This window comes from Terrabacter sp. RAF57, from assembly GCF_052113925.1.
Lineage (GTDB): Bacteria > Actinomycetota > Actinomycetes > Actinomycetales > Dermatophilaceae > Terrabacter.
Window position 1 is genome coordinate 57,201 of the sequence record NZ_JBFRDT010000012.1, and the last position, 57,671, is coordinate 114,871.

At 71.8% G+C, this 57,671-nt stretch carries 50 protein-coding genes (2 of these 50 cut by a window edge); 35 read left to right on the plus strand and 15 right to left on the minus strand.

What is annotated here, in order from left to right:
• The 3 genes in view from AB4Y83_RS14665 to AB4Y83_RS14675 are tightly spaced (at most 56 nt apart) and all read right to left on the minus strand, a layout consistent with a single transcriptional unit that may run on beyond the window.
• Positions 1-1,075, minus strand: partial view of a sucrase ferredoxin gene (locus AB4Y83_RS14665; protein ID WP_442297332.1) — the 5' portion only. The gene continues 143 nt to the left of window position 1, outside the view; 1,075 of the gene's 1,218 nt are visible here — the first part of the coding sequence; its start codon is at positions 1,073-1,075; its stop codon lies beyond the left edge, outside the window.
• On the minus strand, positions 1,072-3,612 hold the full coding sequence (locus AB4Y83_RS14670) for a DNA gyrase/topoisomerase IV subunit A (RefSeq protein ID WP_442275946.1): 2,541 nt from the start codon (positions 3,610-3,612) through the stop codon (positions 1,072-1,074). Before AB4Y83_RS14670 ends, AB4Y83_RS14665 begins: the two co-directional genes overlap by 4 nt.
• Positions 3,613-3,668: 56 nt before the next feature.
• Positions 3,669-4,289 (minus strand): nitroreductase family protein, encoded by a 621-nt coding sequence (locus tag AB4Y83_RS14675; RefSeq protein ID WP_442297333.1) that lies wholly within the window; start codon positions 4,287-4,289, stop codon positions 3,669-3,671.
• 55 nt (positions 4,290-4,344) lie between these two features.
• Here AB4Y83_RS14675 and AB4Y83_RS14680 point away from each other — a divergent pair, with 55 nt between their 5' ends.
• From AB4Y83_RS14680 to AB4Y83_RS14695, 4 genes are read left to right on the plus strand one after another with little or no spacing between them, the layout of a single operon-like run.
• Positions 4,345-7,044: a bifunctional acetate--CoA ligase family protein/GNAT family N-acetyltransferase gene (locus tag AB4Y83_RS14680; RefSeq protein WP_442297334.1), complete on the plus strand. Its 2,700-nt coding sequence runs from the start codon at positions 4,345-4,347 to the stop codon at positions 7,042-7,044.
• A gap of 59 nt (positions 7,045-7,103) precedes the next feature.
• The gene (locus AB4Y83_RS14685) at positions 7,104-7,703 is read left to right on the plus strand and encodes a DUF5998 family protein (protein ID WP_056781029.1); all 600 of its coding nucleotides are present in this window, start codon (positions 7,104-7,106) and stop codon (positions 7,701-7,703) included.
• Positions 7,704-7,713: 10 nt separating this feature from the next.
• Positions 7,714-8,874: an alkaline phosphatase family protein gene (locus tag AB4Y83_RS14690; RefSeq protein WP_442297335.1), complete on the plus strand. Its 1,161-nt coding sequence runs from the start codon at positions 7,714-7,716 to the stop codon at positions 8,872-8,874.
• 11 nt (positions 8,875-8,885) lie between these two features.
• Complete coding sequence (locus tag AB4Y83_RS14695; protein ID WP_020145510.1) at positions 8,886-9,578, plus strand: thymidine kinase; 693 nt, start codon at positions 8,886-8,888, stop codon at positions 9,576-9,578.
• A gap of 116 nt (positions 9,579-9,694) precedes the next feature.
• Here AB4Y83_RS14695 and sepH read toward each other — a convergent pair whose 3' ends face one another.
• Entirely contained in the window at positions 9,695-11,185 is a 1,491-nt protein-coding gene (gene sepH / locus AB4Y83_RS14700) for a septation protein SepH (protein ID WP_442297336.1), read from the minus strand.
• 177 nt (positions 11,186-11,362) lie between these two features.
• Here sepH and AB4Y83_RS14705 point away from each other — a divergent pair, with 177 nt between their 5' ends.
• The 3 genes from AB4Y83_RS14705 to AB4Y83_RS14715 are packed head-to-tail and all read left to right on the plus strand — an operon-like array spanning position 11,363 to position 14,080.
• Positions 11,363-11,998: a trimeric intracellular cation channel family protein gene (locus AB4Y83_RS14705; protein ID WP_442275951.1), complete on the plus strand. Its 636-nt coding sequence runs from the start codon at positions 11,363-11,365 to the stop codon at positions 11,996-11,998.
• Between the two features lie 59 nt (positions 11,999-12,057).
• A complete protein-coding gene (locus tag AB4Y83_RS14710) occupies positions 12,058-13,185 on the plus strand; it encodes a ferrochelatase (protein WP_442297337.1) in 1,128 nt (375 codons plus the stop codon).
• A gap of 10 nt (positions 13,186-13,195) precedes the next feature.
• On the plus strand, positions 13,196-14,080 hold the full coding sequence (locus AB4Y83_RS14715) for an inositol monophosphatase family protein (RefSeq protein WP_442275953.1): 885 nt from the start codon (positions 13,196-13,198) through the stop codon (positions 14,078-14,080).
• Positions 14,081-14,209: 129 nt separating this feature from the next.
• On the opposite strand, the gene AB4Y83_RS14720 is transcribed toward AB4Y83_RS14715, so the two are convergent.
• Complete coding sequence (locus AB4Y83_RS14720) at positions 14,210-14,395, minus strand: hypothetical protein (protein ID WP_020145515.1); 186 nt, start codon at positions 14,393-14,395, stop codon at positions 14,210-14,212.
• A gap of 348 nt (positions 14,396-14,743) precedes the next feature.
• On the opposite strand from AB4Y83_RS14720, the gene AB4Y83_RS14725 reads away from it, so the two are divergent.
• From AB4Y83_RS14725 to AB4Y83_RS14745, 5 genes are all read left to right on the plus strand, one after another.
• Positions 14,744-15,043: a DUF4193 domain-containing protein gene (locus tag AB4Y83_RS14725; RefSeq protein ID WP_020145516.1), complete on the plus strand. Its 300-nt coding sequence runs from the start codon at positions 14,744-14,746 to the stop codon at positions 15,041-15,043.
• Positions 15,044-15,096: 53 nt separating this feature from the next.
• Complete coding sequence (gene dut, locus AB4Y83_RS14730) at positions 15,097-15,594, plus strand: dUTP diphosphatase (RefSeq protein ID WP_442297338.1); 498 nt, start codon at positions 15,097-15,099, stop codon at positions 15,592-15,594.
• 95 nt (positions 15,595-15,689) lie between these two features.
• Positions 15,690-16,448 carry a DUF3710 domain-containing protein gene (locus AB4Y83_RS14735; RefSeq protein WP_056781011.1) on the plus strand — a complete coding sequence of 253 codons (759 nt, stop codon included), beginning with the start codon at positions 15,690-15,692 and terminating at the stop codon, positions 16,446-16,448.
• Between the two features lie 43 nt (positions 16,449-16,491).
• The gene (locus AB4Y83_RS14740; RefSeq protein WP_442297339.1) at positions 16,492-16,887 is read left to right on the plus strand and encodes an OB-fold nucleic acid binding domain-containing protein; all 396 of its coding nucleotides are present in this window, start codon (positions 16,492-16,494) and stop codon (positions 16,885-16,887) included.
• Positions 16,880-17,617: a DUF3159 domain-containing protein gene (locus AB4Y83_RS14745; protein WP_442297340.1), complete on the plus strand. Its 738-nt coding sequence runs from the start codon at positions 16,880-16,882 to the stop codon at positions 17,615-17,617. Before AB4Y83_RS14740 ends, AB4Y83_RS14745 begins: the two co-directional genes overlap by 8 nt.
• A gap of 24 nt (positions 17,618-17,641) precedes the next feature.
• Here AB4Y83_RS14745 and AB4Y83_RS14750 read toward each other — a convergent pair whose 3' ends face one another.
• A complete protein-coding gene (locus AB4Y83_RS14750) occupies positions 17,642-18,328 on the minus strand; it encodes a potassium channel family protein (RefSeq protein WP_056781009.1) in 687 nt (228 codons plus the stop codon).
• Between the two features lie 23 nt (positions 18,329-18,351).
• On the minus strand, positions 18,352-19,014 hold the full coding sequence (locus AB4Y83_RS14755; RefSeq protein ID WP_056781006.1) for a potassium channel family protein: 663 nt from the start codon (positions 19,012-19,014) through the stop codon (positions 18,352-18,354).
• 205 nt (positions 19,015-19,219) lie between these two features.
• Between AB4Y83_RS14755 and AB4Y83_RS14760 the strand changes: the two genes are divergently transcribed.
• The 9 genes from AB4Y83_RS14760 to AB4Y83_RS14800 all read left to right on the plus strand — a co-directional run bounded on the left by AB4Y83_RS14760 (position 19,220) and on the right by AB4Y83_RS14800 (position 32,275).
• Entirely contained in the window at positions 19,220-21,181 is a 1,962-nt protein-coding gene (locus AB4Y83_RS14760; protein ID WP_442276001.1) for an APC family permease, read from the plus strand.
• Positions 21,178-22,452: a class I SAM-dependent RNA methyltransferase gene (locus tag AB4Y83_RS14765; RefSeq protein WP_442297341.1), complete on the plus strand. Its 1,275-nt coding sequence runs from the start codon at positions 21,178-21,180 to the stop codon at positions 22,450-22,452. The genes AB4Y83_RS14760 and AB4Y83_RS14765 overlap by 4 nt, the downstream gene beginning before the upstream one ends.
• Positions 22,453-22,530: 78 nt before the next feature.
• On the plus strand, positions 22,531-24,264 hold the full coding sequence (locus AB4Y83_RS14770; RefSeq protein WP_442297342.1) for a DUF222 domain-containing protein: 1,734 nt from the start codon (positions 22,531-22,533) through the stop codon (positions 24,262-24,264).
• A gap of 124 nt (positions 24,265-24,388) precedes the next feature.
• Positions 24,389-24,814 (plus strand): acyl-CoA thioesterase, encoded by a 426-nt coding sequence (locus tag AB4Y83_RS14775; protein WP_442275958.1) that lies wholly within the window; start codon positions 24,389-24,391, stop codon positions 24,812-24,814.
• Between the two features lie 68 nt (positions 24,815-24,882).
• Complete coding sequence (locus tag AB4Y83_RS14780) at positions 24,883-25,350, plus strand: Hcp family type VI secretion system effector (RefSeq protein ID WP_442297343.1); 468 nt, start codon at positions 24,883-24,885, stop codon at positions 25,348-25,350.
• A 143-nt stretch (positions 25,351-25,493) separates the two neighbouring features.
• Positions 25,494-26,672 (plus strand): methyltransferase, encoded by a 1,179-nt coding sequence (locus AB4Y83_RS14785; protein ID WP_442297344.1) that lies wholly within the window; start codon positions 25,494-25,496, stop codon positions 26,670-26,672.
• Positions 26,673-26,769: 97 nt separating this feature from the next.
• Positions 26,770-29,574, plus strand: coding sequence for an aconitate hydratase AcnA (gene acnA, locus AB4Y83_RS14790; protein WP_442275961.1), 2,805 nt, complete (start codon positions 26,770-26,772; stop codon positions 29,572-29,574).
• Between the two features lie 125 nt (positions 29,575-29,699).
• Positions 29,700-30,851, plus strand: a complete 1,152-nt coding sequence (locus tag AB4Y83_RS14795) for a C39 family peptidase (RefSeq protein ID WP_442275962.1) — start codon at positions 29,700-29,702, stop codon at positions 30,849-30,851.
• A gap of 116 nt (positions 30,852-30,967) precedes the next feature.
• Positions 30,968-32,275, plus strand: coding sequence for a peptidase C39 family protein (locus AB4Y83_RS14800; RefSeq protein ID WP_442297345.1), 1,308 nt, complete (start codon positions 30,968-30,970; stop codon positions 32,273-32,275).
• Between the two features lie 31 nt (positions 32,276-32,306).
• Here AB4Y83_RS14800 and AB4Y83_RS14805 read toward each other — a convergent pair whose 3' ends face one another.
• Positions 32,307-33,074 (minus strand): VOC family protein, encoded by a 768-nt coding sequence (locus AB4Y83_RS14805; protein WP_442297346.1) that lies wholly within the window; start codon positions 33,072-33,074, stop codon positions 32,307-32,309.
• A gap of 31 nt (positions 33,075-33,105) precedes the next feature.
• Here AB4Y83_RS14805 and AB4Y83_RS14810 point away from each other — a divergent pair, with 31 nt between their 5' ends.
• The 10 genes from AB4Y83_RS14810 (at position 33,106) to AB4Y83_RS14855 (ending at position 42,674) form a co-directional block, all read left to right on the plus strand.
• On the plus strand, positions 33,106-33,498 hold the full coding sequence (locus AB4Y83_RS14810; RefSeq protein WP_156023365.1) for a hypothetical protein: 393 nt from the start codon (positions 33,106-33,108) through the stop codon (positions 33,496-33,498).
• 161 nt (positions 33,499-33,659) lie between these two features.
• The gene (dxs, locus tag AB4Y83_RS14815) at positions 33,660-35,525 is read left to right on the plus strand and encodes a 1-deoxy-D-xylulose-5-phosphate synthase (RefSeq protein ID WP_442297347.1); all 1,866 of its coding nucleotides are present in this window, start codon (positions 33,660-33,662) and stop codon (positions 35,523-35,525) included.
• Between the two features lies 1 nt (position 35,526).
• On the plus strand, positions 35,527-35,844 hold the full coding sequence (locus tag AB4Y83_RS14820) for a hypothetical protein (protein ID WP_442297348.1): 318 nt from the start codon (positions 35,527-35,529) through the stop codon (positions 35,842-35,844).
• Between the two features lie 151 nt (positions 35,845-35,995).
• Positions 35,996-37,216, plus strand: a complete 1,221-nt coding sequence (locus AB4Y83_RS14825; RefSeq protein ID WP_442297349.1) for a substrate-binding domain-containing protein — start codon at positions 35,996-35,998, stop codon at positions 37,214-37,216.
• 16 nt (positions 37,217-37,232) lie between these two features.
• Positions 37,233-37,967 (plus strand): ABC transporter ATP-binding protein, encoded by a 735-nt coding sequence (locus AB4Y83_RS14830; protein ID WP_442297350.1) that lies wholly within the window; start codon positions 37,233-37,235, stop codon positions 37,965-37,967.
• Positions 37,964-38,716: an ABC transporter ATP-binding protein gene (locus tag AB4Y83_RS14835; protein ID WP_442297351.1), complete on the plus strand. Its 753-nt coding sequence runs from the start codon at positions 37,964-37,966 to the stop codon at positions 38,714-38,716. The genes AB4Y83_RS14830 and AB4Y83_RS14835 overlap by 4 nt, the downstream gene beginning before the upstream one ends.
• On the plus strand, positions 38,713-39,597 hold the full coding sequence (locus AB4Y83_RS14840; RefSeq protein WP_442297352.1) for a branched-chain amino acid ABC transporter permease: 885 nt from the start codon (positions 38,713-38,715) through the stop codon (positions 39,595-39,597). The genes AB4Y83_RS14835 and AB4Y83_RS14840 overlap by 4 nt, the downstream gene beginning before the upstream one ends.
• Positions 39,594-40,730 (plus strand): branched-chain amino acid ABC transporter permease, encoded by a 1,137-nt coding sequence (locus AB4Y83_RS14845; protein ID WP_442297353.1) that lies wholly within the window; start codon positions 39,594-39,596, stop codon positions 40,728-40,730. The genes AB4Y83_RS14840 and AB4Y83_RS14845 overlap by 4 nt, the downstream gene beginning before the upstream one ends.
• Positions 40,727-41,659: an alpha/beta fold hydrolase gene (locus AB4Y83_RS14850; protein WP_442297354.1), complete on the plus strand. Its 933-nt coding sequence runs from the start codon at positions 40,727-40,729 to the stop codon at positions 41,657-41,659. Before AB4Y83_RS14845 ends, AB4Y83_RS14850 begins: the two co-directional genes overlap by 4 nt.
• 70 nt (positions 41,660-41,729) lie before the next feature.
• Positions 41,730-42,674: a DUF1254 domain-containing protein gene (locus tag AB4Y83_RS14855; RefSeq protein ID WP_442275972.1), complete on the plus strand. Its 945-nt coding sequence runs from the start codon at positions 41,730-41,732 to the stop codon at positions 42,672-42,674.
• Between the two features lie 18 nt (positions 42,675-42,692).
• Here the strand turns inward: AB4Y83_RS14855 and AB4Y83_RS14860 are convergent, their stop codons facing one another.
• Positions 42,693-44,582 carry a helix-turn-helix domain-containing protein gene (locus tag AB4Y83_RS14860; protein ID WP_442297355.1) on the minus strand — a complete coding sequence of 630 codons (1,890 nt, stop codon included), beginning with the start codon at positions 44,580-44,582 and terminating at the stop codon, positions 42,693-42,695.
• 70 nt (positions 44,583-44,652) lie between these two features.
• Positions 44,653-45,474, minus strand: coding sequence for a 3-hydroxybutyrate dehydrogenase (locus AB4Y83_RS14865; protein WP_442275974.1), 822 nt, complete (start codon positions 45,472-45,474; stop codon positions 44,653-44,655).
• Positions 45,475-45,697: 223 nt separating this feature from the next.
• Here AB4Y83_RS14865 and AB4Y83_RS14870 point away from each other — a divergent pair, with 223 nt between their 5' ends.
• Complete coding sequence (locus tag AB4Y83_RS14870; protein ID WP_442297356.1) at positions 45,698-47,239, plus strand: carboxylesterase/lipase family protein; 1,542 nt, start codon at positions 45,698-45,700, stop codon at positions 47,237-47,239.
• Positions 47,236-48,069 carry a 2-oxo acid dehydrogenase subunit E2 gene (locus AB4Y83_RS14875; protein ID WP_442297357.1) on the plus strand — a complete coding sequence of 278 codons (834 nt, stop codon included), beginning with the start codon at positions 47,236-47,238 and terminating at the stop codon, positions 48,067-48,069. Before AB4Y83_RS14870 ends, AB4Y83_RS14875 begins: the two co-directional genes overlap by 4 nt.
• Before the next feature lie 25 nt (positions 48,070-48,094).
• Here AB4Y83_RS14875 and AB4Y83_RS14880 read toward each other — a convergent pair whose 3' ends face one another.
• The 5 genes from AB4Y83_RS14880 to AB4Y83_RS14900 all read right to left on the minus strand — a co-directional run bounded on the left by AB4Y83_RS14880 (position 48,095) and on the right by AB4Y83_RS14900 (position 55,184).
• Entirely contained in the window at positions 48,095-49,624 is a 1,530-nt protein-coding gene (locus AB4Y83_RS14880) for a helix-turn-helix domain-containing protein (RefSeq protein ID WP_442275977.1), read from the minus strand.
• A 132-nt stretch (positions 49,625-49,756) separates the two neighbouring features.
• Complete coding sequence (locus AB4Y83_RS14885; protein ID WP_442297358.1) at positions 49,757-51,895, minus strand: 3-hydroxyacyl-CoA dehydrogenase NAD-binding domain-containing protein; 2,139 nt, start codon at positions 51,893-51,895, stop codon at positions 49,757-49,759.
• Complete coding sequence (locus tag AB4Y83_RS14890) at positions 51,892-53,133, minus strand: thiolase family protein (RefSeq protein ID WP_442297359.1); 1,242 nt, start codon at positions 53,131-53,133, stop codon at positions 51,892-51,894. Before AB4Y83_RS14890 ends, AB4Y83_RS14885 begins: the two co-directional genes overlap by 4 nt.
• Before the next feature lie 180 nt (positions 53,134-53,313).
• Positions 53,314-54,603: an HRDC domain-containing protein gene (locus AB4Y83_RS14895; protein WP_442275980.1), complete on the minus strand. Its 1,290-nt coding sequence runs from the start codon at positions 54,601-54,603 to the stop codon at positions 53,314-53,316.
• A complete protein-coding gene (locus AB4Y83_RS14900; RefSeq protein ID WP_442297360.1) occupies positions 54,600-55,184 on the minus strand; it encodes a DUF3000 domain-containing protein in 585 nt (194 codons plus the stop codon). The genes AB4Y83_RS14895 and AB4Y83_RS14900 overlap by 4 nt, the downstream gene beginning before the upstream one ends.
• Before the next feature lie 95 nt (positions 55,185-55,279).
• Between AB4Y83_RS14900 and hemE the strand changes: the two genes are divergently transcribed.
• On the plus strand, positions 55,280-56,332 hold the full coding sequence (gene hemE, locus AB4Y83_RS14905) for a uroporphyrinogen decarboxylase (protein ID WP_442297361.1): 1,053 nt from the start codon (positions 55,280-55,282) through the stop codon (positions 56,330-56,332).
• Positions 56,329-57,671 carry the 5' portion of a murein biosynthesis integral membrane protein MurJ gene (murJ, locus tag AB4Y83_RS14910; RefSeq protein WP_442275983.1) on the plus strand. It continues 343 nt past the right edge of the window, so the window shows 1,343 of its 1,686 coding nt (coding positions 1-1,343); its start codon is at positions 56,329-56,331; its stop codon lies off the right edge, out of view. Before hemE ends, murJ begins: the two co-directional genes overlap by 4 nt.

Genomic DNA, 57,671 nt, shown 5'->3' on the forward strand with positions numbered 1-57,671 from the left:
CGTCCCAGCCGTCGTCGACCGCCTCGGGGGCGTCGGCCCACAGCGCGGCGAGGCGGGTCTCGCCCGTCTCGGCGCGGACGTGGGACTCGGCGCACTGCGACGGACCGGCGAGGCCAGAGCGGCCTCGGTCGTGAAGCGGGCCGAGCAGCTCGGCAGGCAGGTGCCCGGACTCGCTCGCTCCGAGGAGCCACTCCGACGCCCGCTCGTCGAGGCGCGCGAAGGTCTGTCCCCACGGCAGGAGGACGGCAGTCGGCGCGAAGCGGTGACCACCGGTGTGCGACACCTCCCACGCCCGGCCGGGGGCGACCCGCGCGGCGTGGGCGGCGAGCGGGCGTCCTCGGACGGCGCAGCATACGTCGCGACGACCGTTGGTGCACACGAGCAGCGTGGGCTCAGCGGGGCGTGAGCCGAGGAGCGAGGCCTGCACGAGGGCGCGGCTGCCGCGGGCGAGGGCGCCCCAGTCGAGTCCCAGCAGGTCGCCGACGTGGTCGACCTCGGCGACGAGCAGCCAGGCGTCCTCGGGACGCGCACCGGCGTGCGCGACGAACACGTGGCGGGGGCCGTCGTTGGCCGGATGGCCGCCCGGGCGTCGGATGAGCATGAAGCGCCCACCTGCCCGGCTCGTGCGGCCCTCGAGCTCGGCGCCGAGCTCTCGGTCGAGATGCGACTCGCGTGCCGCGTCGCGGCCCCACGGGCCGGGCTGCTCGACGATGACGAAGAAGCGCGCCGTGGCCGCCGTGCCGTAGGCGCTCGTGCCGTCGTGGTCCCAGAGGACCGAGCACGCGTCGGAGGCCGGGGTGCCGTATCCGGTCGTCGCGGGGTGCTCGGCGTGCTCGGGTTCGGCGTGCTCGGGTTCGGCGTGCTCGGTCGACAGCGTTGTCTTCGGCGCCTCAGCCGAGCCGGCCGAGCCGGCCGAGCCGGCCGACTCGGCCGACGTCGGGGGGTCCGCGTCGGGCGCGGGCGCTCCGGAGATCGCGTCGACGACCGACGTCACCTTTGCGGACGCGGCGGCCGTGGCTGCAGCCGCGGCCGCCGCAGCGCGGCGGGCGGCCTTGCCGCCGGGAGGCGGGGTCACGCGTCGCCGCCGTCGGACGGGGCGTCGCCATCGCCGAGGGCATCCTCGGTGACCGCGAACCCCGACTCCACGTCGGTGGACTGGGAGGTGGCGGGTGGGGCCGCGACGTGCGCGATGACCGCGGCCGTCGGGACCCCCGAGCCGTCGCGGCGACCGTCGGCGGGCGGCAGCTCGATGGCGACGCCGTTGGCGGCGGCGGCCCGGGCCGGGGTGTTGCCGGCGAAGGCGAGCACGAGCGTGTCCTCACCCTTGAGGAAGCGGTGGCAGCGAACGCCACCGGTCGCGCGTCCCTTCGGGGGGTACTCGGCATACGGCGTCACCTTGAGCGACCCGCCCTCGGTGCCGGGCAGCGCACCCGACGAGCCGGACGACGTGACGACGACACCCTCGCGGGCGGGGTCGGCGACGCCGAAGAAGGCGACTCGGGCGCCGGCGGCGAGCTTGATGCCTGCCATGCCGCCGGCCGAGCGGCCTTGTGGGCGAACGGACTTCGCCGCAAAACGCAGCAGCTGTGCGTCGGTCGTGACGAAGACGAGGTCGAGGTCCTCACGGTCGGCGACCGCGGCTCCGACGACGCGGTCGCCGTCCTTGAGGCTGATGACGTCCCAGTCGTTGCTCTTGGGTGCCTCGGACGTGACCCGCTTGACGACACCGGCCGCCGTGCCGACGGCGAAGACCGGTGCGTCGGCACCGATCGGCACGATCGTCACCGGCTCCTCGCCCTTGCCGAGGTCGACATACGCCGCGAGAGGCGCGCCGCCCGACAGGGTGGGGGAGCCGTTGGTCGGCGGCAGGGTCGGCAGGTCGAGCGCCGAGAGGCGCACCATCCGGCCGGCGCTCGTCACGAGCCCGAACTCGCCGCGTGCGGTCGTGCGGACGGCGCCGATGACGACGTCGTGCTTCGAGCGTGAGCCCTCGGCGGTGACCGGCTCGGCCGTGCCGGTGCGGGCCAGCAGGCCGGTCGAGCTCAGCAGGACCCAGCACGGGTCGTCGGCGATCTCGAGCGGCGAGGCGGCCGTCGCGGTCGCGCTGGCACCCGAGCTCTCGAGGAGCACCGTGCGACGCGGGGTGCCGTGCGCCTTGGCGACGTCGGCGAGCTCGGTCGACACGAGCTTGAGCAGCAGCTTCTCGTTGTCGAGCAGGGCGCGCAGCTCCTCGATGGCGCGCTCGAGCTCGGTCTTCTCGTTCTCGAGCTCGATGCGCGAGAACTTCGTGAGCCGGCGCAGCTGGAGGTCGAGGATGTACGTCGCCTGGGCCTCGGAGAGGTCGAAGACGTCCATGAGCCGCGCGCGGGCGGTGCCGGCGTCGTCGGAGCCGCGGATGACCTGGATGACCTCGTCGATGTCGACGATGGCGATGAGCAGTCCCTCGACGAGGTGCAGCCGCTCCTCGCGCTTGGCCAGGCGGTGGGCGGTGCGTCGGCGCACGACGTCGGTGCGGAAGTCGACGTAGACCTTGAGGAGGTCCTTGAGGCCCATGGTGCGCGGTTGGCCCTCGACGAGCGCAACGTTGTTGATGCCGAAGTTCTCCTCCATCGGCGTCAGCTTGTAGAGCTGCTCGAGGACGGCGTCGGGGTTGAAGCCGTTCTTGATCTCGATGACGAGGCGCAGGCCGTGCTGTCGGTCCGAGAGGTCCTTGAGGTCGGCGATGCCCTGCAGCTTCTTGCCCTGGACGAGGTCCTTGACCTTGTCGATGACCTTCTCTGGTCCGACGAGGTAGGGCAGCTCGGTGACGACGATGCCCTTGCGCCGCGGCGTGATCGACTCGATGCGTGCCGTCGCCCGGGTGCGGAAGCTGCCACGTCCGGTGAGGTAGGCGTCGCGGATGCCCTCGAGGCCGACGATCTTGCCGCCGCAGGGCAGGTCGGGCCCCGGGACGAACTTCATGAGGTCCTCGAGCGAGCACGTCGGGTTGGCGATGAGGTGCCGCGCGGCGCCGATGACCTCGACGAGGTTGTGCGGGGGCATGTTCGTGGCCATGCCCACCGCGATGCCGGCCGCGCCGTTGACGAGGAGGTTGGGGTATGCCGCGGGCATCACCCCGGGCTGGAGCTGGGTGTCGTCGTAGTTCGGGACGAAGTCGACGGTGTCCTCGTCGAGGCCCGCGACCATGAGCAGCGCGGCGTTGGCCATGCGCGCCTCGGTGTAGCGGGCCGCGGCCGGACCGTCGTCGAGCGAGCCGAAGTTGCCGTGACCGTCGATCAGGGGCAGGCGCAGGGTGAACGGCTGCGCCATGCGCACGAGGGCGTCGTAGATCGCCTGGTCGCCGTGCGGGTGGTACTTGCCCATCACCTCGCCGACGACGCGCTGGCTCTTGACGTGGCCGCGGTCGGGACGCAGCCCGAGCTCATTGGCCCCGTAGAGGATGCGTCGCTGGACGGGCTTGAGCCCATCCCGGGCGTCGGGCAGCGCCCGGCTGTAGATGACGCTGTAGGAGTACTCGAGGAAGGCGTTCTGCATCTCCTCCTCGACGTCGATGCCGACGATCTTCTCCTCGAAGTCCTCCGGTGGAGGCGGGGGGGTCTTTCCACGGGCCATGCCGGGTGGTGCTCCTTGCCGCTAGCGGGTGAACACCCCATCTTCGCGCAGGGTGATCACGGGTTCTCACCTGCCACGCCGAAACGGCCCCAGTGGGCCACGTCGCGACCGGTGCGCCGGTGCCGTCGGAGGCTCGGGCTCCTGGGTCCCGGGACGGCATACCCGATCGACACGACGCCCACGATGCTGCGCGTCCAGGGGATGCCGAACGCCTCGTGGACGGCGGCGTGGCGTTCCGGCGGCACCCCGAAGAAGAGGCTGCCGAGGCCCTCGTCGGTGGCGGTGAGCAGGATGAGGAGCGAGGCCATGCCCGTGTCGACGTCCCAGTAGGGTACGGGCCAGCGCGCCTCGTCCCGGTCGGTCCAGCCCTTGTCGGGCGCCGCGTAGCGGTCGAGGTAGGCGTCCTTGTGCGAGAGGCACAGCACGAGCACCGGAGCGGTGCGTATGCCGTCGAGCCAGGGGTCGCTCGCCGCGCCGGGCTCCGTCGTGGCCGCCCAGAAGGCGTCCCGCTCGGGCGGTGTCGTCAGCACGACGAAGTCCCAGCCCTGGCTGAACCCGGCACTGGGGGAGCGCACCGCGTTGGCGAGGCAGCGCTCCACGACCTCGCGCGGGACCTCCCGGTCGGGGTCGTAGCGACGGACCATGCGTCGGGAGCGGACGACGTCGGTGAACTCCATGCGACCACACTCCCATCTCCCGGGGCCGCGCAGCCCGACGTGACACGATGAGGGCATGGAGGGTGGCGAGCTCAGCGACGACACCGGTGCGATCGAGCGGGTCTCGGCGCAGGCCACGGGTGCCCCCGTCGAGTGGGAGGCGGACGTCGTGCTCCGGGACGGCACCGTGGCGCACGTCCGGCCGATCGCGCCCGACGACGCCGACGGCATCCGCCACTTCCACAGCCTCCAGTCGGAGGAGTCGATCTACCTGCGCTTCTTCGCCCCGCTGCGCGAGCTGAGCGCCCGCGACCTCCACCGCTTCACGCACGTCGACCACCACGACCGGGTCGCCCTCGTCGCGACGCTCGACGGCGAGATCATCGGCATCGGCCGCTACGACCGCATCGACCCGACGTCGGCCGAGGTCGCCTTCAACATCTCGGACCACTACCAGGGCAAGGGCATCGGCTCGGTCATGCTCGAGCACCTCGCCGCCATCGCGCAGGAGATGGGCATCAACCGGTTCGTCGCCGAGGTGCTGCCGCAGAACCGCAAGATGCTCACCGTCTTCAAGGAGGCGGGCTACGAGGTCACGCACCACATCGAGGACGGCGTCGTCGAGGTGTCCTTCGACATCTCGCCGACCGAGCAGAGCAAGGCCGTCCAGCTCTCGCGCGAGCACCGAGCCGAGTCCCGCAGCATGCACACGATCCTCTTCCCGGAGCGGGTCGCGATCATCGGCGCGAGCCGGCGCGAGGAGTCGATCGGTGCCCTCGTCATGCGCAACATCCTCGCCGCGGGCTACCGGGGCGAGCTCTACCCGATCCACCGGGTGGCCGACCGGATCCAGGGACTCTCGGCCTACCCGAGCATCCACGAGGTCCCCGAGCCCGTCGACCTCGCGATCGTCGTCGTGCCGGCGGCGCAGGCCATCGAGGTCGTCAAGGACTGCGGCAAGGCTGGGGTCAAGGCGCTCCTCGTCCTGTCGGCCGGGTTCGCCGAGGCGGGCGAGGAGGGGGTCCGCCTGCAGGAGAAGCTCCGTCGTCGAGTGCGCCGCGCCGGCATGCGCATCGTCGGACCCAACAGCTTCGGGCTCATCAACAACGACCCGTCCGTGCGCCTCAACGCCACTCTCGCCTCGGTCATCCCCGACTCGGGTCGGCTCGGCCTCTTCGCCCAGAGCGGTGCGCTCGGGGTCGCGGTGCTCGCCTCGGCGGCCCGCCGCGGCCTCGGCATCTCGGTGTTCGCGTCGGCCGGCAACCGCGTCGACGTCTCGGGCAACGACCTCATGCAGTACTGGATCGACGACCAGGAGACCGACACCGTCGGCCTCTACCTCGAGTCGATGGGCAACCCACGCAAGTTCTCGCGCATCGCCCGGGCGCTCGCGGCCGTCAAGCCCGTCGTCGTCGTGAGCTCGGGGGTGTCGAGCTTCGCGGCCCCACCCGGACACCGCACCCGCGTCACCAACGTGCCCCCGCAGGCGTTCGACGCGCTGCTGCGCCAGGCCGGCGTCATCCGGGTCGAGAACGTCCACCAGCTCTTCGACGTCGCCCAGCTGACGCTCCACCAGCCGCTCCCGAAGGGCGACCGCGTCGCCATCGTCGGCAACTCCGACGCCCTCGGGGCGCTGAGTGCGAGCGCGTGCGTCAGCTGGGGACTGCGGGTGACGCACGGCCCCGTCTCGCTGCCGCCGCAGGCCTCGGCCGAGGAGTTCGCCGCCGCGCTCGACGCGGCCTTCGCCGACCCCGAGGTCGACAGCGTCGTCGCCGCCTTCATCCCGCCCCTCGTGACCCAGGACGAGGAGGTGCACATGGCGGTCCGCACCATCGTCGCCGACCACGAGAAGCCGTGTGTCGCGACGTTCCTGGGCATGCGGGGTGTCGGTGACGGTCTCTCCTACGAGCAGCACGGCATTCGGCGGTCGGTGCCGGCGTACTCGATGCCCGAGGACGGCATCCGGGCACTCAACGCCGTCACGCGGTATGCGCTCTGGCGCCAGCGCGACCGCGGCACCCAGGTCGCCCCGGTGGGTATCGACCGGCTCCGTGCGGAGTCGCTCCTCGAGGGCTATCTCGCGGGCAGTCCCGACGGACGCGCGCTGACGCGCGAGGAGGCGCGAGACCTGCTGGGCGCCTACGGCATACGAGTCTGGCCGGCCGTGGAGGTCGCGGGCGTCGACGCGGCGGTGGCCGCCGCCGACGAGCTGACCTACCCCGTCATCCTCAAGTCGACCTCGCCCGTCGTGCGTCACCAGCCCGGCCTCGTCGGGGTGCGTGGCGACCTCGTCGACGCCGAGGCCGTCCGTGACGCGCACACGTCGCTGACCCAGCGTCTCGGCCCGCTCGGGGCCGACCGGTTCGTCGTGCAACGGATGGCCGTGCCCGGCGTGTCCTGCGTCATCCGCGCCAGCGAGGACCCGCTCTTCGGTCCGGTCGTCAGCTTCTCCGTCGCCGGGCCGCCCACCGAGCTGCTCGGTGACGTCGCGCACCGCATCCCGCCGCTCACCGACGTCGACGTCACCGACCTCATCGACAGCGTCAAGGCGGCGCCGCTCCTCAGCGGCCACCGCGGCGCCGCGCCGGTGCACCGGGCGGCGCTCGCCGACCTCATCGCGCGGCTGTCGGTCCTCGCCGACGACCACCCGGAGCTGTCCTCGGTCGAGCTCAACCCCGTCAACGCCTGGACCGGCGGGGTCGACGTGCTCGGTGCCGAGGTCGTCGTGCGGCCGGCCCTCGTGCGCAAGGACCCGGGCCGGCGCCGGATGACCTGACGCAGCACGGTGTGGACCGCTCGGAGAGGTCACGGACGCGCTGGTGCAAGGATGGGGGCATGCGACGCGTCACCCCGGGCACCGGCCGAGCCCTTCCCGAAGACCTCACCGAGGCGATCACCCGTGCCGGCTACTACCCCTCGCTCGTCTGCGACGTCGTCGAGTCGGCGATCGCCGACGACGAGGTCGTCTCGCACCTCGTGCACCAGGAGACGACCTTCGACCACGAGACGGTGCGCCGTCACGTGACCGTGCTCGTCGTCACCCCGCAGCGGCTCGTCATCGCCCATGCCGACGACCACGCCGAGTCCGAGGACAAGCTCATGGCGACGGCCACGACCGAGACGGTGCCCCTCGCCGCCGTCCGGGGGGTCATGCTGACCCACGTCGTGGCGCAGCCCGACACCTTCGCGCCGGGCACGCACGGCCGTGACCTCACGCTGACACTCGGGTGGGGCGCGGTGAGCCGGCTCGACATGATCCCTGCCGCCTGCGGCGACCCCGACTGCACGGCCGACCACGGCTTCGAGGGCACCATCGCCTCCGACGACATCTCGCTGCGCATCAGCTCGGCCGCCGACGGTGAGGACGCCGTGGGTCGGGCCATGAGCTTCGCCCGGGTGCTCTCCGCGAGCATCGGCGGCGGCACGGCCCGCTGACCAGCGCACCGTGGCCGACGACGTGACCGCCCACGCGCCGACGCCGACCGACTGGTCGGCGGGCACCCTGGCCTCCGTGCTCCCGTCGGTCGCCGACCGACTCGGGGTGCCCGCGTATGCCGGCCGCGACGTCTTCGAGCTACCCACCGTCCCGCGCACCGTCGTCGTGCTCGTCGACGGGCTCGGTCACGACCTGCTGCGCCAGCGCAGCGGCCACGCACCCTTCCTGCGCAGCCACCTGGGCACCGCCCACCGGGTGCCGTGCGGCTTCCCGACGACGACCGCGACCTCGATGGGGACCTTCGGCACCGGCCTTCCCCCTGGCTCGCACGGGCTCGTCGGCATGCAGGTGCTCGATCCGGCCACCGACCGGCTGCTCAACGAGCTGTCCTGGGAGGACGGTCCCGACCCCCGCGCCTGGCAGCCGAACGAGACCGTCTTCGAGGCCGCCGAGAACGCCGGCGTCTCGGTGACGATGGTGGGTCCGCACTACTTCGACGGGTCGGGCCTGACCACCGCCGCGCTGCGCGGCGGGCGCTTCCGGGCCGGACGCACACTCGACGACCGCGTGTCGGCCGCCGCGTCAGCCGTGCGGGCCACGCCACGAGCCCTCGTCTACCTCTACTGGGGCGACGTCGACAAGATCGGCCACGTCCACGGCTGCCAGTCGTGGCAGTGGGGCGACGAGGTGGAGTCGGTCGACGCCGCGCTGCGACAGCTTGCTGCTCGCGTGCCGGACGACACCTCGATCGTCGTCACGGCCGACCACGGCATGGTCGACGTGCCCTTCCACGACCGGATCGACCTCGTGCACGAGCCCGGTCTCATGGCAGGCGTGCGCCATCTCGGCGGCGAGCCGCGCAACCTCCAGCTCTACGCGGAGCCCGGCGCCGCCGCCGACGTCGAGGAGGCGTGGGCAGCCCGTCTCGGTGACCGTGCCCGGATCCTCACCCGTGAGCGCGCCGTCGACGAGGGGTGGTTCGGCCCGGTGCGAGCGGGGGTCGAGGGCCGCATCGGCGACCTGCTCGTCGTCACCGAGGGGTCCTTCGCCGTCGTCCACTCGGGGCTCATGCGCCGCGAGGTGGTCGCGCTGCTCGGGCTGCACGGCTCGACGAGCGACGCGGAACTCGCCGTGCCGGTGGTCGTGGTGCCACCCCGCCGCGGCGCCTAGGGTGGTGCCTCGTGGCTGAGCTCGTCTTCTTCTCCGGGACCATGGACTGCGGCAAGTCGACCCTCGCCCTCCAGATGGACCACAACCACGGCGCACGGGGTCGCGTCGGTCTCATCTTCACCAAGATGGACCGCGCCGGCACCAACGTCCTCAGCTCGCGGCTCGGTCTGTCCACCGGGGCGCTCGAGGTCCGCGACGACCTCGACTTCTGGGAGGCGATCGTCGACCGGGCCACTGCGGGCACCCGCATCGACTACCTCATCTGCGACGAGGCCCAGTTCTACACCAGCGACCAGGTGGAGCAGCTGGCGCGGATCGTCGACGAGATGGACGTCGACGTCTTCGCCTTCGGCATCACCGCCGACTTCCGCACCGAGCTCTTCCCGGGCAGCAAGCGGCTCATCGAGCTCGCCGACAAGGTGCAGGTGCTCCAGGTGGAGGCGCTGTGCTGGTGCGGCCGTCGGGCGACGACGAACGCCCGAGTCATGGACGGCGTCATGGTCGTCGAGGGGGAGCAGGTCGTCGTCGGCGACACGAAGCCGGGCACGACCGGTCTCGTCGAGTACGAGGTGCTCTGCCGGCGGCACTACATGCGACGGATGACCTCGCACGCCGCACGGGCCGCCGCGATCTCGCCCGAGGTGCTGCCCTTCGACCTCGACGTGTGCCCGCTGCCGCCGCTGCCGATCACCCAGGCCGACTAGCAGCGTCCGTCACTCACCGATGGCGTATGCCGTCCCGCGGGCTCCCGAGGGCCGCTCACCCGGGTGCAGCGGCCCCGAGCCCATCGGGCGCGGCTGGCGTGTGAGGCGCCGCGCCGTCAGTCGTTCTTGCGGCCGAACATGATGTCGTCCCAGCTCGGCACGCTGGGCCGTCCCGACTTGCGCGCCGGAGGAGCGGGTCGGGGGACGGGCTTGGCCGCCGGGGCCGCGGCCCTCTGCTCGACGACGTCGTAGCCGTCGTCGTCGGGCTCGGCGGACTCGTCGCCGTCGTCGGCGTCGGGGGACCGCTCGGACTGCGCGGACTGCGCGGACTGCGCGGACGGCGCGGACTGCGCGGCGGGGACACGTGACAACCGTCGGGCGTCCTCGCGTCGGCGCATGGCCGGACGCAGCGGCTGCTCGACGGGGACGGGCTCGGACGGCGTCTCGTCCACGACGTCGTCCGCGGCGTCCGCCTCGACGTCGCCGAGGTCGATCTCGTGGGTGCCGTGCTGCTCGGCATCCGACTCGGGCTCGGAGGCGGGCGCGCGCTCGGGCTCGTGGGTGCCGACGGATCCGGGCTCGGCCGGCGCCGGGTCCGCGTCCTGGTCCGTCGTCGGCTCGGGCGCCTGCCGCACCGGCTGGGTCGGCTCGGTACGGCGTGCCTTGCGGCGGGCGGCGTCGACCCCGACGCGCTGCTCGACGGATCCGGTCTTGACGACCTCGGGGTCGTCCTCCGGGTGCGTGTGCGCCGGCGGGGGCAGCTCGTCGCGGGGGTCGCCGGCGAGCTCTTCCAGCGGCAGTGCCTCCTCGGGCGCCTCGTCGAGACCGGGGACCTCGGTGGACTTGGGACGGCGACGCCGGCCGCGCTGGGCGCTGCGCTCGCGCATGGCCGCCATGAGGTCGACGGTCTCGCCCTCGCGGCGGCGCATCGTGGAGGCGCCGACCCCACCCTCGGCCTCGACGTCGTAGACGCGGCTCGGACGGTTCGAGGCGCTGAGGTGCGGGGCCGGGATCGGGCCGGGAACCTGCTGGTCCTCGTCCTCGCTCAGCCAGCGGGCCTCGTCGTCGACGGCCGAGACGGTGCGGGCGAGTGGGTCGTACTGCCAGGCGGCCTCGCGCTCGCGACCACCGGCGGTGAAGAGCAGCAGGACGGTCCAGGCGCCCTTGTCGGTGCGACGGGAGTCCCAGCGTGCCGTGACGGAGTCGATCTCGCGGGTGCGCAGACGCTCGGTGACGCGCGCATCGAGGGTGGGTGCTGCACCGTGGGAGCCGCCGCGCGGGCGCAGCCGGACCTGGCGGGCGAGGCCGGCCACGTGCTCGCGCTCGGCGAGGATCGGGCCCTCGTAGCGGTGCACCTTCTCGACGGGCCAGCCGGCGCGCTCGGCGACCTCCTCGGCGGTGAGTCCGGCCCGGATCATCGCCTGGACGTCCTTGGGCCGCAGGCCTCCCGAGATCTCGATCTGGAGCTGGCCGAGCCGCGGTCGGTCGCGCCGCACCGCGGCACGGAGCGAGTCGTCGAGGGGGACGGAGAAGCGGTGGCCCTCGTCGTCGGCCAGCAGCAGGTGCAATCCGTCCTCGTGGACGCCGACGAGCCTGAGGTGCTGCATGGGTGGGTCTCCCGGTACCGAGTCTGCGTGGTCCTGCCGTGATGGTGCCCGGTGGCTCGCGTCGCGCGACGTGATGTCGCGTCCCGAGGGGCCGGCCGTGCGCCGTGCTGTCGAGCATGCCACCGGGCCGGGTGCCCACCAAAGCGACCACGCCGCACGGGTACCGTTTGCTCTGGCATGCCTACCTCATTCGCGTCCGCGCAGCTCGCCCTCGACCTCGTCGGCGTGTTCGTCTTCGCGCTCTCCGGCGGCCTCGTGGCCGTCAAGAAGCGTTTCGACCTCTTCGGGGTGCTCGTGCTGGCCTGTGCCGCGGCCCTCGGCGGCGGCATCCTGCGCGACCTGCTCATCGGCGACATCCCGCCGGTCGGCATCAGCGACTGGCGGCTGCTGACCGCCGCGGCGCTCGGCGGTCTCGTCACGTTCCTCTTCCACCCGGGCGTCGAGCGCATCACCCGGTTCGTCCGGGTCCTCGACGCCGCCGGCCTCGGGGCCTTCGCGGTCGCGGGCAGTCTCAAGGCCGTGACGACGCTCGGGGTGTCGCCGATCGCGGCCGTCCTCGTCGGCGTCATCACGGCGGTCGGGGGCGGGGTCGTGCGCGACCTGCTGGCGGGCCAGGTGCCCGAGGTGCTGCGCCGCGAGCTGTATGCCGTCCCGGCCACGCTCGGGTCCATCGTCGTCGTCGTCGCCGCCCAGCTCGGCTCGCTCCAGGACTGGGTGCTCTGGACCGCCGCGGGTCTGGTCTTCGCCCTCCGGATCCTCGCCGTCCGCCTCGACCTCAACGCCCCGACCCCGTTGCGCTCCAACCCGACCTGACGACGGCGCACCACCGCCGACCCGTCCCACGAACCCTTTCACCCACCGATGGCGGAGACATGACACCTGACGCAGCACCGAAGTCCGACGAGCCCCAGCCCTCGCCGCTCGAACCGTACGACGCCGTGATCCTCCTCGGCTTCGGTGGTCCCGAGGCGCCCGACGAGGTCATGCCCTTCCTGCGGCGGGTCACGGCCGGACGCGGCATCCCCGACGAGCGTCTCGAGGCCGTCGGTGAGCACTACCACCACTTCGGTGGCCGCAGCCCGATCAACGACCAGAACCGGGCGCTCATCGCGGCCCTGCGCGCCGAGCTCGACGCGCGCGACATCAGCACGCCGATCGTCTGGGGCAACCGGAACAGCGAGCCCTTCATCGACGACGCCCTGCGCGAGAGCCACGCGGCCGGCCACCGCCGTGTCGTCGCCCTGACGACGAGTGCCTACTCGTGCTACTCCTCCTGTCGGCAGTACCGCGAGAACCTCGCGGACGCCGCGGCCACGGTGGCCGAGGACGGTGTCGAGCTGCAGATCGACAAGGTGTCGCAGTACGCCCGGCGTCCCGGGTTCGCAGCCGCCAACGCAGGCGAGCTCGTCCGGTCACTGCGGACGCTCGACGGCGCGCCGGACGCGGAGATCGCGCTGCTCTTCGTCACGCACTCGATCCCCGATGCCATGGACGACACGTCCGGACCGGGCGACGGCGAGGGCAACCTCTACCAGCGCCAGCACCTGGCGCTCGCGTCGCAGCTGACCGAGGAGGTCAACCGCGTCCTCGGCCGCGACCTGACGGGCGAGCTCGTCTTCTGCTCGCGCTCGGGTCCGCCGACCCAGCCGTGGCTCGAGCCCGACGTCAACGACCGGATGCGCGAGCTCGCGGCCGCCGGCGTCCGCACGGTCGTCACGGCCCCGATCGGCTTCGTCAGCGACCACATGGAGGTCGTCTACGACCTCGACACCGAGGCGCAGCAGACGGCGGACGAGCTCGGCCTCACCCACGTGCGGGTCCCGACCGTCGGCACCGACTCCGTCTTCGTGCGCGATCTCGTCGACGCCCTGCTCGAACGCGCGGCGCAGGCCCGCGGTGAGGACGTCCCACCGTTCGAGGGTCGGATGCCGTCGGTGTGCGCGCCCGGGTGCTGCCCCAACCTGCGCCAGGCCCGTCCGGCCCTGTGCGGCAGCGACTGAGGGCGCCGCGATGACCACCGCACGCCCCGTTCCCGCGCTGCCCGACGGAGTCACGGTCGAGGAGCTCGAGCGGCTCTGCGTCGAGGTCGCCGTCGAGGCCTCGCGCTTCATCCGAGACGAGCGCCCGCCCCGGATGGGTGTCGCCGCGACGAAGTCGACCGAGACCGACGTCGTGACCGTCATGGACCGACGCTCCGAGGAGCTGCTCCACCGGCTCATCCAGGCCGCCCGCCCCGACGACGGCATCCTCGGCGAGGAGGGTGCCGACGTCACCGGGACGTCCGGTCTGACGTGGGTCCTCGATCCCATCGACGGCACCGTCAACTACCTCTACGAGATCCCTGCGTATGCCGTGTCCGTGGCCGTCGTCGTCGGGGACGCCCACTCCCAGGGTGGGTGGACCCCTGTCGCGGGCGCCGTCGCCGACCCCTGCCGCCGCCTCGTGCACCACGCCGGCCGGGGCACCGGCGCCTGGACGAGCCCCGAGGACCCGACCGAGTCCGTGGCTCCGGAGCGTCTGTCCGTCTCGGCCGAGGACCGCCTCGCCCGCACCCTGCTCGCGACCGGCTTCGGCTACGCCCCTGAGGTGCGCGCCCGACAGGCCGAGGTGCTCCGGCGGGTCCTGCCCCTCGTCCGCGACATCCGACGCATCGGCAGCGCTGCTCTCGACCTCGTGCGGGTGGCCGAGGGGTCCGTGGACGCCTACGCCGAGACCGGGCTCAACGCCTGGGACCTCGCGGCGGGCTGGCTCGTCGTCGAGGAGGCCGGGGGCGTCGTCGTCGGCGCGGGAGAGGAGCCCGGGTCGGCGCCCGGCACCGCCCTCACCGTCGCCGCGGGGCCCGCTCTCGCCGAGCAGGTCCGCGCCCTCTTCGTCGCGCCGGTGGACGCAGGCTGACCGTCACGCGCGTGCGCACAGGACATACGACGACGCCCCACCCGGCCGTGCCGGCTGGGGCGTCTGTCGTCCTGGGGGGAGCGGACGGCATACGCCCGCTCGTGTCGTGGTGTGTCGCTGGGACGCCGCTCAGGCCGCCTGGAACGGCTCGAGCTCGGGGACGCGGATGCCGTTCTCGGTGGCGAGACGGGCGAACGACTCCAGCTCGCCGGTGTGCACCTGCACGCGGTAGTCGTCACCCGCCTGTCGCGCCTCGGCGAGGTCGCCCAGCGCGTCGTTGACACGTTGCCTGATCTGGTCGACGAACTCGGTCATGGGTGCCACCTCCGGGCCTGGGTTGTCGATCGGTCGAGTCCGGAGACCCTACCGCGCCGTAGGACCACCAATGTGCACCCGCGATGGTCGGCGAATGGCAAAGCCCAGGTGAACTGTTCGTCCGAAAAGGGTAGGCGTGAGTGGTGCGGGAGGGTCCGCGTCTCAGGCCTTGGCTCGGACAACGTGACAACGCGGTGGCGATCGGGCACCATACGCGCACGCGGACATGTTTCGTCGCTGTTGACAACGTCGTTGATCGCACGGGTTCTCCGGGAACAAGCACGGGCCCACGAGCGTTCTCCGCGTCACAGACCGCAAGGCGCAGACGAGTAGAAGTGAGACAACGAGATGGCAACCGATTACGACGCGCCACGCAAGACTGACGACGATCTGAGCGAAGACTCCATCGAGGAGCTGAAGTCCCGTCGGGTCGACAAGACGTCGTCCAGCGTGGACGTCGACGAGACCGAGCAGGCCGAGGGCTTCGAGCTCCCGGGCGCCGACCTCTCCGGTGAGGAGCTGTCGGTGCGCGTCCTGCCCAAGCAGGCCGACGAGTTCACCTGTGGGCGTTGTTTCCTCGTCCACCACCGCAGCCAGCTCGCCAAGGAGAGCAACGGCATGATGATCTGCACGGAGTGCGCCGCCTGAGCGCATTCCACACCGGGCAGCAGCACGGCCAGGAGCAAGTAGGGTCGGTCCTCGTGACCGACCCTTGTGCTGTCCCGGTCCGGAGGCTCGACCCCGACCTGCCCCTGCCCCGCTATGCCCACCCTGGTGACGCCGGTGCCGACCTCTGCTCGCGCGTCGACGTGACCATCCAGCCGGGGGAGCGCGTCCTCGTCCCGACCGGCGTGGCCCTCGCCCTGCCGGCCGGCCACGCGGGCTTCGTGCACCCGCGCTCCGGCCTCGCCGCACGCCACGGCATCTCCATCGTCAACGCCCCCGGAACGGTCGACGAGGGATACCGGGGCGAGATCCTCGTCAACCTCGTCAACCTCGACCCGCGCGAGACGTTCACGGTGCGGCGCGGTGACCGCATCGCCCAGCTGGTCGTCCAGCGGGTCGAGCGCGTGCACTTCGTCGAGGTGGATTCGCTCGACGAGACCAGTCGGGGGGACACTGGACACGGATCCACCGGTGGGTTCGCCACCGGCGGCGCCGCCTCGCCGACACCGGGGGAGACGCCCACCCGGGCGTGATCATCGGATACGGTTCGCCGGGCGCTGCGTCAGCGCCGACGACCGCGGGCGGGCATCGTGCCCACCGTGCAGCAGGACTCAAAGGACGGAATGACGTGGGACTCTTCAGCCGGGGCAAGTCGAAGGACCGCCCGGACACCGATGCCGTGGACCGTGCCGACGACCTCGAGCAGGACGAGCTCGCCGAGGACGGCGCGCTCGACGGCGACGCGGACGGTGACACCGCCGCCTCGGCCACGTCCCGACCGCTCGACCGCAGTGAGGTCGAGGACGACTCCGACTACCTCAACCTCGGTGCCATCTGGCTGCGTGGACAGCAGGGCATGGAGCTGCGCCTCGAGGTCAACGAGCAGGAGCAGCAGATCACGGGCGTGACGGCTGTCATCGGCGAGTCGGCGGTGCAGCTGCAGGCCTTCGCGGCGCCGCGCACCGAGGGTGTCTGGATCGACATCCGCAACGAGATCGCCGCGAGCATCGTCGATGCCGGCGGCACCGCCGAGGTGCTCACCGGCGAGTTCGGCGAGGAGCTCCTGACCCGGATGCCGCAGGCCGGGCCCGACGGCCGCACCGTCTTCATGCCGGCCCGTTTCGTCGGCGTCGACGGCCCCCGCTGGTTCCTCCGCGCCGTGGTCTCCGGCCGCGCCGCGATCGAGCCGGCCGCCGCCGAGGCCGTGCACGACGTCATCCGGACGACGGTCATCGACCGCGGCGAGGAGGCCATGCCTCCCCGCGAGCTGCTGCCCCTGCGCCTGCCCGACGCCGACGGCGCCGTCCAGGCCGAGGAGGGCGCTGTCGAGGGCGGCCCCGACCTCAACCCGTTCGAGCGCGGACCCGAGATCACCGAGGTCCGTTGATGGCCAGCCCGTGTCCCGCACCGCGTCCCAGCCGGACGCACCCGTGACCACGGGCCAGCCCGGCGCCCTGCGTCGGCTCACGGACCGCCTCACGCGCTCGTCGCACGAGATCGAGGCGGCCGAGCTGCGCCGTGAGTCCTCGGACCTCGACGGCGTCGTGCACATCGGCGACGCACCCCAGCGGATCACCGTCACAGTGTGCGGCGAGGTGCGTTCCGTGACGCTGCGCCCGCGCGAGGAGACGCCCGCGCTCGACGTCGAGGTCTGGGACGGCACCGAGTCGTTGCACCTCGTGTGGCTCGGCCGTCGACGCATCGCCGGGATCGTCCCCGGCGTCAAGATCCAGGCCACGGGCCGCATCACCACCCGCCGGAAGGTCAAGACGATGTTCAACCCGGCGTACGAGCTCATCGGCCGGGCGGGGCAGGCGCATGGCTGACGCCGACGGCCGGGCCGTGGGCCCGGGCGGAGAACGCGCCGGGGAGGGCGACGCGGTCGTCCGCTCCGAGGCCGACCTGCGCCGCTACGACACGGTCGAGGAGCTGCTCCGCGACAAGCTGTCCGACGCCATCGGAGGGTGGCGCGGCGCCGTCGAGTCGGCCGTCCCGACCCTGGCGTTCGCCCTCGTGTGGGCGCGCACCGAGAACCTCCGCACCTCCCTCGTGGTCGCCGGCGTCCTCGTGGCCGTCCTCCTGCTCGTGCGTCTCGTGCAGCGACAGGACCCCCGCTTCATCGCGTATGCCGCCGCGGGCGTCGGGATCTCCGCCTTCTTCGCGCTGCGGTCGGGTCGGGCGGAGGACGCCTTCCTGCCCGGCATGCTCCAGAACGCCGCGCTGCTCGTCCTGCTGCTCGTGACGAACCTGACGCGGTGGCCGCTCTTCGGCTTCGTCGTCGGCGTCGCCGAGCCCGAGGCGTTCGCCGAGGACCCGACGTGGTGGCGTCGCCACTCCGGCATCGTCACGGTCGCGGCACGACTCGCCTGGGTGCTCATCGCCCTCAACGTCGTGCGGCTCTCGATCATGGTGCCGCTCTACCTCGCCGAGCAGGTGGCCGCGCTCGGGGTGGCCAAGGTGGTCCTCGGCTGGCCGGCCTACCTGCTCGCCATCACGGCGATGGGTGCCATCCTGCTCCGCGGGCGCACCCCGATCGACCCCTCGCGGCTCGCCTGACGCTCGGCGCCGGCGACCTCGAAGTCAGTCCTCGAGGCTCGTGTGGTGCCGCTCGCCCGGGGCGACGAGGTCCTGGAGGCGGTCCTCCTGCTCCGTCGTCGTGATGAAGAGCAGCTCGTCGCCGGCCTCGATCGCGTCGTCGGGCGTGGGAGCGAGCGGGCGCTCCTCGCGGATGATCGCGACGAGCACGGTGTCGGTGGGCCAGTCGACGTCACCGACGCGGCGCCCCGCGAAGGGGCTGCCCTCGGGCAGGGTGATCTCGACCATCGAGGCCCGGCCCTGCTGGAACTCGAAGATGCGCACGAGGTCGCCGATGCTCACGGCCTCCTCGATGAGTGCCGTCATCAGGCGTGGGGTCGACACCGCGACGTCGACGCCCCACGACTCGTCGAACATCCACTCGTTCTTGGGGTTGTTGACGCGCGCGACGGTGCGCGGAACGCCGAACTCGGTCTTGGCGAGCAGCGAGAGCACGAGGTTGGCCTTGTCGTCACCGGTGGCGGCGACACAGACGTCGGACTCCTCGAGCCGGGCCTCCTCGAGGGCGGCGAGCTCGCAGGCGTCGGCCAGCAGCCACGACGCCTCGGGCACGCGCGAGGCCTGGACGTCGTCGGCGTCCTTGTCGATGAGCAGCACCTGGTGCCCGTTGCCGAGCAGCTCACGGGCGATGGAGCGGCCGACGCTTCCGGCTCCGGCGATGACGACGCGCATGGGGTTGTTTTCTCCTGTGCCGGTCAGTGGGCGGCCGGGGCCTGGTCGCAGAGCCGCTCGACGCGAGCGAGGTCGTCGCGCGGGACGGTGAGGTGCACGAGGTCGCCCTGCTGGACGACCATGTCGGGCCGGGGGAGCGTGCCCTCGCCGAGCCGGGTGACGTAGGCGACGCGGGCGCCGGTCTGCTCCTCGAGGTCGGTGAGGTGCCGGCCGACCCAGCCCTCGGCGAGGGGGACCTCGGCGATGACGATCTTGCCGCTCGGGTCGGTCAGCTCGGGCACGGCGCCCTGCGGCAGCAGCCGCTGGATCATCTGGTCGGCGGTCCAGCGCACCGTCGCGACGGTCGGGATGCCGAGGCGCTGGTAGACCATGGCGCGCTGCGGGTCGTAGATGCGGGCGGCGACGTGCTCGACGCCGAACGTCTCGCGCGCTACGCGGGCGGCGAGGATGTTGGAGTTGTCACCGCTGCTGACGGCCGCGAACGCGTAGGCCTCGCGGATGCCGGCGGCGATGAGGGTGTCGCGGTCGAAACCGATGCCCGTGACCGTCTGGCCCTCGAAGGAGGTGCCCAGCCGGCGGAACGCGGAGGCGTCCGCGTCGATGATGGCGACGTCGTGGCCGTTGCGGCCCAGGGTGCGGGCGAGGGTCGACCCGACGCGGCCGCATCCCATGATGACGAAGTGCACGGACGCGACGCTACACCGTGAGGCCGTCGCCCACTCTGCAGGCCGCGCGGGCCGGACGGGGGAGCGAAACGGTCGGGACGGCATACGTTCTCGGGGTCGTGTCCACGGCGTCCCGAGTGGGTCAGTGCGGGGAGCTGATCCGTCATACAGTTGCGTCGTGCCCGGTACCGGTTCGCTGTTCAAGCGCCTCCTCCTCGGTCGCGCGATGCGCAGCGACAAGCTCGGGGAGACCTTGCTGCCCAAGCGCCTCGCGCTGCCCATCTTCGCGAGCGACGCCCTCTCGTCCGTGGCCTACGCGCCCGACGAGATCCTGCTCATGCTCGGTCTGGCGGGCGGCGCCTTCGTCGCGACGCACAGCTGGCAGGTCACCGTCGCGGTCGTCCTCGTCATGGTCGTCGTGGTGGCGTCGTACCGCCAGAACGTGCACGCCTACCCCTCGGGTGGCGGCGACTACGAGGTCGCGACCGTCAACCTCGGCCCACGGGCCGGCCTCACCGTCGCCAGCGCCCTCCTCGTCGACTACGTCCTCACCGTCGCCGTGTCGATCTCGTCCGGTGTGCAGAACGCCGCGACGGTGCTCGGGTTCGTGCGCGGGCACGAGGTCATCGTCGCAGTGGCCCTCATCGCCTTCCTCACGGCGATGAACCTGCGTGGGGTGCGCGAGTCGGGCAAGGCCTTCGCCGTGCCGGTCTACGCCTTCATGCTCGCCATCATCGGCATGGGCATCTACGGCTTCATCCAGCACTTCACGGGCTCCCTGACCCCGGCGGAGAGCGCCGGCCTGACCCTGAAACCCGAGGAGGGGCAGGGTCTCACCGGTCTGGCCGCGGCGTTCCTCCTGCTCCGCGCCTTCTCGTCCGGGTGTGCCGCCCTGACCGGCGTCGAGGCGATCAGCAACGGTGTGCCCGCCTTCAAGAAGCCCAAGAGCGCCAACGCAGCGACCACCCTGCTGCTCATGGGCACGCTGTCGGTCGTCATGCTCGGCTCGATCATCGCGCTGAGCCAGTGGACCGGCGTCAAGATCGCCGACAACCCGGGCGCCCAGCTGCTGCGCGACGGGCAGCCTGTCGGCGACTCGTACGTCCAGCACACCGCGATCGGCCAGCTCGCCGAGTCGGTGTTCGCGAACTTCCCGATCGGTGTCGTCTTCGTCTCGATCGTGACCGGCCTGATCCTCGTCCTCGCGGCGAACACGGCGTTCAACGGCTTCCCGGTGCTCGGCTCGATCCTCGCCCGCGACGGCTATCTGCCCCGGCAGATGCACACCCGCGGCGACCGGCTGGCCTTCAGCAACGGCATCCTCATCCTCGCCGGCGCGGCCATCGTCCTCGTCATCGTCTTCAAGGCCGAGGTCACGGCTCTCATCCAGCTCTACATCGTCGGGGTGTTCGTCTCGTTCACCACCTCGCAGGTGGGCATGGTCCGGCACTGGACGCGCCACCTCAGGCTTGAGCGCAACCCGAAGGAGCGGGCCCGGATGCAGCGCTCGCGCGTCATCAACGCCGTCGGCGCGGCGATGTCGGCGACGGTGCTCGTCGTCGTGCTCCTGACGAAGTTCCAGGCCGGGGCGAAGTACGCCATCCTCGCGATGGTCGTCCTCTTCGTCCTCATGCTGGGGATCAAGAAGCACTACAACCGGGTGCGCGACGAGCTGGCCATCGACTGGGACGTCGAGCGGCCGATGCTACCGAGCCACGTGCACGCCATCGTCTGCATCTCCAAGGTGCACAAGCCGACGATGCGCGCGCTGGCCTACGCCCGGGCGAGCCGGCCGTCCTACCTCGAGGCCGTGACGGTCGACGTCGACCCCGACGAGACGCAGGCGCTGCTCGACGAGTGGGACAAGCGCGAGATCCCGGTGCCGCTCAAGGTGCTGTCCTCGCCGTACCGCCAGATCACCAAGCCGATCCTCGACTACGTGCGGTCGATCCGCAGCGGCAACCCGCGCGACATCGTCACGGTCTACCTGCCGGAGTACGTCCTCGGGAAGTGGTGGGAGCAGGTGCTGCACAACCAGAGCGCGTTGCGCCTCAAGGCCCGGCTGCTCTTCACACCCGGTGTCATGGTCGTCAGCGTCCCGTGGCAGCTGCAGTCCTCCGAGGGCGCCGAGCGCGACTGGATCGACGAGCCCCCGATCAGCGGCTCCGTGCGCGGTGGAGCGCTGTGAGCGGTCGCCAGAACCGCGAGCGGGCCGCCGGCGGCGAGTCTCTCGTCGGGAGGGAGTGGACCGTCGAGGTCGGACCCGTCGCCCACGGCGGCCACTGCGTGGCCCGTCACGAGGGTCAGGTCGTCTTCGTGCGCCACACGCTGCCCGGTGAGCGCGTCGTCGCACGCGTCACCGAGGGCCGCGTCGGTGACAGCTTCGTGCGCGCCGACGCCGTCGAGGTGCTCGAGGCCGCGCCTGGTCGGGTGACCGCTCCGTGCCCGTATGCCGCCCCGGGCCTCTGTGGTGGCTGCGACTTCCAGCACGCGTCCCTCGACACCCAGCGGGCGCTCAAGGGTGCCGTCGTGCGGGAGCAGTTCGCGCGGGTTGGCGGCCTCGACGTCGATGTCGTCGTCCAGCCGGTGCCGGGCGACGAGGAAGGGCTGCGCTGGCGCACCCGGGTCGAGTTCGCCGTGGACGGTGCCGGCCGAGCGGGTCTGCGCGGACACCGGTCGAGCGACATCGTTCCCGTCGAGGACTGCCTCATCGCCACGCGGGCGGTCATCGACTCCGGCGTGCTCGACACCGAGTGGCCGGACGTCGAGTCGGTCGACGTCGTCAATGCCGTGCACCCCGACGARCCGGTGCTCGTGCCCCTGCCTCCGCCTGAGGGTGGGAGTGGTGGCGGCGGCGGCCTCRTCGGCGAGCTCGCCCGCGACGGGGACTGGGAGGGCGAGTACGTCGTCTCGGCCCGGGGCTTCTGGCAGGTGCACCCGGGCGCGGCCACGACGTTCCTGTCACGCGTGTCGACGCTGCTCGGGGCGGAGCCGGGAGACCGCGTCCTCGACCTCTTCGCGGGCTCGGGTCTCTTCACGATGCGGCTCGGCGAGCTCGTCGCGCCGGACGGTTTCGTCCTCGGCGTCGAGGGTGATCGCCGAGCGGTCGAGAACGGCGAGTCCAACACCGAGCACCTCGAGAACGTCGAGTGGCGCGCCAACCGTGTGGACCGTGAGCTGCGGTCGCTCGTCGGGCAAGGCGTCATGGCAGACCTCGTGGTGCTCGACCCGCCCCGGACGGGTGCCGGCAAGGACGTCATGGCCCTGGTGGCCGGGATGGGGCCCCGACGCGTCGTCTACGTCGCGTGCGACCCCGCCGCCCTGGCCCGCGACGTCAAGGCCGCCGGGACCCACGGCTACGGCCTCGTCTCGCTCGAGGCCTGGGACGCCTTCCCGATGACCCACCACGTCGAGTGCATCGCCGTGCTCGAGCCGCGAGACGGGACGACGAGCGCCTGAGCCGGCGGCGGGAGCGCGTGCTTCGTCGACTGAACCGACTCGACGAGCACTGTCGGTGGGTCGTACTAGTGTTCGAACATGGAGATGGGGAGCGTCGGCGAGAGCAGCGAGGCCGCTGCCGGTTCCGTGCTGTCCTTCCTGACACAGATCCCCGCTGACGTCTTCGACGCGCTGCCACCGGTGGCACAGGCGGCAGTCGTGGCGCGCGTGGTGCCGGAGCGCCTGCGCAGTCTCGACACGGCGAGCGCCGAGGCGGTCCTTGCTGTCGCGCAGCGCGCGATGAACGTCCTCGGCGCCGTGCAGGACCTCGCGCTCGCGGCCTGCGTTCGCCGCGAGGAGCTCGACTTCGCCGATCTGGACGGTGAATGGGGTGACGGCTCGGAGTGGCGGCCCTCGGCGGTGAAGATGGTGGCCTCCAGCGTCGCGCCCGTCCTGTGCTCGACGCCGCGCGGCGCCGAGTCGCGGGTCGCCGACGCGCTCTGCCTCGTCGAGGACCTCCCACGCACCCTGGCAGCCGCACTCGGCGGGCGGCTCACCCAGCGGCAGACGGGCGTCGTGGCGGACCGAGCCGGACTTGTCGCGGTTGATGCTCGCCCGGCCTTCGATGCCGTCGTGATGGAGACCGGGGTGGAGTCGCTGACCCCCGCCCGGCTGCGACGCCAGTGCGAGCGTGCCGCCATGGCGATCGACCCGGACGCCGTGCGTCGTCGATCCGAGCTCGCTCTCCGCGATCGTTTCGTTCGGGTGGCGCCGGGGCTGGATCCGGGCACGACGTGGTGGAAGGCGTCGCTGCCGGCGCGGGACTCGATGCAGGCCTGGGGCGCCGTCGATGAGCTGGCCCACGAGTACGTGCGTGCCGACCCGGCGCGGTCGATCGACCAGGCGCGGGCGGACGCCTTCCTCGACCTGCTGCTCGGGAGCGCCCAGGTGTCCACCACCGTCGAGCTGGTCGTGCCGACCTTCACCGATCGCGCGACCGATGGCCAGGGCGGGGGCGCGCTCGCGGGACTGAAGGGCGCAGCGCTCCCAGGCCGTCACGAGACCCACGCAGACGACCTGGCAGACGTGTCGGCTGCCGACAGGGGTGCGGATGCCCCATCCGGTCGGGAGGATCCGCGGCACGTCCCGAGCCCAGTGGCACCGGTCGCTGCAGGGTCCTTCGACCTCGCACACATCACAGGTCCTCGCCTCGCACCGGAGCACGCGATCGGGTCCGAGCTCTTCGGTCTCGTGACGCGGTCGCCCGCCGGACACGACGAGGGTGCGGATGCGTACGGGCGGGCAGCCGGCCACTCGGTGTCGGGGCCCGGACCCGAAGCGGCCTCGGCAGCCGATGTGAACGGGACCGGTCTGGTCGGACGTCCACCCTGGCGGCCACCGGAGCTCGGCGTCCGACATCCTCGGTTCGGGTGGATGCTCTCGGAGGCACTGGCCGAGCTGCTGACCGACCCCGATGTCGCGCTGCGCGTGACCCGAGCCGACGCGTTGACCGGCGTCACGGTCGCCCGCGACCCCGCGATCTACCGGCCCAACGTTGCTCTGGCACAACGGGTTCGGGACCGCGACCGCACGTGTCGGTTCCCGGGGTGCGGTGTCGCCGCGCGCCGGTGCGACCTCGATCATGTCGTGCGCTTTCCCGACGGCCCGACCACCGAGGACAACCTCGTCTGCCTGTGCCGGACCCACCACGGTTTCAAGCACCACGCGGGCTGGACGCTGACGTCGGAAGCCGACGGCACATGCACGTGGAGCTCGCCGACCGGACGCTCCTACGTGACGCACCCAGCAGACGTCAGGCTCGACGCTGCCTGAGGTGGACTCGGGGCCGTGGGACCTCGACGGTCGCGAAGGCTCGCAGCGTCCATTTCGTGTCTCCCAGCTGGCCGTCTGCCGACCTGGCGACGAAGGGGGGCGCACGTCGGGAGACGATGGGGTCATGTCGTTCAGTTATCCCGTGGCCGTGAAGTTCTCCGAGATCGATCTCGCCGGCGTCGTCTTCAACTCCCACTACCTGACGTGGTGCGAGGACGCGAAGATGGCCTTCCTCGACCACCTCGGCTACGGGCCCTACCGCTTCGCCGACGAGCACCGGCTCGCCCTCGTCCGGCACGCCGAGATCGACTGGACCGCGAGCCTCAAGCCGCTCGACCATGCCGACATCCGCGTGGTCGTCGACCGGATCGGCACGTCGTCGTTCACCCTTCGACACGAGATCTGGCGCCGGGGCGAGCACCCTCTCCTCACGGCCACGTGCGTCATCACCTACGTCTGGTTCGACACCGAGGCCGGCGCGAAGGCCGAGCTCGATCCCCATTTCCGGGACGCCCTGGCGGGTGAGGGCCCCGGCGACGGGCTCGCCTGAAGGCCTTCTGGCGAGGACTCCCGCGGTGCTAGCGTCGACGGACGTGCTCGGCATCGGGTGGAGGCGACATGGATGCGTTCATGAAGTTCGACGGCATCGACGGCAGCAGCCAGAGCAAGGACCACAAGGGCGCGATCGACGTGGTCTCGTGGAACTGGGGTGTGACGACCCAGACGAACGGCTCCGGCAGCGGAGGCGCGTCCGGACGCCCGCGGGCCCACGAGTTCCGGATCGTGCACCACTACGACCTCGCCTCGCCCCACCTCGCGTCGTTCGCCGCGACCGGCAAGCACCTCAAGGACGCGACGCTCAACGTCGCCCACCCCGGCGCCCGCAAGGACTTCCTCACGGTGACGATGAAAGACCTCGTCGTCACCGAGGTCCTGGTCTCCGGTGACGAGGGCGACGTCGACGAGGAGGTCGCCCTCCAGCCCGCATGGATCCGCTTCGACTACGCGGAGCCCGGTCCAGGCGGCGGTGCGACCGGGCGAACCTCCAGCGTCACGTGGGACATCCGATCCAACAAGATGGGCTGACCTCCGGCCCCGACGGCGCGAACCCTCACCACGTCCCGCTGGACGAGGTGCTCGAGCAGGCGCTGACGCGCTTGCGCGCAGGCGACGGGCCGGGCGCCGAGGCGGCGCTCGCCGCGGCGACACGGACACCAGAGGACGTACGCGTGTTGCACCTTCGAGCGGTCGCAGCGCACCTGCGTCGTGACGACGCCGCCGCAGAGCGGCTCGTCGCTGAGGCGATCTCGGTGGCCACGGACCCAGTGGTGCTCGCGAGCCTGCACAACGACCTCGGCAACATGCGGCTGGAGGCCGGGGACCCGGCGGCCGCCATCGCGGCCTACGAGTCCAGCCTCGCGGTCCACCCGACCGACGCCCCGACGTGGGCCAACCTCGCCACCGCGCTTCGGCTGGCCCGGGACCCGGCCCGTGCCGGGGAGGCCGGGCTCAGGGCCCTCGAGCTCGAGCCACGGAGTCCGCCCGGGCGGGCTGCCGTGACAGCGGCCGTGCTGGCACTGACCGCCGACGGCGCGGAGGCCCACGCCCTCGAGCTCGTGCGTCGGTGGGTCCGCGTCGACCCCGACCATCCTGGCGCCCGACACCGCCTCGCAGCGCTCGGCGGGCTGCCCCCGCCCGACCGGGCGCCCGACGACTACGTCGAGACGCTCTTCGACGCCACCGCCGAGGCCTTCGACCCGCACCTCGCCGGTCTCGGCTACCGCGCGCCGGAGCTCGTCGCGGACCGGGTCGMCGCGGTCCTGGGCCGGCCGGCGGGTGAGCTCGACGTGGCAGACCTCGGCTGCGGCACGGGCCTCGTCGGGGCCMTCGTCCGACCGTGGGCGCGCACCCTGGCCGGCTGCGACCTCTCGGTCAACATGCTCCGGCTGGCGCAGGTGCGCGGCTGCTACGACGTCCTGCAGCGCGCCGAGCTCGGCGCGTTCCTCCGGGCCGAGGCCACGGCATACGACCTCGTCGTCGGCGCGGACACGCTCTGCTATCTCGGGGACCTCGGCCCGACGACCACGGCGGCAGCCTGCGCGTTGCGGCCCGGTGGCGTCCTCGTGGCTACCGTCGAGCGGCTGGTCGACGGGGTGGGGGACTGGCGGCTCACGTCGTCGGGGCGCTACGCCCACGGCGAGGAGTACCTGCGGTCGGTCAGTGCCGTCGCCGGTCTGGTGGACGTCGAGGTGACCCCGGTCCACCTCCGCCTCGAAGCGGGTGTCCCGGCCGAGGGACTGCTGTGGTCGGCGCGTCAGCCCGTCACGCGGGGCGGTCCCACCGGCGCGGGAGAGAGGCCGGCACAGGGGGCGACAACGGCGCGAGCGGAGGGAAGGATGGGCGGGTAGGGGTGGACTGACAAGGACGAACCCGTGTGGTTAGATATATCTTGACGTCAAGATAAATCGAGCACCGTGACATCAGAGTTGCTGGAAGGAGCCCGTCGTGGGCAGTGTTGACAGCTTCAAGGCCAAGGGGACCCTCGAGGTCGATGGTCAGTCCTACGAGATCTACCGCCTCGCAGGGGTGAAGGGGCAGGAGACCCTGCCGTACAGCCTTAAGGTCCTCCTCGAGAACCTCCTGCGCACCGAGGACGGTGCGAACATCACCGCCGACCACATCAACGCGGTCGGCTCGTGGGACGAGAACGCCGAGCCCGACACCGAGATCCAGTTCACGCCGGCGCGCGTGATCATGCAGGACTTCACCGGTGTGCCCTGTGTCGTCGACCTCGCCACGATGCGAGAGGCCGTCGCCGACCTCGGCGGCGACCCGGCCAAGATCAACCCGCTCGCCCCGGCCGAGCTCGTCATCGACCACTCCGTCATCATCGACGTCTTCGGCCGCGCCGACGCCTTCGAGCGCAACGTCGAGATCGAGTACCAGCGCAACCGCGAGCGCTACCAGTTCCTGCGCTGGGGCCAGACCGCGTTCGACGACTTCAAGGTCGTCCCGCCGGGCACCGGCATCGTCCACCAGGTCAACATCGAGCACCTCGCCCGCACCGTCATGGTCCGCGAGATCGACGGCGAGCGCGTCGCCTATCCCGACACCTGCGTCGGCACCGACTCGCACACGACGATGGTCAACGGCCTCGGCGTGCTCGGCTGGGGCGTCGGCGGCATCGAGGCCGAGGCGGCCATGCTCGGCCAGCCCGTCTCGATGCTCATCCCGCGCGTCGTCGGCTTCAAGCTGAGCGGCTCGATCCCCGTCGCCGCCACGGCTACCGACGTCGTCCTCACGATCACCGAGATGCTGCGCAAGCACGGTGTCGTCGGCAAGTTCGTCGAGTTCTACGGCGAGGGCGTCTCGCAGGTGCCGCTCGCCAACCGCGCCACCATCGGCAACATGAGCCCCGAGTTCGGCTCGACGTGCGCGATCTTCCCGATCGACGAGGTCACCCTCGACTACCTGCGCCTCACCGGTCGCTCCGACGAGAGCGTCGCCCTCGTCGAGGCGTACGCCAAGGAGCAGGGCATGTGGCTCAAGGCCGGCCCCGACCAGCCGGAGGCCCGCTACAGCGAGTACCTCGAGCTCGACCTCTCGACCGTCGTCCCGTCGATCGCCGGCCCGAAGCGTCCGCAGGACCGCATCGCCCTCACCGACGCCAAGGACGCCTTCCGCAAGGTGCTCCCGACGTACGTCGCCCACGAGGAGGGTGACGCGGGTGCCGCCTCGTCCTTCCCGGCCAGCGACCCCACCCCGCAGGGGACCGTCGAGGGCACGAACGGTGGCGACCGTCCGGCCGACTCCGGTGGCGTCACCGGCCGCCCGTCGAAGAAGGTGTCGGTCACCGACGCCGAGGGCCGCGAGTTCGAGATCGACCACGGCATCGTCTCGATCGCCTCGATCACGAGCTGCACCAACACGTCCAACCCGTCGGTGATGATGGCAGCCGCGATGCTCGCCAAGAACGCCGTCGAGAAGGGCCTCTCGGTCGCCCCCTGGGTCAAGACGTCGATGGCGCCAGGCTCCAAGGTCGTCACGGGCTACTACGACAAGGCGGGCATGTGGCCCTACCTCGAGAAGCTCGGCTTCCACCTCGTCGGCTACGGCTGCACGACGTGCATCGGCAACTCGGGTCCGCTCAACGAGGAGATCTCCAAGGCGATCAACGACAACGACCTCGCCGTCACGTCGGTCCTCTCGGGCAACCGCAACTTCGAGGGGCGCATCAACCCCGACGTGAAGATGAACTACCTCGCGAGCCCGCCGCTCGTCATCGCGTACGCCCTCGCCGGCACGATGGACTTCGACTTCGCGTCGCAGCCGCTCGGCCAGGACACGGACGGCAAGGACGTCTTCCTCGAGGAGATCTGGCCGGCACCCGCCGACGTCGAGCGCACCATCGCGAGCTCGATCAGCCAGGAGATGTTCACCGAGGACTACGCCGACGTCTTCGCGGGCGACGAGCGCTGGAAGTCGCTGCCGACCCCGGAGGGTGACACGTTCGCCTGGGACGGCGAGTCGACCTACGTCCGCAAGCCCCCGTACTTCGACGGCATGTCGATGGACACGACCCCGGTCGCCGACATCGAGGGCGCCCGAGTGCTCGCCAAGCTCGGCGACTCGGTCACGACCGACCACATCAGCCCGGCCGGCGCCATCAAGAACGACAGCCCCGCCGGGAAGTACCTCGCCGACCACGGCATCGAGCGCAGGGACTTCAACTCCTACGGCTCGCGCCGCGGCAACCACGAGGTCATGATCCGAGGCACGTTCGCCAACATCCGCTTGAAGAACCTCCTCCTCGACGGCGTCGAGGGCGGCTTCACGCGCGACTTCACCAACGGCGGCGAGCAGTCGACGATCTACGACGCCGCCCAGAGCTACGCCGCTGCCGGCACGCCGCTCGTCATCCTGTCGGGCAAGGAGTACGGCTCCGGCTCCTCGCGCGACTGGGCCGCCAAGGGCACGAGCCTGCTCGGCGTCAAGGCCGTCATCGCCGAGAGCTACGAGCGCATCCACCGCTCCAACCTCATCGGCATGGGCGTCATCCCGCTGCAGTACCCGGCCGGCCAGAACGCCGACTCGCTCGGCCTCGACGGCACCGAGACCTTCTCGGTCACCGGCATCACGGCCCTCAACGAGGGCACGACGCCCAAGACCGTCAAGGTCGTCGCCACCAAGGAGTCGGGTGAGACGGTCGAGTTCGACGCCGTCGTACGCATCGACACCCCCGGTGAGGCCGACTACTACCGCAACGGCGGCATCCTCCAGTACGTCCTGCGGTCGCTCGTCAACAGCTGACCCGCAGGCCAGCCCAGCCCGACGGGCCCGTATGCCGTACGCCACGGCATGCGGGCCCGTCGCCGTGTGCGGTCGCTCGGGGACCCGGCCGGACGGCATACGCACTCGGATGGCATGCTCGTCGCGTGACCGAGCGACACGCCATCCTGACCGTGTGGGAGACCGGTTTCGACTGGTCCCCGGCACCCGACGTCGACTATGCCGACGTCCACGTCGACGGAGCCGAGGCGGTGACCTACCGCGCGCGGACCTGGGAGTCACCGGTCGTCGAGTCCCCTTTCGCCGCAACGGAGCTCATCCCGTCGTGGAACGCCCGGACGCCGGCCGGCACGTGGCTGCGGGTCGAGGGGCGGGTGGCCGACGACGCCGGCTGGACGCCGTGGTTCACCTTCGCGCGGTGGGCCGAGGACGACCCGGCGGGGGAGTCGCCGATCACCCGGACCACGGTGCCCGGGCAGACCTTCGAGCCGGGGAGCGTCTCGACGGACACCTGGCTGTCCTCGCCGGGACGAGGCGTCGACCGGTGGCAGCTGCGCGTCACGGCCCTCGCACTCCCGGATGACGGGATCGCCTGGCCCACGGTGACGCTCGTCGCCGGCGCCGCCTCACGCTTCACCCTCACGCCTGACGAGTCGACGAGCCGACCGGGTGTGGGGCGGGGTCACGAGGTCGCGGTCCCGCCGCACTCGCAGCGGCTGCACGTCGGGTCGTTCCCCCAGTGGGACAACGGCGGGCAGTCGTGGTGCTCACCGACGTCGACGACGATGCTCCTCGAGCACTGGGGGAGAGCGCCCTCACGGGACGAGGCCTCGTGGGTCGGGCACGACACCGACCCGGAGGTCGTGCACGGCGTGCGCCGCGTCTTCGACCTGGCCTACGGCGGGGCGGGCAACTGGGCCTTCAACACCGCGTATGCCGGCGCGCGAGGGCTGCGTGCCTACGTGACCCGCCTGCGCGACCTCACCGAGGTCGAGGCGTTCGTCGCGGCGGGCATCCCGCTCGTCGTGTCGGTGGGCTTCCGCGAGGACGAGCTCGACGGGGCCGGCTACGAGACCAACGGTCACCTGCTGACGGTCGTCGGCTTCACGGACGAGGGTGACGTCGTGTCCAACGACCCCAACTCCCAACGCATCGCGAGCAACGAGCAGGTGCGCAGCGTCTACCGCCGAGACCAGTTCGAACGGGTCTGGCTCGGGGCCAACGGAGGGCTGGCCTACGTCATGCACCCGCGCGACGTCGCGCTGCCGTCCTCGCCCTCCGAGCCGAACTGGCGCTGACGCGTCACTTTCCTCCGCATCGCGTCCTCATCGCGAGAATTTGCGACGCCAACGCCCCACGGGAGCAATGACCGGGTGTTGACTGGCCGCGCGATCCCCCTCCGGAAGGTGTGCCCATGCCCAGTCGCTCCACCGTCTCAGCCGCCCCGTTCCAGCCCAGCCGTCGCTCGCTGCTCGCCGGTGCGGCGGCGGGCGCCGCCGTAGGCGCCGCCTTCGTCGGCGTCTCCGACGCGCCGCGGGCCCGCGCGGCCGAGAGCAAGAAGGGCGGGGCCGACCGACACGTCCACTACACCTCGTGGTCCGGCGCCGACCTCGTCTTCGGACCGTTCGACCGGACCGTCGACTACACCGACCCGCACGACACGGTGGCCACTCCCGTCACGTACGAGGTCGCGACCTGGACCTCGCCCGTCGTCACCCCGGGCTTCGGCCTGACCGAGCTCGTCGCCTCGTGGAACGCCGCGACGCCCGGCGGTTCGTGGGTCGAGGTGCGCGTCCGGGGCACCAGCGCCGGCATGACGACGAAGGACTACGTCCTGGGCCGCTGGGCGTCCGAGGACCCCGCGGACGGAGGTGGCATCCACCGCACCTCCGTCGCCGGCCAGGGCGACACCGTGGCGACCGTCTTCACCGACACCCTCGCGACCCGCACCGGCTACGCCCTGACGGACTGGCAGCTCGAGTTGAGGCTCCTGCGTCCCCGCGGCACCTCCGACACGCCGTCCGTGTCCGTCGTCGGGGCGATGGCCTCGGCCCTGCCCGATGCCAAGAAGGTGCCGCGCAGCCCGAACGGACCCGCCTGCGGCACGACCCTCGACGTCCCCACCTACTCGCAGGAGGTCCACGTCGGGCACTACCCGCAGTGGGACAACGGCGGCGAGGCCTGGTGCTCACCCACCTCGACATCGATGGTCGTCGCCTACTGGGGCGCCGGGCCGACGGCGTCCGAGACCGCGTGGGTCGACCCGCCGGTCGACGCCCAGGTCGACTTCACCGCACGCCACGTCTTCGACTACACCTACGACGGCGCCGGCAACTGGCCCTTCAACACCGCGTATGCCGCCACGCGCGCCGACCTCCGTGGTTTCGTGACGCGACTGCGCAGCCTCACCGAGGCCGAGGCGTTCATCGCCGCAGGCATCCCCCTCGTCGTGTCGGTGTCGTTCAAGAAGGGCGAGCTCACGGGCGCGGGCTACGGCACGAACGGCCACCTCATGGTCGTCGTCGGCTTCACCCCGTCCGGCGACGTCGTGTGCAACGACCCGGCCTCGCACCTCGTCGCGAGCGACGACCAGGTGCGCGTCGTCTACGACCGAGAGCAGTTCGAGAACGTCTGGGTGCCGCACAGCGGGGGCATCGTCTACGTCATCCGTCCCGCCGACCGTCCGCTGCCGCCGGCGCCGGCACACGAGCCCAACTGGTGACCTGAAGCGCGGGCCGGCGTGGCCTGGACGCTCACCGACCGAGGCCCGACCTCGGGTCGCGGTCGGTGATGCAGTAGAGGGCGCCGGCCGGGTCGCGGAGCGTGGTCCACCCGCCCCCGTGGTCGGCCGCGACGGTCGCGCCGAGGCCCACGTGTCGGGAGACCTCGGTCGGCCGGTTGTCGCACGCCAGGTCGAGGTGGCCGGTGACCGGCCCTGTCGCGGGCTCGACGAGCCGCTGGAGGAGCAGCCGCAGCGGGATGCCGTCCGGACGCACGAGGTGCCGGAACTCCGGGCGGCTCACCGACCCGCGCAGCGGCCAGCCGGTCAGCTGAGACCAGAAGGTGCACTCCGCCTCGTAGGCGGCGGCCGGGATGTCGAGGCACACCTGGTCGACGACACTCTCGTGCTCCTGGGGCCACCGGGTCGGCCAGGGACGTTGGGCGAGCGGCTCGCGGACGAAGCAGAAGACGAAGCCGCCGGGGGAGCGGAGCACGACGTAGCCGTGCTCCGACCGGTGCGCCACCTCGGCGCCCAGCCCTCCAGCCCTAACCGCTGACTCTGCGGCCGAGCTGACGTGCAGGTCCAGGTGGATCCCGGGCACGGCTGCATCGTCGGCGGCGGTCCGCTGGATCTTGAGGTAGGGGTCACCGACCGGTGGGAGCAACGTCGTGAACTCCGCGACGTCCCCGCGAGCCGGCGACACGGCATACCCCGTCACTGCCGACCAGAAGTGGGTGCCCGCCGCGTGGACGTCGGGCGGGAGGTCGAGGAAGGCCGTGACCCAGCTGACCGTCGTCATGCTCCGAGAGTAGGCGAGGCAGACTGGGAGCATGCCGACTCCGACCTCCTCTGCGTCTCGCGGACACACCCCACCGGGGTGGCCGCCGGGCGTCCCGCCGGCCCACACGCCCGGCTGGGAGGACCGCGCCGTGCTGTGGCTGCTCGACCAGTGCCCGCCCGACTACCGCGCGTATGCCGGGTGGCGGCGTCACCCGATCGCGCTCGCGTGGCTGGCCGGTCGGCACCTCGACGGGCAGGTCGTGGCGATGCGGGACGCGTGGCGTGAGGCACGCGTCGCCATCGGGCCGCACGTGCCGGCCGACGCCCTGACCGAGATCCTCGGGCAGATCGAGGCCGAGGGGATCCGGCTGCTGGCGGCCTCGCGCTCGGCGCGGCTGCTCCACGAGGCGCTCCAGGGCAAGGTCTTCGCGCCCCGCCTCTGAGCGCGTCAGCCGGGGACGTCGGGCGTCGGGTTGCCGTGTGGAGGTCGTGTGACGAGACCGACAGGGCCTCGTGCGCACGGTTGGGAGCCGCTGGACGTTGACCCGTAGACTCGATCGACCCACCCGAGTGGGTCGAGACACCACCGAGAGGACGAGGCAGCGTGCCCCTGCTGGAGACGATCACGAGCCCGGCGGCACTCAAGGCGCTACCGGCGACCCAGCTGCCGGCGCTGGCCGAAGAGATCCGCACCTTTCTCGTCACCGAGGTCTCCAAGACCGGTGGACACCTCGGCCCGAACCTCGGCGTCGTCGAGCTGACGATCGCGCTGCACCGGGTCTTCGAGTCGCCTCGCGACACCCTCGTCTTCGACACGGGCCACCAGGCCTACGTGCACAAGCTGCTCACCGGGCGGCACGACTTCAGCAAGCTCAAGAAGCAGGGCGGGCTCTCCGGCTACCCGAGCCGCGCCGAGTCCGAGCACGACGTCGTCGAGAACTCGCACGCCTCGACCGCGCTCTCGTGGGCCGATGGCATCGCCAAGGGCCGCCGGCTGTCGGGGGAGAGCGACCGGCACACCGTCGCGGTCATCGGTGACGGCGCACTGACCGGGGGCATGGCGTGGGAGGCGATCAACAACATCGCCGTCGACAAGACGCTGCCCCTCGTCATCGTCGTCAACGACAACGAGCGCTCCTACGCCCCGACGATCGGCGGGCTCGCCGACCATCTCGCCACGCTGCGCACGACCCGTGGCTACGAGCGGTTCCTCGACTGGGGCAAGCGGTCGCTCGCCAAGACGCCGGTCGTCGGCGGCGCGATGTTCGAGACGCTCCACGGCGTCAAGAAGGGCATCAAGGACATCGTCGCCCCGCAGGGCATGTTCGAGGACCTCGGCCTGAAGTACATCGGTCCCGTCGACGGTCACGACGAGCAGGCGCTCGAGCGGGCACTGGCCAAGGCCAAGGACTTCGGCGGCCCCGTCATCGTGCACGTCATCACCCAGAAGGGCCGCGGCTACCAGCCGGCCATCGATGACGAGGCCGACCAGTTCCACGGCGTCGGCAAGTTCAACCCCGAGACAGGCCTCCCGTTCGAGGTGTCCGGCCGCATCTGGACCGACGAGTTCAACGAGGAGATGGTGGCCATCGGGGCCGAGCGCCCCGACGTCGTCGCCCTCACCGCCGCCATGCTCATCCCGGTCGGCCTCGACGGCTTCGCCGCCGCCTATCCCGACCGCGTCTTCGACGTCGGCATCGCCGAGCAGCACGCCGTCACGATGGCGTCCGGGCTCGCCTATGCCGGCCTGCACCCGGTCGTCGCCGTCTACGCGACCTTCCTCAACCGGGCCTTCGACCAGCTCCTCATGGACTGCGCGCTCCACCGGGCCGGCATCACCCTCATCCTCGACCGGGCCGGTGTCACCGGTAGCGACGGCGCATCGCACAACGGGATGTGGGATATGACGCTCACCTCGATCGTGCCCGGGCTGCGCCTCGCCGCGCCCCGCGACGGCGAGCAGGTCCGACTCCAGCTGCGTGAGGCCGTCGACGTCTCCGACGGCCCGACGGTGATCCGGTTCCCCAAGGGCGACGTCGCCGACCCGCTGACCGCGGTCCGCTCGATCGGCGACGTCGACGTGCTCTTCGAGAACGCCGGTGACGACGTCGACCTGCTCGTCGTGGGCGTCGGTGCCTTCGCCGGGCTCGCCATCGAGGCCGGCGAGAAGATCGCCGCCCACGGACGCACCGTCCGCGTCGTCGACCCGCGGTGGGTGCTGCCCGTCAGCGACGACGTCGTCGCCCTCGCCCGCCGGGCGAAGGCGATCGCCGTCGTCGAGGACAACCTCGTCAGCGGCGGGGTCGGCGCGGCCGTGACCCTCGCGCTGCGCGAGGCGACCGTCGACGTGCCCGTCCACACCTACGGCATCCCGAAGCGCTTCCTCGACCACGCCTCTCGCGGCCAGATCCTCGAGGAGCTCGGCCTGACCGGCGACCAGGTCGTCGCTGACCTCGAGCCGAGGCTCTGACATGAAGCTCCGGGACGCAGCCGACGTGAGGACCGCCCCCATCGCTGCCCTCGGGCTCATCGGCGGCTACGTCGTCGCCCGCGAGAGCGGCATCCGACCCCTCGGAGGCGTCGTGCTCGGTGCGGCCGGCCTCTATGCCGGACGCAGCTGGGTCGCCAAGGCCGGCGGTGCCGGCGCCGCGGGACTCGCGGCCGTCTACCTCGGTGGCTTCGGCGCCTCGCACGTGCTGGCGAAGAAGATCGGTGCGTGGCCGGCGGTCCTCACCGTGGCCGCGGCCAGCGCTGCCGCTTCCTGGGTCGTCGCCGACCGCCCTCGCTGAGTAGCGGCGAGACACATGCCGACACCTGCTTTGTGGTCTCCGGTCCCACCGCGGGCCGTTCGGGGCTGAACTACTTTCGCCGAAACGGTTGGGCGTCAACGGATCTCGTTGCAGCAAAGGCGCGAGCGCCCACCAGAGGTGGAGGACATCGGTGTCCAAGCGGTGGAGTCTCGCGCTCGCGAGCGCCATGATCACGCTGTCGGTCGCGGCCTGCGGCTCTCCCGGCCAGCCGGGCGCACCGGCTGCCGACAACGGCACGGGGGCGGCCTCCGGCGGTGCCGGCGCCCCGTACAAGGTCGGCCTCGTCTACTCGAAGTCGGGGCCGCTGGCCAGCTACGGCGAACAGTACCGGCAGGGCCTCACGGCCGGCATCGACTTCGCCACCAAGGGCACCGGCGCGGTCGCCGGTCACACGATCCAGATCACCGAGCAGGACGACGCGGGCGACCCGGCCAAGGCCGTGGCCTCGGCGACCGATCTCATCGGGCAGGGCAACACGATCATCGCGGGCTCGACGTCGAGCGGCGTGGCCCTGCAGGTCGCGCCGCTGGCCAAGGACAACAAGGTGCTCTTCATCTCGGGCCCGGCTGCCGCCGACGCCGTGACCGGTGCCAACCGCTACACCTTCCGCTCGGGTCGCCAGACCTACCAGGACGTCGCGACCGCGGGAAGCATACTCGGTGACGTCAGGGGCAAGAAGGTCACGGTGCTCGCGCAGGACAGCGCCTTCGGCAAGGCCAACGTCGCCGCCGTGACGGCCATCCTCGGAGCCAAGGGAGCAACGGTGAGCGCCGTCGAGGTGCCCTCGGCCGCGACCGACCTGACTCCCTTCGCGACCAAGGTCAAGGGCGCAGCCCCTGACCTGCTCTTCGTCGCCTGGGCCGGTGCCAACGCGACGGCGATGTGGACCACCCTCGGCCAGCAGGGCGTCTTCGACTCCACGAAAGTCGTCACCGGCCTGGACATCAAGGCGACGCACGCCCTCTTCGGCGAGGTCGCGACGAAGATCAACTTCCTCTCCCACTTCTTCGAGGGTGCCGCGGCCAACGCCGCCTACCAGGCGCTCGACGCCGGGCTGAAGAAGCAGGGCGCCACCGTCGACCTCTTCACCAACGACGGCTTCGTCGCGGGCCAGATGATCGTCCACGCGCTCGAGGCGGGCGGCGGTGACGTCGACACGATGGTCACCGCGCTGGAGGGGTGGACGTTCGACGGCCCCAAGGGCTCCCTCGAGATCCGGGCCGAGGACCACGCCCTCCTGCAGCCGATGTTCACGGCGAACCTGAAGAAGGACGGTAGCAACGTCGTGCCGGAACTCGTCGACACGCTCGACGCAGCGACCGTCGCGCCGCCCGTCACACCCTTCAAGTGATCGGACACCTTCCGACGTGATCAGCGCAGAGGCGGTCGGCTGGAAGGTCGGCGGCGCCCAGATCCTCGACGACGTCTCCCTGACCGTCGGGGCCGGTGAGCTGCTCGGCATCATCGGCCCCAACGGGGCGGGCAAGTCGTCGCTCGTCAACATCCTCAGCGGGGTGACCAGGCCGTCCTCCGGCCGGATCACCGTGCAGGACAAGGACGTCACCGGAGCGAGCGCCACCCGGCGCGCGCGTCTGGGACTGGCGCGCTCCTTCCAGACGTCGGCGCTCTTCGACGGTCTGACCGCGGGAGAGAACGTCCGTCTCGCCATCCAGGCTGCCGGGCCGGCGGCGTTCTCGCCCTTCCGCGGCGCGGGCCCGGCAGCGTCGGGCGAGATCGGGGCCCTCCTGACCCGAGTGCGTATGCCGGGTCGCGCGCTGACGCTCGCTCGTGACCTCTCGCACGGGGACCGTCGCAAGCTCGAGCTCGCCATGGCCCTCGCCTCCGAGCCCGCCGTGCTGCTCCTCGACGAGCCGATGGCGGGCGTGTCCGCGGAGGACGTCGACGGCCTGAGCGAGATCATCGGCGAGGTCCGGGACTCGGGGGTCGCCGTCGCGATGGTCGAGCACCACATGCACGTCGTGCTGGGCCTCGCCGACCGGGTCGCCGTCCTGCACCACGGGCAGCTGCTCGCCGTCGGTGCCCCGACCGAGGTGACGGCCGACGAGCGGGTCCAGCAGGCCTACCTGGGAGAAGCCCTGTGACCGAACGCAACCCATCCGCACCCGAGTCGTCGGAGGCAGCTCCCGTCCTGGCCCTCGAGGACGTCCACGTCCGCTACGGCGGGTCCCACATCCTCCAGGGCGTGTCCTTCGACGTCCCCGCCACCGGTGTGACGGCGCTGCTCGGGCGCAACGGCGTCGGCAAGACGACGACGCTCAGGTCGATCATCGGGCTGGCCCCGCGCACCGGACGGATCCTGCTCGAGGGCAACGAGATCCAGGGCCGGACGACCGCACGCATCGTCCGCGGAGGCATCGGCTACGTCCCCGAGGACCGAGAGGTCTTCGGGGGTCTCACCGTCGAGGAGAACCTGCGCCTCGTCGACCCGGACCGTGGGGTCGACGCCCCCGTGGTGGCCAGGCTCTTCCCGGACCTCGTGTCCCGGCGCGGCCAGCGGGCCGGCACCCTCTCGGGGGGACAGCAGCAGATGGTCTCGCTGGCCCGGGTCCTGCTTCGGCAGAACGTCCTCCTGCTCATCGACGAGCCCACCAAGGGCCTCGCCCCGAAGCTCGTGACCGAGGTCGCCGACGTGCTCGCCGAGGTGGCCCGCACGACCCCCATCCTCCTCGTCGAGCAGAACCTCCCGCTCGTGCGTCGCATCGCGGACCGGGTCGTCGTGCTGGACGCCGGAGCCGTCGTGCACCGCGGTGCCGCCGCCGACCTCGTCGCGGACGCGGACCTGACCCGCGAGCTGCTCGGGGTCTCGATGCGTCGGGAGGGCGTGGCATGAGCGACCTCGTCCTGCTGCTCGTCACGGGCCTCGGCCTGGGCGCCCTCTACTTCATCGCGGCGAGCGGGCTCAGCCTGATCTACGGGCTCATGGGCGTGCTCAACTTCGCCCACGGCGTCTTCATGACGGCCGGGGCGTATGCCGCGTGGCTGACGATGGGTGCCCTGCCCGTCGGTTGGCCGGTGGCCGGCCGCCTCGTGGTCGGCGTGCTCGTGGCCGTCACGGTCGGGGCTGTGGTCGGTCTCGTGGTCGAGGTCGTCCTCATCCGGCCGCTCTACCGCCATCACATCCAGCAGGTCCTCGTCACGGTGGGCCTTGCCCTCGCGGGCGTGGCTGCCGCACAGGGGATCTGGGGCGCGGACCCGCGTCCGGTCGAGTCGCCTGGGTGGATGAGCGGGACGACGGACGTCCTCGGCGCACGGCTGCCCAACGACCGCTTCGTCTACCTGCTCGTCGCGGGCGCGCTCTTCGCCGGGCTTCTCGCGCTCCTTCACCTGACCCGCCTCGGCCTCGTGATCCGCGCGGGCGTCGAGAACCGGACGATGGTCGAGGCCCTCGGCATCAACGTGCACCGGACCTTCACCATCGTCTTCGCCCTCGGCGGTGCCGCGGCGGGTCTCGCCGGGGTGCTCTACTCGCAGTACGCCGGGGCCGTGTCACCCGCGCAGGGCGGCTCGCTGCTCATCTTCGCCTTCATCGTCGTCGTCATCGGCGGCATGGGCTCCCTCACGGGCACCGCGGTCGCCGCCGTCGTCGTCGGGCTCGTCCAGCAGCTCGCGAACTACTACGCGGCGAGCGGGGTCGGGGACCTGTCGGTCGTGCTGCTCCTCGCGCTGGTGCTCCTGCTCCGACCGACCTCGCTGAAGGGAGCGACGGGATGACGTCGCCCACGGACCACCTGACGCACCCGCACACGCCATCCACGACCCCCGAAGCGGTGGCCGGGACGGTGACGCCCGTGGCGTCGGGGGAGGGCCACGGCGCGCGCCGGGTCGTCCGGGCGCTGCTCGCCGTCGTCGTGCTGGCCGTGCTCGCCTACCTGCCCTACCTTCCGGTCGAGCTGCCGGGTGTCCTCCCGGGCCGGGTCAACGGGCCGGGCTCGATGCAGCTCCTCGCGACGTGTCTCGTCATCGGTGGCATCGCCCTGAGCTACGACGTGCTCTTCGGGCGGACCGGCCTGCTCAGCTTCGGGCACGCCCTCTTCGTCGCGGCCGGCAGCTATCTGCTGACGATCTCCCTCTCGACGTGGGCGCTGCCCCTTCCGCTCGCGGTGCTCGTCGCTCTGGCCCTCTCCACGGGGCTCGCACTCGTCGTCGGCGCGATCGCGCTGCGCGTCGGCGGCATCGCCTTCGCGATGGTGACCCTGGCGTTCGCCCAGGCCGCCTCGATCATCGTCATGCGCAACCCGGGAGGCGTGACCGGCGGTGAGGAGGGACGCCCCCTCGACCGCGACGCGGTGCCGGACCTGCTCGTCGGCGTCGCCCACGCGCCCTACCGCTACTGGCTGGCGCTGTCCTTCGTCGTCGTGGCCTGGGTCGTCGTCACGGCCCTCGTGCGGTCGCGGGCCGGGCACGCGATGGCGGCCGTCCGCGACAACGAGCAGCGCGCCGCGGTCCTCGGCTTCGGGACCTACCGCGTCAAGCTGCTCGCCATCGTCGTCGGGTCGTCCCTCGGAGCCCTCGGCGGGGTCGTCCACGCCCTCGTGCTCGGCGGCTCGAACCCCCACCTGACGACGTCGGAGTTCACCCTGTCGCTCCTCGTCATGGTCGTGCTCGGAGGTGCGGGCAGCCGATGGGGGGCCCTCGTCGGCGGCGTGCTCTACACGTATGCCGATGCCCGGCTCGTCGAGGTCAGCAACGCCGCGTTCATGCAGGACCTGCCCGTCGTCGTGCGCCAGGTCCTGTCGCAGCCGTTGTTCATCCTGGGCGTCTTCTTCGTCGTCGTGGTCTACTTCGCTCCGTCGGGCCTCACCGGGCTCGGCGGCAGACTGATCAGGAGGTCAGGGTCCAGATGAGCACCACACCGTCCGCGTTCGTCATCGAGCTGCCCGAGGGAAGCCTCGCCATCCACGACCTGAGCCTGGGCACGCCGGCACCCGACGCGCCCGTCGTGCTCGCCGTCCACGGCATCACGGCCAACGGCCTGTCGTGGCGCCGGGTCGCCGACGAGGTGGGTCGTCGCCACGGGCCCGGCGGGGTGCGCTTCCTGGCGCCCGACCTGCGTGGACGCGGCGACAGCCGCTCGGCGCCGGGACCCTACGGTCTCGGTGCACACGTGGACGACCTGACCTCGATCGCCACCGTGTTCGGCTCCGCGCCGGTGCTCGTCGGCCACTCCATGGGCGCGTTCATCGCGGCCCTCGCCGCGGCCCGGCATCCCGAGCGGTTCCCGGCGGCCGTGCTCGTCGACGGGGGCATGGCCTTCCCCGTGCCCGACGACCTCGACATCGACGCCGCCCTCCAGTCGGTGATCGGGCCGGCCATGGACCGGCTGTCGATGCGCTTCGCCGGCCCGGCGGCATACCTCGGCTTCTGGTCGGGGCACCCGGCCCTCGGACCAGTGCTGCACGGGTCCGGTGGCGACGCCGCCCGGGCCTACATCGAGCACGACATCCTGCAGGATCCCTCCGACGGTCAGTGGCGCAGCACGTGCGTGCTCGAGGCCGTCCGCGCCGACGGCGCCGACGTCATGGCCGACCGCGAGACCCACGCCGGCCTCGCGACCGCGGTCGACCAGGGCGTGCGGGCCGAGCTCGTGTGGGCCGAGCGCGGCCTGCTCGACGAGCCGCAGGGGCTCTACGACGAGTCACGACTCGCGGCCCTGCACCTGCCGGAGGGCGTGCGGACGACCCGGGTCGACGCGAACCACTACGACGTCATCCTCGGGGACCCGGGCGTCGCATCAGTCGTCGACGCCGTCGACCGCCTCCTCCTCCCGGGCTGACGACGACCGGGACGGCGTTCACCGTCTGTGGGTGATGCCCGCCTGGCGCACGTCGGCCGATCCTGCCGTCATGACCGGTATCCACGTCAACGCAGACACGTTCGCCCGCGCCGAGACCGACCGGATGTTCACCGCGATCGCCCGGGATGCCGGCGGCGTCAACCAGCTCAACCACTCCCGGGTGCCCACACCGCTCGACCACCAGCCGGTGATCCGGATGAACCGCGACACGCTCTACAGCGCGGCGATCGTCGACATCACGAGCGGCGCAGCCCTCAGCCTCCCCGACACAGGAGACCGGTACCTCTCCGCCATGGTCGTCAACCGCGACCACTACGTGAACGCCGTGTTCCACGAGGCCGGCACGTACGAGCTCACGACAGACCGCTTCGACACCGACTTCGTGTGCGTCGCGATCAGGACGCTCGTCGACCCGGCCGACCCCGACGACGTCGCGGCCGTCAACGCCGTCCAGGACGCCATCACCCTCTCGGCCGGCTCAGCGAGCCCCTTCACGGCGCCGGACTACGACGACGGATCCCTCGACCGGACACGGGGCGCGCTCCTGGAGCTGGCCAAGGACTACCCGGGTTTCGACCGGGCCTTCGGCGCACGACAGGACGTCGACCCGGTGCGCCATCTCCTGGGCACCGCGGCCGGCTGGGGTGGGCTCCCGTCCGACGAGGCGACGTACGTCAACGTCAGTCCCGACCTGCCCGTGGGGGAGTACCGGCTCACGGTGCGTGACGTCCCTGTCGACGGCTTCTGGTCGGTCAGCGTCTACGACGGCGACGGGTACTTCGCCGACGACGGAAGCCGCGTCAGCCTCAACAACCTCACGGCCGACCGGGACCCGGACGGCTCCGTGACCGTGCACTTCGGCGGGTGCGCAGACGGCCGACCCAACTGCCTCGGCATCACGGAGGGGTGGAACTACCTCGTGCGCCTCTACCGCCCGCGGCCCGAGGTCCTCGACGGCACGTGGATGTTCCCGGAGGTCTCGCGCCTCGGCTGACCGTGCTGTCGCGGACGGTCAGGCCGGGGCCTGGAGCGCGCGCAGGCGCAGCGCGATCTGGAGCTCCAGCGCGTGGTCGGGGTGCTGCCAGGACTCCCCGAGCAGGGCCGTGATGCGCTCGAGCCGCTGCGAGACGGTGTTGACGTGGACGTGGAGGGTGCCCGCGGCGTGGCGTGGGCTGCCGCCCGCGGCGAAGTAGGCCGCGAGCGTGCCCACGAGGTCGGTGCCGCGCCGCTCGTCGTAGTCGAGGACGGGACCGAGCAGCTTGCGGACGTACTCGTCGACGTCGGGGGCGGAGCCCACGATGAGCCCGGCGAAGCCGAGCTGAGTCGCCGCGGCGCCCTTGCCCCGGTGGCCGAGGGCGATGAGGGCTCCGACGGTGCGGTGGCCCTCCTCGTGGGCCTCGGTGATCCCGTCGACGTCGGTGACCGGACCGACGCCGGCCACCGTGACGCACGTGCGCTTGCCGATCCGGGCGGCCACCGAGCGGGCCAGGCCGTCGGGCTCGGTGCCGGGCACGAGGGCGATGACGTCGCCGTCGTGGGAGCCGACGAGCGAGGCCTCGCCGGTGGCGGCGCTGGCGGAGATGAKCAGGGCCCGGTGTCCGGTCGGCTCGTCGCCGCGGAGCACGAGCAGGCAGAAGGGTCGCTGGGGGTCGAAGCCGACGGCCCGGGAGAGCGCGAGGCGCTCCTCGCGCGAGCCGCGCGCGCTGACGAGGTCGCTGACGAGTCGGTTGCGAGCGGACTGCCTGGCGTCGGCCGCCTGACGCTCGAAGAGCAGGACGAGGGCGGTGACGACCCCGGCGCGCTCGACGGTGCGCTGGTCCGAGTCGCTGAGGGTCGGGCCGCCGACGTAGATCGTGCCGAGCCGTTCGCGGGCTGCGGTGACGGCGACGGCATAGACGCCATCCCGTTCGACGAGGCGACCGGCGGCCAGGCCGGGGAGCGCGTTGAGTGCCGCGAACGGGTCGCCACCGGCAGGGTCGTGCTCGGGCGCCGGACCGGACGAGCTGTGGCGATGACCGTTCTCGTCGACGAGGACGGCCCACCCGCCGAGCAGCTCGGCGAGGGCATGCGTGATGTCGTCGACGCCGCCGCCGCCGAGCACGAGGGACGCGAAGCGGTCGTGGGCGGCAGCAGCCTTCTCGACGCCCTCGGCATACTGCCGCACGGTCTCGTGGGCGTCCGAGAGGGCGGCCAGCGCGTTCTCGGCGTCGGCTAGGGCGCGTGTCTGCACGAGGGTCACCGCGGCCAGGGTGGCGAGGTTGCCGAGGAGCCCGACCTCCTCCCGCGTGAACGGGCGCGAGGACCGGTTGGCTGCGAAGAGCACACCGACGAAATGCTTCTCGACGATGAGGGGCGTGCCGCAGATCGCGATGATGCCCTCCTCGCCCACGGCTCCGTCGATGGCATTGGTGTGGCGGAACCGCTCGTCGGCCCAGTAGTCAGCGGTCCAGTAGGGCTTGTGCGTCGAGGCGACGAGACCGCCGAGACCGGCCCCGAGCGCCAGACGCACGGACTGGAACGCTGCCGAGACGGAGCCGTCGGTGGCCCGCATGAAGGTGTCGCCGGCCTCGGGGTCGTAGAGCGTGAGGTAGGCGAGGTCGGTGCCGACGAGGCGGCGGGCCCGACGGACGATCGCATCGAGCACGGAGCCCGGGTCGCTCTCGGTCGCGAGCTCACGGGCCGTGTCGAGCAGGGCCGCGAGGCCGGCCTCGCGGTGCTGGTGGACCTCGCGGGCGCTCGTGATGCGCAGGGCCAGGTCCCGGGCCTCCGCCGGGGCGTCAGCGGCGGCGATCTCGGCGACCGTGGCGTCGGTGGCGAGCAGCTCGAGCAGGGCGATGACCTCGTCGGCCTGCTCGGTGCCCACGTGCTCGGCGGGCGGCTGCGTCTCGCTGCGGGTGGCCACGGGCAGATCCTAGGCGGGTCGGGTCTCGGGTGGGTCGGGGGGAACGGGGCGACGGCGGGCTGGGCCCCCTTCAGTGGGCCGTCCAGCCGCCGTCCATCGAGAACGACGTGCCGCTCATCGAGCCCGATGCCGGTCCGCACAGGAAGAGCGTGAGCGCCGCGACCTCGTCGGGCTCGACGAGGCGCTTGACCGCGACGGGCGCCAGCATGACCTTCTCGACGACCTCGGACTCGGGGATGCCGTGGGTGCGCGCCTGGTCGGCGATCTGCCTCTCCACCAAGGGCGTCCGCACGTAGGCGGGGTTGATGCAGGTCGAGGTGACGCCGTGCGGGGCCCCCTCGAGCGCGACGACCTTCGAGAGTCCTTCGAGCCCGTGCTTGGCGGTGACGTAGGCCGACTTGAAGGCGCTGGCTCGCAGGCCGTGGACGCTGGAGATGTTGACGACGCGACCCCACCCGCGGTCGTACATGTGCGGGAGGCTCTGCCGGATCAGCCGGAACGGCGAGGTGAGCATGAGGTCGAGGATGAAGTCGAAGCGGTCGAGCGGGAAGTCCTCGATGGGGCTCACGTGCTGGATGCCGGCGTTGTTGACGAGGATGTCGACCTCGGTGGGCAGGTCGGCCAAGGCATCGAGGTCGGCGAGGTCCGCCGTGATCGTGGCGACGCCCGACCCCTCGGCAAGGAGTGCGAGGCCCTCCTCGTCCCGATCGACGGCGTGCACCTTGGCGCCGGCGGTCGCGAGGGCCCGCGCGACACTTGCCCCGATGCCGCTCGCAGCGCCGGTGACGAGCGCCGTGCGCCCGGTGAGGTCGATGGGGTCGTTGACCGCCAGGGAGCCGCGCTGCTGGCGGTCCGTGGCGTCGTCGCGTGCGTCGTTGCGGGCGTCGGCCATGCGGGAAGACTAGGTAGGCGATCCGGAGCCACCTGTGTGGTGACCTGACACAAAACCGGGCAACCCATGTGGGTCCCGCTCACCTCCGCTCACCGCGTGCCAAGGGGCCCCGGCGGCCGTCGCGGACCTGCCGCCGCACCGGGACCTTCGCCTCTGGCCCGTGCCGCGCCGTCCGCTCGACGATGAAGGGGTGGAGACCGTCGTGAGGACGAGGTGTGGGACGGTGCAGGGCTTCGTGGACGACGGGGTGCACACGTTCCTCGGCATCCCCTATGCCGCACCACCCGTCGGAGCCGCTCGGCTCCGGCCACCCCGGCCCCCAAACCCGTGGCAGGGCGTCCGCGACGCGACGAGGCCGGGTGCGGAGCCGCCCCAGGTGGCGCCACCGTCGTCCGGTGGGCCGCCGGCCGGATCGGGGGAGAGCTGGGACGACGTCACCAGCGCCTTCGAGCAGGTGCGACGCGCTGCCCCGTCCTCGGACTTCCTCAACCTCAACATCTGGACGCCCGAGCCCGGTCCGAGCGGTCTGCCGGTGATGGTCTGGATCCAGGGCGGCATGTTCGAGCTCAGCTCGACGGCGGCGTACGACGGACGACGGTTCGCACGTGACGGGGTCGTGTGCGTCGTCATCAACTGGCGCCCCGGCGCAGAGGGCTTCCTGTACCTCGACGACGGCGTCGCCGACCTCGGTCTGCTCGACCAGGTCGCAGCCCTGGCCTGGGTGCGCGACAACATCGCGGAGTTCGGCGGCGACCCGGGCCGCGTGACCGTCTTCGGGGAGTCGGCCGGGGCGATGAGCATCGGCTGCCTGCTGGCGATGCCAGAGGCTGCGGGACTCTTCCGCCGAGCCGTGCTGCAGAGCGGTGCGGCGCACCACGTGAGCGAGCCCGAGCACGCCCTGAGCATCGCCCACGACCTCGCCCACCGCCTCGGCGTCCCGCCGACGCGCGAGGCCATCGCAGGCACCGGGGTCGCGCGGCTGCTGACGGCCCAGGCCGACCTGAAGCGTGACCTGCTCGCCGACCCGGACCCGGAGCGCTGGGGCCCAGCGGTGGTGACGAGCACGATGCCCTGGCAGCCCGTCGTCGACGGGACGGTGCTTCCGGGGCGACCGATCGACCGGATCGCCGCGGGCTCGGCCGCCGACGTCGACGTGCTCATCGGTACCAACACCGAGGACTGGCGGCTGTGGCTCATGGTGAGTGGAGCGTTCGCCGGGATCACCGACGACATCCTGTGCGGGCCGGTCAGCACCCATGGCCACCAGTGTCTCGAGGCCTACGGCCTCGACCCGCAGGTCGCGCTGCACGCCTACCGGGCGCACTACCCGCAAGCGGTTCCCGGTGACCTGTTGGCTGCGGTGCAGACGGACTGGTGGATGCGGATCCCCGCCATCCGACTCGCCGAGGCACACGCGTACGCCCGCTCACCCGCGCCTTCCCCGGGAGCTCAGACCGGGACCTACATGTACGAGTTCGCCTGGGGTGCGCCGGGACTCGGCGCGGTGCACGCCCTCGAGGTCCCCTTCGTCTTCGACACGGCGAGGAGCGACACGCCACTCTTCGGGCCGCTGCTCGGAACGGACCCGCCCCAGGAGCTCGCACGGACGATGCACGCCGCCTGGGTGGCCTTCGCGTCGTGCGGAGACCCGGGTTGGGCGGCATACGACACGGACCACCGCAGGACGATGCGCTTCGACACCACCAGCGCCGTGGTCGACGACCCTCGTGTCTGGGAGCGGGCGTTCTGGGAGGGCCTGCGGTGAGCGGGGACCACACCCCTCCAGTGGGCTACGTCGTCCGTCGGATGCCGACGGGACGCCAGCCCGTCCTCGACCGGCTTGCCGGGGCGAGCCGTCGGTTCCAGGTGCACGCGCTCGTCGAGCTCGACGTCACGAGGGCCGCGGAGCGGATGCGGGCGGACCCGGAGGAAGGCGTCTCGTGGACCGCGTTCGTCATCGCCTCGGTCGCGCGGGCCGTGTCGTTGCACCCTGAGCTGAACGCCCGCCGGGCCGGTGGTCGGCTGGTCTGCTTCGACCGCGTCGACATCGGTGCCACGGTCGAGCGCGGCACGCCTGACCGCCCTGCCCTCGATGTCGTCGTCGTCCCGGCAGCAGACCGGCTCACGTGCGCCGAGATCACGGCGCTGCTCCACGAGGCCAAGGTCGGGCAGGCTCCGCCGCACGAGGTCACCCGCCCGATGGCCGCGATGCTGCGCCTGCCGGGACCACTGCGACGGGCGGCCATCCGCGCGGCAGGGGCTCGACCAGGAGCCTCGGCGCGCTTCGGTCCTGCGATCGGCGTGACGTCCCTGGGCATGTTCGCACACACCTGGGGCTGGGCGATCCCGCTGGCCCCGCTGACCGTGATCGTCACCGTGGGCAGCGTCACCGAACGACCCACGGTGGAGTCGGGGGCCGTCGTCGCGCGGCCGCGACTGCCCCTCACGCTGACCTTCGACCACGCCGTCGTCGACGGAGCGCCGGCGGCCCGCTTCGTCGACACGCTCCGCGAGCTCGTCGAGGCGGCAGCCGCCCTCGATGACGGCGCTGGCCGAACCGCGGCCGCTCGACGGCCGGCGCGCGACACGGCCTGACGCCGACGATCCCGCGAGGTCCCACTCAGATGTCGCGGAAGACCTCGATCGTCGCGCCGAGGGCGTTGAGGCGCTCGGCGAGGTCCTCGTAGCCGCGGTTGATGACGTAGACGTTGCGCAGCACCGACGTGCCGGGCGCGGCAAGCATGGCGAGCAGCACGACGACCCCGGGACGCAGCGCCGGCGGGCACACGACCTCGGCCGCACGCCAGCGGGTCGGCCCCTCGACGATGACCCGGTGGGGGTCGAGCAGCTGCACCTTGGCCCCGACCTTCGTCAGCTCGGTGAGGTAGATCGCGCGGTTCTCGTAGACCCAGTCGTGGATCATCGTGCTGCCCTCGGCGACGGCGCCGATGAGGGCGAAGAACGGCAGGTTGTCGATGTTGAGGCCCGGGAACGGCATCGGGTGGATCTTGTCGATCGGGGCGTGGAGCGGACCGGGGATGGTCGTGAGGTCGACGAGGCGCGTCTTCCCGTTGGCCGACGTGTACTCCGGCGTGAGGTCGTACTTCATCCCCATGCCGTCGAGCGTCGCGAGCTCGATCTCGATGAACTCGATCGGCACGCGTCGGATCGTGATGGCGCTGTCGGTGACGACAGCGGCGGCGATGAGGCTCATGGCCTCGATCGGGTCCTCGCTGGGGGCGTACTCGACGTCCACGTCGATCTGGGCCACACCGTGCACCGTCAGTGTCGTGGTCCCGATCCCGTCGATCCGGACCCCGAGCTTCTCGAGGAAGAAGCACAGGTCCTGGACCATGTAGTTGGGGCTCGCGTTGCGGATGATGGTGGTGCCGGCGTGGCGGGCCGCGGCCATGAGGACGTTCTCGGTGACGGTGTCGCCGCGCTCGGTGAGCACGATGGCTCGATCCGGGCCGACGGACCGGTCGGAACGCGCCTCGTAGAAGCCGTGGGTCGCGGTGACCTCGAGACCGAAGGACCGCAACGCCGCCATGTGGGGCTCGACGGTGCGGGTACCGAGGTCGCAGCCACCGGCGTACGGCAGCTGGAAGGCCTCGTGCTCGTGGAGCAGGGGGCCGAGGAACATGATCACGGTGCGCGTGCGACGAGCGGCCGCGACGTCGATGTCGTCGAGGTTGAGCACGGCCGGCGGGATGATCTCGAGGTCGCTGCTGTCGGGCAGCCAGCGCGTCTTGACGCCGATCGAGGCGAGCACCTCGAGGATGCGGTTGACCTCCTCGATGCGGGCCAGGTTGCGCAGCGTGGTGCGACCTCGGTTGAGCAGAGCTGCGCAGAGCAGTGCCACCGCGGCGTTCTTCGAGGTCTTGACGTCGATGGAGCCGGTGAGCTTCTGGCCGCCGACGATGCGCAGGTGCTGGGGGCCGGAGTGGCCGAGCGAGACGAACTCGGAGTCGAGCGCGTCTCCGATCTTGGCGAGCATGTCGAGGCTGAGGTTCTGCTTGCCCTGCTCGATGCGGGTGACGGCGCCCTGGGAGGTCGCGAGGAGCTCCGCGAGGTCCGACTGGGTCATCCCCTTATGGCGTCGCGCGTCGCGGATGAGTCCGCCGATCCGGGTCAGGTAGGTCTGAGGCACGTCGAAGAGGCTAACTCATATATGAGTTACGGCAAATCTCGCCACGCCGAACGGCCACGAACCGGGAGCGCCGCCCGACGGCAGCGCCCGCCTGAGCCCGGTTCGTGGCCGTTCGACGGTGGGGTGGATCGGTCAGGCAGAGGTCCGGGCGTTGGCGACCCCGACGGGGAGGAACCGCGAGCCAGTGACGGCCTCGGCCACGCCGGTCCGGTCCAGGAGCGGAGTGATGCCGCCGTTCCAGAACTGGAAGCCGGCGCCGGTGATCATCGCGAGGTCGATGTCCATCGGCGCCTGGGCGACACCCTCGTCGAGCATCCGCCGTGCCTCGTCGGCCAGGACCGTGAGGACACGCTGGCGCACCTGGCCGAGGTCGAGCACGATCGGCTCGGCCGGCTTCTCGACGAGCTCGGCGACCTCGGGGTCGAGCACCGGACGGCCGGAGCTGAGGTCGTAGAAGCCGCGCTTGCCGGCCGCGACGATCCGCTGGAGCGTCGGCGAGGCGTAGAAGCGGTCGGGGAAGGCCCGGACGAGCGTCTCGCCGTTGTGCAGCGCGATGGCCGGCCCGACGAGCCCGATGAGGACGAAGGGCGGCATCGGCGCCAGACCGGCGAAGGCGCGGTCGACGACCTCGATCGGCGTGCCCTCGTCGAGGATCTTCGCGGCCTCGCCCATGAAGCGGCCGAGGAGTCGGTTGACGATGAACGACGGCTGGTCCGCGGCGCGGATGCACGTCTTCTTCAGCGCCTTCCCGACGGCGAAAGCCGTTGCGAGAGTGGGGTCGTCGGTGTGCTCGCCCGGGATGATCTCGAGCAGCGGCATGACGGCCACCGGGTTGAAGAAGTGGAAGCCGACGACGCGCTCCGGGTGCTCGAGCGTCGATGCCATCTCGGCGATCGACAGGCTCGACGTGTTGGTCGCGAGCACGCACTCGGTCGACACGACGGCCTCCACCTCGGCGAAGACCTGCTGCTTGACCGACATCTCCTCGAAGACGGCCTCGATGACGAAGTCGGCATCGGCGAAGCCGTCCTTGCTCGTCGACCCGGTCACGAGGGCCTTGTAACGGTTCAGCTTGTCGGCGTTGAGGCGTCCCTTGCCCGCGAGCTTGTCCAGCTCGGCGTGGACGTAGGCGACCCCCTTGGCGACGCGGTCGTCGTCGATGTCGGTGAGAACGACGGGCACCTGGAGGCGCTGGATGAAGAGCAGCGCGAGCTGGCTCGCCATGAGCCCGGCGCCGACGATGCCCACCTTCGTGACCTTCCGGGCGAGCTGCTTGTCGGGAGCCCCAGCAGGCCGCTTGGCGCGCTTCTGCACGAGCTCGAAGGCGTAGAGGCCGGCACGGAGCTCGTCGCTCATGAGCAGGTCGGCGAGCACCTCGTCCTCGGCGGCGAAGCCCTCCTCGCGGGTCGCGGTGCGAGCCGCCGCGAGCAGGTCGAGGGCGGCATACGGGCTCCTGGCCTGTCGGCCGGTCTTGACGTCGGCGAGACCCTTGGCCTTGGCGATGGCGGCGTTCCACACCGTCTCGTCGCGGTCGACCTCGGGTCGCTCCACGGTGACCTCACCGGAGAGGACGCGGGCGGCCCAGGCGATCGACTCCTCGAGGAAGTCGGCCGGCTCGAAGAGCGCGTCGGCCATGCCGAGCCGGTACGCGTCGACTCCCTTGAGCATGCGGTTCTGGCTCAGCGGGTTGTCGATGACGACGGTGATGGCCTTCTCGACACCGATGAGGTTGGGCAGCATCCAGCAGCCGCCCCAGCCGGGGACGAGGCCGAGGAAGACCTCCGGGAGGGCGACGGCGGGCACTCCTGCGCTCATCGTCCGGTAGGTCGCCGACAGCGCCAGCTCGACGCCACCGCCCATGGCCGCGCCGTTGACGAACGCGAACGTCGGGACCGGCAGGTCGGAGAAGGCGGCGTATGCCGTGTGGCCGGCCCGGGCGATCTCGAGCGCCTGGTCGCGCGACCCGATGAACGGCACGCCGGTGAGGTCGGCGCCGACGGCGAAGATGAACGGCTTGCCGGTGACGGCCACGGCGACGATCTCGCCCGCCTCGGCGCGCTCGCGCAGGCGCTCGACGGTGGCGGCGAGGCCAGCGATCGACTGCGGGCCGAAGGTGTTGGGCTTGGTGTGGTCGAAGCCGTTGTCGAGGGTGACGAGCGCCAGGGTCCCGGCGCCCCCCGGGAGGGCGACGTCGTGCACCGGGGTGCGGGTCACGACCTCGGACGCGAAGTCGGCTGCGGCCGTGGGCTGGTCGGTCGTGGTGGCGCTCACTGGGCGATCTCCTCGTCGGTCATGCTCGTCGTCGAGGACTCGTAGTCCTCGTGGTGCGGGTTCTCCCAGATGACGGCGCCGCCCATGCCGATGCCGATGCACATCGCGGTCAGGCCGTAGCGGACCTCGGGGTGCTCCTCGAACTGCCGCGCGAGCTGGGTCATGAGGCGCACGCCGGAGCTGGCCAGCGGATGACCCGTGGCGATGGCGCCGCCGTACTCGTTGACGCGCGGGTCGTCGTCGGCGATGCCGAAGTGGTCGAGGAAGGCGAGCACCTGGACGGCGAACGCCTCGTTGAGCTCGAAGAGGCCGATGTCGCCGATCGTCAGGCCCGCCTTGGCGAGGGCCTTCTCGGTCGCCGGGACCGGACCGACGCCCATGACCTCGGGCTCGACGCCGACGAACGAGAAGGACACGAGGCGCATCCGGACCGGCAGACCGAGCTCGGCGGCGGCCGCCTCGGAGGCGAGGAGGCACGCGGTCGCACCGTCGTTGAGCCCGGCCGCGTTGCCCGCGGTGACGTTGCCGTGCGCACGGAACGGCGTCTTGAGCTGGCCGAGGTCCTGGACGGTCGTGCCGGGACGCGGCGGCTCGTCGGCGGTGGCCAGGCCCCAGCCCTGCTCGGCGTGTCGCGTCGCGACGGTGACGAGGTCGCGCTGGATCTTGCCGTCGGCGTACGCCCGGGCGAGCTTGTCCTGGCTGCCCACGGCGAAGGCGTCGGAGCGCTGCTTCGTCAGCTGCGGGAAGCGGTCGTGGAGGTTCTCGGCGGTCTTGCCCATGACAAGGGCGTCGGGGTCGACGATCTTCTCGGACACGATGCGCGGGTTGGGGTCGACGCCCTCGCCCATGGGGTGGCGGCCCATGTGCTCGACGCCGCCGGCGATGGCGATGTCGTAGGCACCGAAGGCGATCGAGCTCGCGGTGTTCGTCACGGCCGTCATCGCGCCGGCGCACATCCGGTCGACGGAGTAGCCGGGCGTCGTGTTCGGCAGGCCCGAGAGCAGCGCCGCCGTGCGGCCGAGGGTGAGGCCCTGGTCGCCGATCTGCGTGGTCGCGGCGATGGCGACCTCCTCGACCTTGTCCTTGGGCAGGTTGGGGTTGCGGTGCAGCAGCTCGCGGATGCACCGGATGACGAGGTCGTCGGCGCGGGTCTGGGCGTACATGCCCTTGTCTCCGGCCTTGCCGAACGGCGTCCGGACGCCGTCGACGAAGACGACCTCATTGAGTGCGCGGGGCACGGTGCCTCCCAGTGGATCGAGGGTGATCGCGATGGATCAGGGGTCGACGGGCCGGCTCGGACACCGGCGTCGGGCCGCGACAGCGCGCGACCTCCTCGATACTACTTCTCGGTAACTTCTCGGCCAACGGGCCTCCGGGTGACCATCCTCACGACGGCCCGGCGAGCGAGGGCGCACGCCTCAGGCGGGAGGGTTCTCGGTGCAGGCGAGGGAGATGAGCGGCGCGGTGATCGTCGTCTGCCAGCGACGTGCCCCCATGGTCGTGAGCGCATCGGCGACCTCGGCGGTCGACGGCGAAGCGGGACCCTCCCACAGGAAGCGGCGCAGCAGGTCAGGGGTCAGGAGGTTCTCGACCGGCACGGCGAGCTCCTCGGAGATCGCTCCGAGCAGCTCCCGGGCGCGGGACAGGCGGGCCGCGGCGACGGGGTCGCGGTCGACCCACGCCTTGGGCGGCGGCGGGCCGCTCGGCGGGAGGGCCAGGACGGGCAGGTCCTCGTCGGGCAGCGCCAGAGCGCGCGCGACGACCTCGATGATCGCCTCCTGGTGCCGGCGCACCGAGCGCGCCAGCCGGGGCTCGGCGGAGCCCACGGTGCGTGGCGGCTTCGTCGCCCGCTGGTTGGCGATGGCGATCTCGCTGATCGCCGCATCGGGGAGGACCCGTCCGGGGGAGGTGTCGCGCTGCTGGGCCGCGGCGTCGCGCCAGAGCCAGAGCTCGCGCACGATGGCCAGGCCACGACGGCCGCGCACCTTGTGCATGCCCGACGTGCGCCGCCACGGGTCGACGCGCGGCTCGGGGCCGGTGAAGTCGAGCAGGTGATCGAACTCCTCGGCGGCCCAGGCCGCCTTGCCCTGCGACGCGAGCTCGGCGGCCACCGCGTCACGGAGGTCGACGAGCACCTCGACGTCGAGGGCGGCATACCGCAGCCACGGCTCGGGAAGGGGGCGCACCGACCAGTCGACGGCCGAGTGCTCCTTGGCGAGCTGGAGTCCGAGGTAGTGCTCGACCATGGCGCCGAGCCCGACCCGGGGCAGTCCGGCCAGCCGGCCGCCGAGCTCGGTGTCGAAGAGCGACTGCGGGTGCAGCCCGACCTCGGCGAGGCACGGGAGGTCCTGGGTGGCCGCGTGCAGGATCCACTCGGCGTCGCCGATGGCCTCGCCGACGGGGGAGAGGTCAGGGCAGGCGATGGGGTCGATGAGCCAGGACCCGGACCCCTCGCGCCGGATCTGGACGAGATAGGCGCGCTGTCCGTAGCGGTAGCCCGACGCCCGCTCGGCGTCGATGCCGACGGGCCCGGTGCCGCTGCGGATGGCCTCGGCGGCGCGCATCAGGGTGCGCTCGTCGACGACGACGTCGGGCACCCCGTCGCGTGGGTGGGTCAGTGGGACGAGCTCGGGGACGACGTCGGGTGCGAGGTCGGCGGCCTGGTCGTCGTCGAGGTCGTCGGCGGGCTCGTTCGGCTCTGCCGTCACCGTCGCTGCCCCGGGAGGGGGACGACGCCGTCGGGCAGGGGCGGGATGCCGGCGATGGTGCAGAGCATGTCGGCCCAGGCGCGCAGGTGGTCCGTGGCGTCGCCGCCGACCGGGGTCCACGAGGCGCGGATCTCCATCTCGACGCTCGCCTCGCGGTCGGCGAGCCCCGCGAAGCTCTCGCTGACCACGCGGGTCACCGTGCCGGCCTCGGCGGTCCACCCGAGGTTGCGGTTGGTCAGCGAGTCGGTCAGCCACGACCACCCGACCGCCCCGAGCATGGGGTCGCCGGCGAGCTCGGGCTCGAGCTCGGCCCGCGCGAAGGTCACGATGCGCCACTGGCCGTCCCACGTGTCGGGGGCTGCCGGGTCGTGCAGCAGGACGAAGCGTCCGGTCGCGAGGTCGTCGTCGGGGTCGGCGACGTCGATGACGTCGGCGGTCAGGGCTGCGGCATACGGGGCGATGCGCGTCGGCGCCGGCACCTCGGTCAACCGCACCTCGGAGCGCAGACGGACGTCTCGCAGGGCGCTGAGCGTCCTGGCGAAGACCGCGCCGTGGTTGCCCGGCAACGTTCGCGTGTGCACCAGACGAGGGTATGCCGGAGTCGGGCGATCTGTCCTCAGGGCGCGCCGGACGCGCGTGGCGCGGGGGCACACGCTTGCCGTGGCAGGATTGACCGGTGCCGACCACAGCCCCGCCAGACACCCGCCAGAGCGATCTCGTCCGCGCTGCGCGCCGCGAGTCGGTGACCCGGACGCCGGTGTGGTTCATGCGTCAGGCCGGTCGTTCGCTGCCGGAGTACCGCGCCGTCCGCGAGGGCATCCCGATGCTCGAGTCGTGCATGCGGCCCGACCTCGTCACCGAGATCACGCTCCAGCCCGTGCGCCGCCACGGCGTCGACGCGGCCATCTTCTTCAGCGACATCGTCGTCCCGCTCAAGGCCATCGGCGTGGACCTCGACATCGTCCCGGGTGTGGGGCCCGTCGTGGCCCACCCGATCCGCACGGCCGCTGACCTCGACCAGCTCGTGCCCCTGACCCCCGAGCACGTCCCCTTCATCACCGAGGCCGTGGGCCAGCTCGTCCGCGAGCTCGGTGACATCCCGCTCATCGGCTTCGCCGGAGCCCCCTTCACCCTCGCGTCCTACCTCGTCGAGGGTGGGCCCTCCAAGAACCACGAGAAGACCAAGGCGCTCATGCACGGCGACCCCGAGCTGTGGGACGCCCTCTGCGCCAGGCTCGCCCAGATCTCCGGCGAGTTCCTCCGCGTGCAGGCTCAGGCCGGCGCCAGCGCCGTGCAGCTGTTCGACTCGTGGGCCGGTGCGCTGTCGAAGGCCGACTACGCCGCGCGCGCCATGCCGCACTCGTCGGTCGCTCTCGCAGCGGTCGCGGACCTCGACGTGCCTCGCATCCACTTCGGCGTCGGCACGGGCGAGCTGCTCGCTCTCATGGGGGACGCGGGTGCCGAGGTGGTCGGCGTCGACTACCGCGTGTCGCTCACCGACGCCGTGGACCGCCTCGGGCCGACGTATGCCGTCCAGGGCAACCTCGACCCCGCCCTGCTCTTCGCGCCGTGGGACGCCCTCGAGCGCCGCGTGCGGGAGATCGTCGAGGAGGGGCGCCATGCGCCGGGCCACATCTTCAACCTCGGCCACGGCGTGCTGCCCACCGTGGACCCCGACGTGCTGACCCGGGTGACCGAGCTCGTCCACGAGTGCTCGAGCCGCCGATGACGACGGCGGCACCGTCAGTCGCTCGATCCAGCCTCACGATGCTCGGTGGGTCGGTCGCATCGCGCGTGCTCGGGGTCGTGCGCAACGGCCTCATCACCGCGATCATCGGCGCCAAGCTCGCCGGTGACGCCTTCTCCCTGGCCAACACGCTGCCCAACGTGCTCTACGTCCTTGCCGCGGGGGGCATCCTCAACGCGGTGCTCATCCCGTCGCTCGCGCGGGCGATGAAGCTCGAGGACGGCGGGCAGGAGTTCACCGACCGCGTCATCACGGTGGCCCTCACGGCGATGGCGGTCATCACGGTCGTCGTCATGGCAGCCGCCGGAGGGTTCGTCTGGCTGCTCGCCCGCAACTCGTCGCCGGACTTCAAGGACCTCGCGCTCGCCTTCTCGCTCATCTGCCTGCCGCAGATCTTCTTCTACGGGCTCTTCGCCCTGCTCGGGCAGATCCTCAACGCGCGCGGGCAGTTCGGCGCCTTCGCGTGGGCACCCTTCATCGCCAACGTCGTGGCCGTCACCGGGCTGGTGCTCTTCCTCTTCGTCTTCCCGAAGGACGCACCCCTTGGAGCCCCCGGGCGCGACCAACCGCGGGACCCGTCCGAGTGGACCGGGCCGATGATCTGGCTCTTCGCCGGCTCGGCCACGTTGTCCGTGATCGTCCAGGCGCTCTCCCTCGTCCCTGCCCTGCGGCGGACCGGGTTCCACTACCGCCCCCGCTGGGGCCTGCGCGGCGTCGGGCTCGGGGGCGTCAGCCGCCTCGCCCTCTGGGCGTTCGGAGGCCTGGCGGTGTCACAGATCGGCTTCTTCATCAGCCAGGGCGTCCTCAACAACGCGACCGCCTCCGCCACGACGCTCGGTCTCGAGGACGCGGTACGCGGCCCGGCGGCATACGCCATCGCGTTCACGCTCTTCATGCTGCCGCACGCGTTCATCACGGTCTCGATCATCACCGCGCTCTTCCCGCGCTTCTCCGCCGCCGCGGCGTCCGACGACAAGGCGAGCCTGCGCCGGGACTTCCGCACCGGCCTGACGATGCCACTCGTGGCCAACGTGCCGATCATGGTCGCGGTCATCGTGCTCGCCAACCCGATCGTCGCACTGCTCAACCCCGGCATCGAACCGCGCTCGGTCGAGGTCTCCGCCAGCGTGCTCATCATCATGATCCTCGGGCTCGTGCCCTTCGGGCTCGACCTTCTTTGCTACCGCATGTTCTTCGCCCTCGAGGACGGCAAGCCCACCGTCATCATGCAGGTGCTCCTGACCGGCATCAGCGCTCTTGCCGGCGTCGTCACGCTCTTCATCAACCCGGTCTGGGCCATCGGTGTCATGGCGATGGGGCA

What these genes read in the sequence shown, in the direction of transcription:
- AB4Y83_RS14775 (WP_442275958.1), top strand. Translation starts at nt 24,389, where the DNA reads ATGTCGTTCAGTTATCCCGTGGCCGTGAAGTTCTCCGAGATCGATCTC.
- AB4Y83_RS14800 (WP_442297345.1), top strand. Translation starts at nt 30,968, where the DNA reads ATGCCCAGTCGCTCCACCGTCTCAGCCGCCCCGTTCCAGCCCAGCCGT.
- AB4Y83_RS14715 (WP_442275953.1), top strand. Translation starts at nt 13,196, where the DNA reads ATGACCACCGCACGCCCCGTTCCCGCGCTGCCCGACGGAGTCACGGTC.
- AB4Y83_RS14685 (WP_056781029.1), top strand. Translation starts at nt 7,104, where the DNA reads ATGCGACGCGTCACCCCGGGCACCGGCCGAGCCCTTCCCGAAGACCTC.
- AB4Y83_RS14840 (WP_442297352.1), top strand. Translation starts at nt 38,713, where the DNA reads ATGAGCGACCTCGTCCTGCTGCTCGTCACGGGCCTCGGCCTGGGCGCC.
- AB4Y83_RS14705 (WP_442275951.1), top strand. Translation starts at nt 11,363, where the DNA reads ATGCCTACCTCATTCGCGTCCGCGCAGCTCGCCCTCGACCTCGTCGGC.
- AB4Y83_RS14855 (WP_442275972.1), top strand. Translation starts at nt 41,730, where the DNA reads ATGACCGGTATCCACGTCAACGCAGACACGTTCGCCCGCGCCGAGACC.
- AB4Y83_RS14745 (WP_442297340.1), top strand. Translation starts at nt 16,880, where the DNA reads ATGGCTGACGCCGACGGCCGGGCCGTGGGCCCGGGCGGAGAACGCGCC.
- AB4Y83_RS14670 (WP_442275946.1), bottom strand. Translation starts at nt 3,612, where the DNA reads ATGGCCCGTGGAAAGACCCCCCCGCCTCCACCGGAGGACTTCGAGGAG.
- AB4Y83_RS14820 (WP_442297348.1), top strand. Translation starts at nt 35,527, where the DNA reads ATGAAGCTCCGGGACGCAGCCGACGTGAGGACCGCCCCCATCGCTGCC.
- AB4Y83_RS14720 (WP_020145515.1), bottom strand. Translation starts at nt 14,395, where the DNA reads ATGACCGAGTTCGTCGACCAGATCAGGCAACGTGTCAACGACGCGCTG.
- AB4Y83_RS14680 (WP_442297334.1), top strand. Translation starts at nt 4,345, where the DNA reads ATGGAGGGTGGCGAGCTCAGCGACGACACCGGTGCGATCGAGCGGGTC.
- AB4Y83_RS14710 (WP_442297337.1), top strand. Translation starts at nt 12,058, where the DNA reads ATGACACCTGACGCAGCACCGAAGTCCGACGAGCCCCAGCCCTCGCCG.
- AB4Y83_RS14845 (WP_442297353.1), top strand. Translation starts at nt 39,594, where the DNA reads ATGACGTCGCCCACGGACCACCTGACGCACCCGCACACGCCATCCACG.
- AB4Y83_RS14675 (WP_442297333.1), bottom strand. Translation starts at nt 4,289, where the DNA reads ATGGAGTTCACCGACGTCGTCCGCTCCCGACGCATGGTCCGTCGCTAC.
- AB4Y83_RS14780 (WP_442297343.1), top strand. Translation starts at nt 24,883, where the DNA reads ATGGATGCGTTCATGAAGTTCGACGGCATCGACGGCAGCAGCCAGAGC.
- AB4Y83_RS14805 (WP_442297346.1), bottom strand. Translation starts at nt 33,074, where the DNA reads ATGACGACGGTCAGCTGGGTCACGGCCTTCCTCGACCTCCCGCCCGAC.
- AB4Y83_RS14810 (WP_156023365.1), top strand. Translation starts at nt 33,106, where the DNA reads ATGCCGACTCCGACCTCCTCTGCGTCTCGCGGACACACCCCACCGGGG.
- AB4Y83_RS14770 (WP_442297342.1), top strand. Translation starts at nt 22,531, where the DNA reads ATGGAGATGGGGAGCGTCGGCGAGAGCAGCGAGGCCGCTGCCGGTTCC.
- sepH (WP_442297336.1), bottom strand. Translation starts at nt 11,185, where the DNA reads ATGCAGCACCTCAGGCTCGTCGGCGTCCACGAGGACGGATTGCACCTG.
- AB4Y83_RS14760 (WP_442276001.1), top strand. Translation starts at nt 19,220, where the DNA reads ATGCGCAGCGACAAGCTCGGGGAGACCTTGCTGCCCAAGCGCCTCGCG.
- AB4Y83_RS14865 (WP_442275974.1), bottom strand. Translation starts at nt 45,474, where the DNA reads ATGGCCGACGCCCGCAACGACGCACGCGACGACGCCACGGACCGCCAG.
- AB4Y83_RS14725 (WP_020145516.1), top strand. Translation starts at nt 14,744, where the DNA reads ATGGCAACCGATTACGACGCGCCACGCAAGACTGACGACGATCTGAGC.
- AB4Y83_RS14850 (WP_442297354.1), top strand. Translation starts at nt 40,727, where the DNA reads ATGAGCACCACACCGTCCGCGTTCGTCATCGAGCTGCCCGAGGGAAGC.
- AB4Y83_RS14750 (WP_056781009.1), bottom strand. Translation starts at nt 18,328, where the DNA reads ATGCGCGTCGTCATCGCCGGAGCCGGAAGCGTCGGCCGCTCCATCGCC.